This window comes from Micromonospora mirobrigensis, from assembly GCF_900091555.1.
Taxonomy (GTDB): domain Bacteria; phylum Actinomycetota; class Actinomycetes; order Mycobacteriales; family Micromonosporaceae; genus Micromonospora; species Micromonospora mirobrigensis.
The window spans coordinates 1-55,572 of the sequence record NZ_FMCX01000007.1 but is presented as its reverse complement, the minus strand read 5'-3'; the positions used below and the strand labels follow the sequence as shown (position 1 = coordinate 55,572).

Annotated in this window: 51 protein-coding genes, 1 tRNA gene and 3 pseudogenes (1 of these 55 only partly in view); 28 read left to right on the top strand and 27 right to left on the bottom strand. The window is 73.3% G+C overall.

The genetic code is table 11. From position 1 onward, the window contains the following. A protein-coding gene (locus GA0070564_RS22035; protein ID WP_091611907.1) for an Acg family FMN-binding oxidoreductase crosses the window boundary here: on the bottom strand, positions 1–35 show its 5' end (the start). Its footprint begins 976 nt before the window's first position; only the first 35 of its 1,011 coding nucleotides appear in the window; its start codon is at positions 33–35; the stop codon falls past the left edge of the window. A 192-nt stretch (positions 36–227) separates the two neighbouring features. On the opposite strand from GA0070564_RS22035, the gene GA0070564_RS22030 reads away from it, so the two are divergent. Then, positions 228–2,663, top strand: a complete 2,436-nt coding sequence (locus GA0070564_RS22030) for a heavy metal translocating P-type ATPase (RefSeq protein ID WP_425412512.1) — start codon at positions 228–230, stop codon at positions 2,661–2,663. Positions 2,664–2,855: 192 nt separating this feature from the next. Here GA0070564_RS22030 and GA0070564_RS22025 read toward each other — a convergent pair whose 3' ends face one another. The 6 genes from GA0070564_RS22025 to GA0070564_RS22000 all read right to left on the bottom strand — a co-directional run bounded on the left by GA0070564_RS22025 (position 2,856) and on the right by GA0070564_RS22000 (position 9,367). Continuing rightward, the gene (locus GA0070564_RS22025) at positions 2,856–3,710 is read right to left on the bottom strand and encodes a universal stress protein (RefSeq protein ID WP_091611902.1); all 855 of its coding nucleotides are present in this window, start codon (positions 3,708–3,710) and stop codon (positions 2,856–2,858) included. Further along, on the bottom strand, positions 3,707–6,109 hold the full coding sequence (locus tag GA0070564_RS22020; RefSeq protein ID WP_091611899.1) for a phosphoketolase family protein: 2,403 nt from the start codon (positions 6,107–6,109) through the stop codon (positions 3,707–3,709). The genes GA0070564_RS22025 and GA0070564_RS22020 overlap by 4 nt, the downstream gene beginning before the upstream one ends. A gap of 125 nt (positions 6,110–6,234) precedes the next feature. Continuing rightward, positions 6,235–7,059, bottom strand: coding sequence for a universal stress protein (locus GA0070564_RS22015; RefSeq protein ID WP_091611895.1), 825 nt, complete (start codon positions 7,057–7,059; stop codon positions 6,235–6,237). 91 nt (positions 7,060–7,150) lie between these two features. Further along, entirely contained in the window at positions 7,151–7,975 is an 825-nt protein-coding gene (locus tag GA0070564_RS22010) for an oxidoreductase (protein ID WP_091611891.1), read from the bottom strand. Beyond that, positions 7,972–8,535, bottom strand: a complete 564-nt coding sequence (locus GA0070564_RS22005; RefSeq protein WP_091611888.1) for a TetR/AcrR family transcriptional regulator — start codon at positions 8,533–8,535, stop codon at positions 7,972–7,974. The genes GA0070564_RS22010 and GA0070564_RS22005 overlap by 4 nt, the downstream gene beginning before the upstream one ends. A gap of 46 nt (positions 8,536–8,581) precedes the next feature. Next, positions 8,582–9,367 carry a PP2C family protein-serine/threonine phosphatase gene (locus tag GA0070564_RS22000; RefSeq protein WP_218104980.1) on the bottom strand — a complete coding sequence of 262 codons (786 nt, stop codon included), beginning with the start codon at positions 9,365–9,367 and terminating at the stop codon, positions 8,582–8,584. Between the two features lie 84 nt (positions 9,368–9,451). Between GA0070564_RS22000 and GA0070564_RS21995 the strand changes: the two genes are divergently transcribed. The 7 genes from GA0070564_RS21995 (at position 9,452) to GA0070564_RS21965 (ending at position 15,619) form a co-directional block, all read left to right on the top strand. Further along, a complete protein-coding gene (locus tag GA0070564_RS21995) occupies positions 9,452–9,688 on the top strand; it encodes an HTH domain-containing protein (protein ID WP_091611884.1) in 237 nt (78 codons plus the stop codon). Further along, positions 9,688–10,266 carry a Clp protease N-terminal domain-containing protein gene (locus tag GA0070564_RS30265; protein ID WP_091611881.1) on the top strand — a complete coding sequence of 193 codons (579 nt, stop codon included), beginning with the start codon at positions 9,688–9,690 and terminating at the stop codon, positions 10,264–10,266. Before GA0070564_RS21995 ends, GA0070564_RS30265 begins: the two co-directional genes overlap by 1 nt. Positions 10,267–10,369: 103 nt before the next feature. Continuing rightward, positions 10,370–11,377, top strand: a complete 1,008-nt coding sequence (locus tag GA0070564_RS21985; RefSeq protein ID WP_091611877.1) for a diacylglycerol/lipid kinase family protein — start codon at positions 10,370–10,372, stop codon at positions 11,375–11,377. Beyond that, positions 11,370–12,371 (top strand): YihY/virulence factor BrkB family protein, encoded by a 1,002-nt coding sequence (locus GA0070564_RS21980; protein WP_091611873.1) that lies wholly within the window; start codon positions 11,370–11,372, stop codon positions 12,369–12,371. The genes GA0070564_RS21985 and GA0070564_RS21980 overlap by 8 nt, the downstream gene beginning before the upstream one ends. A gap of 83 nt (positions 12,372–12,454) precedes the next feature. Beyond that, positions 12,455–13,945 (top strand): phosphatase PAP2 family protein, encoded by a 1,491-nt coding sequence (locus GA0070564_RS21975; protein ID WP_091611868.1) that lies wholly within the window; start codon positions 12,455–12,457, stop codon positions 13,943–13,945. A 7-nt stretch (positions 13,946–13,952) separates the two neighbouring features. After that, positions 13,953–14,756, top strand: coding sequence for an endonuclease/exonuclease/phosphatase family protein (locus GA0070564_RS21970; RefSeq protein ID WP_091611864.1), 804 nt, complete (start codon positions 13,953–13,955; stop codon positions 14,754–14,756). 254 nt (positions 14,757–15,010) lie between these two features. Continuing rightward, a complete protein-coding gene (locus GA0070564_RS21965) occupies positions 15,011–15,619 on the top strand; it encodes a hypothetical protein (RefSeq protein ID WP_141714832.1) in 609 nt (202 codons plus the stop codon). A gap of 190 nt (positions 15,620–15,809) precedes the next feature. Here GA0070564_RS21965 and GA0070564_RS21960 read toward each other — a convergent pair whose 3' ends face one another. The 3 genes from GA0070564_RS21960 to GA0070564_RS21950 form a co-directional block, all read right to left on the bottom strand. Then, on the bottom strand, positions 15,810–16,652 hold the full coding sequence (locus tag GA0070564_RS21960) for an alpha/beta fold hydrolase (protein WP_245670149.1): 843 nt from the start codon (positions 16,650–16,652) through the stop codon (positions 15,810–15,812). After that, positions 16,649–17,611 (bottom strand): TIGR03557 family F420-dependent LLM class oxidoreductase, encoded by a 963-nt coding sequence (locus GA0070564_RS21955; RefSeq protein ID WP_091611858.1) that lies wholly within the window; start codon positions 17,609–17,611, stop codon positions 16,649–16,651. Before GA0070564_RS21955 ends, GA0070564_RS21960 begins: the two co-directional genes overlap by 4 nt. Before the next feature lie 139 nt (positions 17,612–17,750). Continuing rightward, a complete protein-coding gene (locus GA0070564_RS21950; protein WP_342672572.1) occupies positions 17,751–20,540 on the bottom strand; it encodes an FtsX-like permease family protein in 2,790 nt (929 codons plus the stop codon). A 459-nt stretch (positions 20,541–20,999) separates the two neighbouring features. Between GA0070564_RS21950 and GA0070564_RS21945 the strand changes: the two genes are divergently transcribed. Both GA0070564_RS21945 and GA0070564_RS21940 read left to right on the top strand, forming a co-directional pair. After that, entirely contained in the window at positions 21,000–22,418 is a 1,419-nt protein-coding gene (locus tag GA0070564_RS21945) for a cellulase family glycosylhydrolase (RefSeq protein WP_091611848.1), read from the top strand. 106 nt (positions 22,419–22,524) lie between these two features. Next, positions 22,525–23,094 (top strand): hypothetical protein, encoded by a 570-nt coding sequence (locus GA0070564_RS21940; protein ID WP_091611844.1) that lies wholly within the window; start codon positions 22,525–22,527, stop codon positions 23,092–23,094. A gap of 17 nt (positions 23,095–23,111) precedes the next feature. Here the strand turns inward: GA0070564_RS21940 and GA0070564_RS21935 are convergent, their stop codons facing one another. From GA0070564_RS21935 to GA0070564_RS21905, 7 genes are all read right to left on the bottom strand, one after another. After that, the gene (locus GA0070564_RS21935) at positions 23,112–23,738 is read right to left on the bottom strand and encodes a response regulator transcription factor (protein ID WP_091611840.1); all 627 of its coding nucleotides are present in this window, start codon (positions 23,736–23,738) and stop codon (positions 23,112–23,114) included. After that, a complete protein-coding gene (locus tag GA0070564_RS21930) occupies positions 23,735–25,063 on the bottom strand; it encodes a sensor histidine kinase (RefSeq protein WP_091611837.1) in 1,329 nt (442 codons plus the stop codon). Before GA0070564_RS21930 ends, GA0070564_RS21935 begins: the two co-directional genes overlap by 4 nt. A gap of 95 nt (positions 25,064–25,158) precedes the next feature. Further along, on the bottom strand, positions 25,159–26,088 hold the full coding sequence (locus GA0070564_RS21925) for a hypothetical protein (RefSeq protein ID WP_091611834.1): 930 nt from the start codon (positions 26,086–26,088) through the stop codon (positions 25,159–25,161). Positions 26,089–26,315: 227 nt separating this feature from the next. After that, positions 26,316–28,529: an alpha-galactosidase gene (locus GA0070564_RS21920; protein WP_091611831.1), complete on the bottom strand. Its 2,214-nt coding sequence runs from the start codon at positions 28,527–28,529 to the stop codon at positions 26,316–26,318. Then, positions 28,526–29,434, bottom strand: a complete 909-nt coding sequence (locus GA0070564_RS21915; protein ID WP_091611826.1) for a carbohydrate ABC transporter permease — start codon at positions 29,432–29,434, stop codon at positions 28,526–28,528. Before GA0070564_RS21915 ends, GA0070564_RS21920 begins: the two co-directional genes overlap by 4 nt. Further along, positions 29,431–30,387 carry a carbohydrate ABC transporter permease gene (locus GA0070564_RS21910; protein ID WP_091611821.1) on the bottom strand — a complete coding sequence of 319 codons (957 nt, stop codon included), beginning with the start codon at positions 30,385–30,387 and terminating at the stop codon, positions 29,431–29,433. Before GA0070564_RS21910 ends, GA0070564_RS21915 begins: the two co-directional genes overlap by 4 nt. Before the next feature lie 20 nt (positions 30,388–30,407). Continuing rightward, positions 30,408–31,739, bottom strand: a complete 1,332-nt coding sequence (locus tag GA0070564_RS21905; RefSeq protein ID WP_091611818.1) for an ABC transporter substrate-binding protein — start codon at positions 31,737–31,739, stop codon at positions 30,408–30,410. A gap of 270 nt (positions 31,740–32,009) precedes the next feature. Between GA0070564_RS21905 and GA0070564_RS21900 the strand changes: the two genes are divergently transcribed. The 4 genes from GA0070564_RS21900 (at position 32,010) to GA0070564_RS21885 (ending at position 37,302) form a co-directional block, all read left to right on the top strand. Then, positions 32,010–34,037, top strand: coding sequence for a beta-galactosidase (locus GA0070564_RS21900; protein WP_091611815.1), 2,028 nt, complete (start codon positions 32,010–32,012; stop codon positions 34,035–34,037). Further along, the gene (locus GA0070564_RS21895) at positions 33,998–34,774 is read left to right on the top strand and encodes a DeoR/GlpR family DNA-binding transcription regulator (RefSeq protein ID WP_091611812.1); all 777 of its coding nucleotides are present in this window, start codon (positions 33,998–34,000) and stop codon (positions 34,772–34,774) included. The genes GA0070564_RS21900 and GA0070564_RS21895 overlap by 40 nt, the downstream gene beginning before the upstream one ends. 270 nt (positions 34,775–35,044) lie before the next feature. Next, a complete protein-coding gene (locus GA0070564_RS21890) occupies positions 35,045–36,301 on the top strand; it encodes a multidrug effflux MFS transporter (RefSeq protein WP_176730789.1) in 1,257 nt (418 codons plus the stop codon). Between the two features lie 8 nt (positions 36,302–36,309). Further along, positions 36,310–37,302, top strand: coding sequence for a sporulation protein (locus GA0070564_RS21885; protein ID WP_091611805.1), 993 nt, complete (start codon positions 36,310–36,312; stop codon positions 37,300–37,302). Between the two features lie 87 nt (positions 37,303–37,389). Here the strand turns inward: GA0070564_RS21885 and GA0070564_RS21880 are convergent, their stop codons facing one another. Continuing rightward, complete coding sequence (locus tag GA0070564_RS21880; protein WP_091611801.1) at positions 37,390–37,788, bottom strand: hypothetical protein; 399 nt, start codon at positions 37,786–37,788, stop codon at positions 37,390–37,392. Between the two features lie 309 nt (positions 37,789–38,097). Here GA0070564_RS21880 and GA0070564_RS21870 point away from each other — a divergent pair, with 309 nt between their 5' ends. Beyond that, entirely contained in the window at positions 38,098–38,520 is a 423-nt protein-coding gene (locus GA0070564_RS21870; protein WP_091611796.1) for a hypothetical protein, read from the top strand. A 66-nt stretch (positions 38,521–38,586) separates the two neighbouring features. Here GA0070564_RS21870 and GA0070564_RS21865 read toward each other — a convergent pair whose 3' ends face one another. From GA0070564_RS21865 to GA0070564_RS21855, 3 genes are all read right to left on the bottom strand, one after another. Next, entirely contained in the window at positions 38,587–40,806 is a 2,220-nt protein-coding gene (locus GA0070564_RS21865) for a HelD family protein (RefSeq protein WP_091612748.1), read from the bottom strand. Between the two features lie 235 nt (positions 40,807–41,041). Continuing rightward, positions 41,042–42,796 carry a tetratricopeptide repeat protein gene (locus GA0070564_RS21860; protein WP_091611792.1) on the bottom strand — a complete coding sequence of 585 codons (1,755 nt, stop codon included), beginning with the start codon at positions 42,794–42,796 and terminating at the stop codon, positions 41,042–41,044. A gap of 57 nt (positions 42,797–42,853) precedes the next feature. Beyond that, entirely contained in the window at positions 42,854–43,318 is a 465-nt protein-coding gene (locus GA0070564_RS21855) for a MarR family winged helix-turn-helix transcriptional regulator (RefSeq protein WP_091611789.1), read from the bottom strand. A gap of 47 nt (positions 43,319–43,365) precedes the next feature. On the opposite strand from GA0070564_RS21855, the gene GA0070564_RS21850 reads away from it, so the two are divergent. After that, positions 43,366–43,887 carry a VOC family protein gene (locus tag GA0070564_RS21850; protein ID WP_091611786.1) on the top strand — a complete coding sequence of 174 codons (522 nt, stop codon included), beginning with the start codon at positions 43,366–43,368 and terminating at the stop codon, positions 43,885–43,887. A 24-nt stretch (positions 43,888–43,911) separates the two neighbouring features. After that, on the top strand, positions 43,912–44,811 hold the full coding sequence (locus GA0070564_RS21845; RefSeq protein ID WP_091611781.1) for a hypothetical protein: 900 nt from the start codon (positions 43,912–43,914) through the stop codon (positions 44,809–44,811). On the opposite strand, the gene GA0070564_RS21840 is transcribed toward GA0070564_RS21845, so the two are convergent. Then, on the bottom strand, positions 44,780–45,298 hold the full coding sequence (locus GA0070564_RS21840) for a potassium channel family protein (protein WP_091611776.1): 519 nt from the start codon (positions 45,296–45,298) through the stop codon (positions 44,780–44,782). The genes GA0070564_RS21845 and GA0070564_RS21840 overlap by 32 nt on opposite strands. A gap of 105 nt (positions 45,299–45,403) precedes the next feature. After that, positions 45,404–45,583 carry a DUF4236 domain-containing protein gene (locus GA0070564_RS21835; protein ID WP_091611771.1) on the bottom strand — a complete coding sequence of 60 codons (180 nt, stop codon included), beginning with the start codon at positions 45,581–45,583 and terminating at the stop codon, positions 45,404–45,406. Positions 45,584–45,635: 52 nt separating this feature from the next. Between GA0070564_RS21835 and GA0070564_RS30520 the strand changes: the two genes are divergently transcribed. The 7 genes from GA0070564_RS30520 to GA0070564_RS21805 all read left to right on the top strand — a co-directional run bounded on the left by GA0070564_RS30520 (position 45,636) and on the right by GA0070564_RS21805 (position 51,238). After that, complete coding sequence (locus tag GA0070564_RS30520; RefSeq protein ID WP_425412511.1) at positions 45,636–45,860, top strand: putative leader peptide; 225 nt, start codon at positions 45,636–45,638, stop codon at positions 45,858–45,860. Positions 45,861–46,016: 156 nt separating this feature from the next. Next, complete coding sequence (locus tag GA0070564_RS21830) at positions 46,017–47,051, top strand: ABC transporter substrate-binding protein (protein WP_091611768.1); 1,035 nt, start codon at positions 46,017–46,019, stop codon at positions 47,049–47,051. Further along, positions 47,048–47,878, top strand: a complete 831-nt coding sequence (locus GA0070564_RS21825; RefSeq protein WP_091611765.1) for an ABC transporter ATP-binding protein — start codon at positions 47,048–47,050, stop codon at positions 47,876–47,878. The genes GA0070564_RS21830 and GA0070564_RS21825 overlap by 4 nt, the downstream gene beginning before the upstream one ends. Further along, positions 47,871–48,731 carry an ABC transporter permease gene (locus tag GA0070564_RS21820; RefSeq protein ID WP_091611761.1) on the top strand — a complete coding sequence of 287 codons (861 nt, stop codon included), beginning with the start codon at positions 47,871–47,873 and terminating at the stop codon, positions 48,729–48,731. Before GA0070564_RS21825 ends, GA0070564_RS21820 begins: the two co-directional genes overlap by 8 nt. Positions 48,732–48,756: 25 nt before the next feature. Further along, on the top strand, positions 48,757–50,094 hold the full coding sequence (locus tag GA0070564_RS21815) for an LLM class flavin-dependent oxidoreductase (protein WP_091611757.1): 1,338 nt from the start codon (positions 48,757–48,759) through the stop codon (positions 50,092–50,094). After that, on the top strand, positions 50,091–50,630 hold the full coding sequence (locus GA0070564_RS21810; protein ID WP_091611752.1) for a flavin reductase family protein: 540 nt from the start codon (positions 50,091–50,093) through the stop codon (positions 50,628–50,630). Before GA0070564_RS21815 ends, GA0070564_RS21810 begins: the two co-directional genes overlap by 4 nt. Then, complete coding sequence (locus GA0070564_RS21805) at positions 50,627–51,238, top strand: malonic semialdehyde reductase (RefSeq protein WP_091611749.1); 612 nt, start codon at positions 50,627–50,629, stop codon at positions 51,236–51,238. Before GA0070564_RS21810 ends, GA0070564_RS21805 begins: the two co-directional genes overlap by 4 nt. A gap of 41 nt (positions 51,239–51,279) precedes the next feature. Here GA0070564_RS21805 and GA0070564_RS21800 read toward each other — a convergent pair whose 3' ends face one another. Further along, a complete protein-coding gene (locus GA0070564_RS21800) occupies positions 51,280–51,735 on the bottom strand; it encodes an RrF2 family transcriptional regulator (protein ID WP_091611744.1) in 456 nt (151 codons plus the stop codon). 7 nt (positions 51,736–51,742) lie between these two features. Further along, positions 51,743–52,639, bottom strand: coding sequence for a helix-turn-helix transcriptional regulator (locus GA0070564_RS21795; RefSeq protein ID WP_091611740.1), 897 nt, complete (start codon positions 52,637–52,639; stop codon positions 51,743–51,745). 136 nt (positions 52,640–52,775) lie between these two features. On the opposite strand from GA0070564_RS21795, the gene GA0070564_RS21790 reads away from it, so the two are divergent. Next, positions 52,776–53,552 (top strand): SDR family oxidoreductase, encoded by a 777-nt coding sequence (locus GA0070564_RS21790; protein ID WP_091611736.1) that lies wholly within the window; start codon positions 52,776–52,778, stop codon positions 53,550–53,552. 79 nt (positions 53,553–53,631) lie between these two features. On the opposite strand, the gene GA0070564_RS21785 is transcribed toward GA0070564_RS21790, so the two are convergent. Next, entirely contained in the window at positions 53,632–54,063 is a 432-nt protein-coding gene (locus tag GA0070564_RS21785; protein WP_007457244.1) for an SsgA family sporulation/cell division regulator, read from the bottom strand. 274 nt (positions 54,064–54,337) lie between these two features. Between GA0070564_RS21785 and GA0070564_RS21780 the strand changes: the two are divergent. Further along, positions 54,338–54,904: pseudogene (locus GA0070564_RS21780) on the top strand (TIGR02611 family protein). Positions 54,905–54,952: 48 nt separating this feature from the next. Continuing rightward, positions 54,953–55,024, top strand: a tRNA-Val gene (locus tag GA0070564_RS21775). A gap of 77 nt (positions 55,025–55,101) precedes the next feature. On the opposite strand, the pseudogene GA0070564_RS29960 reads toward GA0070564_RS21775, so the two are convergent. Then, positions 55,102–55,266, bottom strand: a pseudogene (locus GA0070564_RS29960) (site-specific integrase); the annotation flags it as partial. A 141-nt stretch (positions 55,267–55,407) separates the two neighbouring features. On the opposite strand from GA0070564_RS29960, the pseudogene GA0070564_RS30515 reads away from it, so the two are divergent. Next, positions 55,408–55,572, top strand: a pseudogene (locus GA0070564_RS30515) (IS701 family transposase); the annotation flags it as partial.

Below are 55,572 nucleotides of genomic sequence, written 5' to 3'. Positions count from 1 at the left end.
AGCGGGCGGTCCGTAGCCGGCGTCTCGTGGCTCATCGTCACGACCTTTCCGTGTTCGTCCCCATCGTGCCCCACCCGGATGCCACCGCGGGCGGGGATGCCGCTCCATCCTCTGGCATGCCCCCTCCGGCCGCACGGTACGCACGCCCCGGTCCACCGGGCCCTTCGGCCCGCCGGAATACCCGGGTTGCCCTGTCCGACGCCCTCCGGCACTGGGACGATCCGCAGGTGGGAACCGAACCGCGGGAGTGCCTGCCGGAGCGGCCGGTCGCCCGGCGCCGGCTGAGCCGGCTGCGTCGCCGGTTCGGCGGGTCCGCCGACGCGCGGCGGCCAGGGGCCGTCGAATGGGCGCCGCTGATCCTGCTGACCGTGGCCGCGCTGGCCGGCGCGGCGCTGTGGCTGGCCGGGCTGCGCGGCGCCGCCGACCTGGTCTGGGCCGCGGTCACCCTGGTCGCCCTGCTCCCCGCCACCTGGGCGGTGCTGCGACAGCTGTGGCAGCGCCAGTTCGGGGTGGACGTGATCGCCGTGCTGGCGCTGGCCGGCGCGCTGGTCGTCCGCGAGTACCTGGCCGGCGCGGTGATCGCGGTGATGGTGGCGACCGGACGGTCGCTGGAGGCGTACGCCCAGCGCCGGGCGACCCGCGATCTGCGTGCCCTGCTGGAGCGGGCGCCCCGGCAGGCCCGCCGGCGGACCGCCGACGGCGGGATCGAGGTGGTGCCGCTGGACCGGGTCGCGGTCGGCGACCGCCTGGTGGTGGGCCCCGGTGACGTGGTGCCGGTCGACGGCACCGTGGAGGAGCCGGCCACCCTGGACGAGTCGGTGGTGACCGGCGAGTCGCAGCTGGTGAGCCGGGCGGCGGGGGAGTCGGTGGCCAGCGGCGTGGTGAACGCCGGCGCCGGCTTCGGGCTGCGCGCGGTGCGCGGTGCGGCCGAGAGCACGTACGCCGGGATCGTCCGGCTGGCCGAGGAGGCGACGGCCCACAAGGCCCCGATGGTCCGGATGGCCGACCGGTACGCCGCCGCGTTCGTGCCGTTCACGCTGGTGCTGGCCGGCCTGGCCTGGCTGCTGACCGGGCAGTTCGTCCGGGCGGTGGCGGTGCTGGTGGTGGCCACCCCCTGCCCGCTGCTGCTGGCCACGCCCATCGCGATCGTCTCCGGGCTGTCCCGGGTGGCCCGGCGCGGGGTGCTGGTCCGCGACGGTGGATCGCTGGAACTGCTCGGCCGGGCCCGGACGCTGATGATGGACAAGACCGGCACCCTCACCGCGGGCCGGCCGCGCGCCGCGGAGACCGTGGTGCCGCCCGGCGGCGACCGGGACGAGGTGCTGCGGCTGGCCGCCTCGGTGGAGCAGCTCTCCCCGCACGTGCTGGCTGCCGCGCTGGTCCGGCAGGCCCGCGAGCAGGGGCTGCGCCTGGGTGAGCCGACCGAGGTGACCGAGGAGCCGGGCCGGGGCGTACGCGGGCGGGTGGACGGCCGGGTGGTCGCGGTCGGACAGCTCTCCGGTGACCTGCCGGAGTGGGCCGCCCGGACCCGGCGCCGGGCCGAGACGGCCGGGCTGTCCACGGTCTGGGTCAGCGACGAGCGGGGGCCGCTCGGGGCGATCCTGCTGGAGGATCCGGTCCGCCCGGACGCCCGCCGTACCGTGCGTCGGCTGCGCGAGGCGGGGCTGGACCGCCTGGTCATGGTCACCGGTGACCGTCCCCGCACGGCCGAGCAGGTGGCCCGGGCGGTGGGCGTGGACGACGTGGTGGCGCAGTGCTCGCCGGAGCGGAAGGTGGCCCGGGTCCGGGACGAGTCGGGTCGGGCGGTCACCGTGATGGTCGGCGACGGGGTGAACGACGCGCCGGCGCTGGCCGAGGCGCACGTCGGGGTGGCGATGGGCGCCACCGGGGCGACCGCCTCGGCGGACGTGGCCGACGCGGTGCTCACCGTCGACCGGCTGGACCGGCTCGCCGACGCCGTGGAGATCGCCCGGTACGCCCGCCGCATCGCCGTCCAATCCGCCACGGTCGGGATGGGCCTGGCGGTGGTGGCGATGGTGGTCGCGGCCGCCGGCGGGCTGCCCCCGGTGGCCGGCGCGTTCCTCCAGGAGGGCATCGACGTGCTGGTCATCCTCAACGCGCTGCGGGCGTTGGGCGGTGGTCTGAGCCGGCGTGACGTGCCCCCGGCCACCCGGGACATGCTGGACCGGTACGCCGGCCAGCACGGCCCGGTCCGGGAGGTGCTGGCCCGGCTGCGGGACACCGCCGACCTGGTGGCGACCCGCCCGGACGCCCCGGAGTGCGTACCGGCGCTGCGCGAGGTGCACCGCCGCCTCACCGAGCAGGTGCTGCCGCACGAGGCCGCCGAGGAACGCCAGCTCTACCCGGCGCTGGCCGGGCCGTTGGGCAGCGCGGAGGCCACCTCGACGATGAGCCGGGGCCACGTGGAGATCAGCCGCCTGATCGGCCGGATCGGCGGCCACCTGGCCGACCACCCGGGCGACGCGGCGCAGCCGGGCGAGGCGGGCCGGCCGGGTGCCGACGGCCGGTTGCGACCGGAGGAGGTGCCGGATCTGCTGGCCAGCCTCTACGGGCTGGACGCGGTCCTGCGCCTGCACCTGGCGCAGGAGGAGGAGGACTACTTCTCACTCAGCCCTTCCGACGGCGCCGACACCGCCCGCTGACCGCCGCCGCGGCCGACCGTCCGCCCCGGCGTCCGGGACGGAGGCGGATCGGCGGACAAGCGTGATGACTCTCAGGCATAAGTATTCCTCAGAGTCATCACGCTCGAAATACTCACGCGCCGGCTGCCGGGCGAATCCGTCGGGTGCCGATCCGACCGTCACCTGGCGTCCGCCGGCCCACCCGGACGAAGGTCAGCGTTCGCGGGCCACCGCGACCGGGCAGTGGGCGTGCTGGATCAGCTGCTGGCTCACCGAACCGAGCAGCATCCCGCGCAGCCCACCCCGCCCCCGACTGCCCACGACCACCAACTGGGCGGCGCGGCTCGCCTCGACCAACTCGGCCGCCGGGCTGCCGGCGGTCACGTCGACCGTCACCGCCAGCTCGGGGAAGGTCTCCCGCCACGGGGCGACCGCCTCCTCGGTGGCCGCCCGGTCGTCGGCGAGGGTGGCCGCCGCCTCGTCGGTGGAGAGGCGGCCCGGCTGGGAGACCCGGAGCACCCGCAGCGGGCAGGCCCGCTGGGCCGCACGTTCCACCGCGAAACCGAGCGCCAGCTTCGCGGACTCCGACCCGTCGAAGCCCACCACCACCGGCCCGGCCGGCTCGGGTCGGGAATCCCGGACCACCACCACCGGGCAGTGCGCGTGGGCGGTCACCGACACGGCGGTCGAGCCGACCAGCAGGCCGCCGAAGCCACCGTGCCCCCGACTGCCGAGCACCAGCAGGCCGGCTTCGGCGGAGCGTTCCTGGAGCACCAGCGCGGGCGGGCCGTCGAAGACCTCGCCGTGCACCGTGCGCCCCGGGTGGGCGGCGGCGGCGTCCGCCGCCGCCCGGCGTACCAGCTCCTCGACCTCGCGGCGGGCGGTGTCGTCCGGCCAGACGCCGGGCGCGATGCCGGGACCGACCCAACCGGCCACGGTAAGCCACTCGAAGACGTACGCCAACCGGACCGGCCGGCCGGAGCGGCCCGCCTCGGCCAGCGCCCACTCCAGGGCGACCGTGGCGTCGGCGGAGCCGTCGTAGCCGACCAGGATCTCGTCGGAGCTCACTGACCGCTCCGCAGCGCCGGGTCGGTCTCCCGGATCCAGCGCCACTCGGCCACCCGCGGGTCGTCCTCGCCGTGGCGGCGGGTGTAGTCACGGCAGGCCTGCCGGGCGTCCACCATCTCCTGGCGCAGGTGGGCGGCGCGCGCGGCCAGCCCCGGCACCCGGTCGATGACGTCGATGACCAGGTGGAACCGGTCCAGGTCGTTGAGCATCACCATGTCGAACGGGGTGGTGGTGGTGCCCTCCTCCTTGTAGCCGCGCACGTGCAGGTTGTCGTGGTTGGCCCGGCGGTAGGTGAGCCGGTGGATCAGCCACGGGTAGCCGTGGTACGCGAAGATGACCGGCTTGTCTCGGGTGAAGATGGTGTCGAACTCGTTGTCCGGCAGGCCGTGCGGGTGTTCCGACGGCGGCTGCAGCCGCATCAGGTCGACCACGTTGACCACCCGGACCTTCAGCTCCGGCAGGTGCTGGCGGAGCAGGTCCGCGGCGGCCAGGGCCTCCAGGGTCGGCACGTCCCCGGCGCAGCCGAGCACCACGTCCGGCTCGCTGCCCTCGTCGGTGCTGGCCCAGTCCCAGATGCCCAGGCCGCGCCGGCAGTGCTGCACCGCCTCGTCCATGGTCAACCAGTTCGGGGCGGGCTGCTTCCCGGCCACCACCACGTTGATGTAGTGCCGGCTGCGCAGGCAGTGGTCCATCGTGGAGAGCAGGGTGTTGCCGTCCGGCGGCAGGTAGACCCGGACCACCTCGGCCTTCTTGTTGACCACGTGGTCGATGAAGCCGGGGTCCTGGTGCGAGAAGCCGTTGTGGTCCTGCCGCCAGACGTGGCTGGAGAGCAGGTAGTTCAGCGACGCGATCGGCTCCCGCCAGGGGATGTGCCGGGTCACCTTCAGCCACTTCGCGTGCTGGTTGACCATCGAGTCGACGATGTGGATGAACGCCTCGTAGCTGGTGAAGATGCCGTGCCGGCCGGTCAGCAGGTAGCCCTCCAGCCAGCCCTCGCAGAGGTGCTCCGACAGCACCTCCATCACCCGGCCGTCGGGGGAGAGGTGGTCGTCACCGGGTTCCCGGCCGGCGACGAACGCCCGGTCGGTCACCTCGAAGGCGGCGCCGAGCCGGTTCGAGGCCACCTCGTCCGGGCCGAAGAGGCGGAACGTCTCCGGGTTGCGGACGATCACGTCGCGCACCCACTGACCGAGTACGCCGGTGGCGCCCGCCACCGGCTCGCCCGGCTGCTTGACGTCGACGGCGTACTCGTAGAAGTCGGGCAGGTCCAGGTCGCGCAGCAGCCGGCCGCCGTTGGCCACCGGGTTGGCGCTCATCCGCCGCTCACCGGTGGGCGGGAGCGTGACCAGCTCCTCGACCGGGGCGCCGGTGGCGTCGAAGAGCTCCTCCGGCCGGTAGCTGCGCAGCCAGCGCTCCAACTCGGCCAGGTGCTCCGGGTTGTCGCGGACCTCCGCGATCGGCACCTGGTGGGCGCGGAACGTCCCCTCCACCTGCTTGCCGTCGACGACGCTCGGCCCGGTCCAGCCCTTCGGCGTACGCAGCACGATCATCGGCCAGCGGGGACGCTCGACGGTCTCGCCGGAACGGGCCCGACGCTGGATCGCGGCGATCTCGTCGCAGGCCCGGTCCAGGGTGGCGGCGAGCAGCTGGTGCACCTTCTCCGGCTCGTCGCCGGCCACCACGTACGGCTGGTAGCCGAAGCCGCGCATCATCTCCAGCAGGTCCTGCTCGGGGATCCGGTCCAGCACCGTCGGGTTGGCGATCTTGTAGCCGTTGAGGTGCAGGATGGGCAGCACCGCGCCGTCGCGGGCCGGGTTGAGGAAGACGTTGGACAGCCAGCTGCCGGCCAGCGGCCCGGTCTCCGCCTCGCCGTCGCCGATGACGCAGGCGACCAGCAGGTCCGGGTTGTCGAAGGCGGCGCCGTAGGCGTGGCTCAGCGCGTACCCGAGCTCGCCGCCCTCGTGGATCGAGCCCGGCACCTCCGGTGCGACGTGGCTGGGGATGCCGCCGGGGAAGGAGAACTGGCGGAACAGCCGCTGCATGCCGGTCTCGTCCCGGCCGATCGAGTGGTAGAGCTCGCTGTACGTGCCCTCCAGCCAGGTGTTGGCCACCAGGGCGGGGCCGCCGTGGCCGGGGCCGGTGACGAAGATGGCGGACAGGTCGCGGTCGACGATGACCCGGTTGAGGTGCGTGTAGAGCAGGTTCAGCCCGGGGCTGGTGCCCCAGTGGCCGAGCAGTCGGGGCTTGACGTGCTCGGGGCGCAGCGGCTCCCGCAGCAGCGGGTTGTCGAGCAGATAGATCTGCCCGACGGTGAGGTAGTTCGCCGCGCGCCAGTAGGCGTCAAGCCGGCTCAGCTCGTCTTCGGTCAGGGGGCTGTGCAGGTCGAGAGCGGTGTCCATGCTGCATTAGCCTCTCGCGGGTCGGGGTTTTCTGCACCCGGAAGCGCCAGTTCGGCCGGGCCGGTCCAGCTTCGCCGGTGGCGTCGCACGATGATCAGGGCCGTTGGTCCCGGCCCTCGAGGGCGTCATGCCCCGTCCGGCGGCGCGGAAACCGATCCACGCACGACGATGACGGGGCAGGGCGAGTGGTAGAGCAGGGACTGGCTCACCGCGCCGAGCATGCCGCGCCACGGCTCGTCGCCGCGCGCACCGACCACGGCCAGTTGCACGGAGCGGGACTGCTCCAGCAGGACGGTGCCCGGGTCACCCTCGATGGTGTGGCACTCGGCGGCCACCGCCGGGTGGCGCCGGGCGGCCCGGGCCACCGCCTGGACGAGCATCTGCTCGCCGTCGTGCCGGCCCGGTTCCAGCACCCGGATCGCGAGCACCCGGGCGGAGCGCCGGTCGGCGCAGTCGAAGGCGAAGGCCAGGGCGGTCCGCGAGCTGGCGGAGCCGTCCACCCCGACCAGCACCGGCCCCGCCGGCGGTGGCTGCGGGCGTACCACCAGCACCGGGCAGTCGGCCCGGGCGGCCACCTGGACCGCCGGGGCGTCGGCCGGTACGCAGGCGCCGCAGCCGGCCATCCCGCCGTCGCCGAGGGCGACCAGGTACGCCGACTCGGAGCGGCGGATCAGCGCCTGCACCGGTGACCCCTCGACGATCTCGCCACTGACCGGCACCGCCGGTTCGGCGTCGTTGGCTGCCGCGGCGGCCCGTTCGATCAGGTCCTCGGCCCCGGCCCGGGTGACCCCGCCGGGGGAGTCGAACGCCGCCTCCCAGTTGAAGGCGTGCAGCAGGCTCAACGACCGCCCCTGCGCGGCGGCCTCACGGGCGGCCAGCCGGACCACCTGCATCGACTCCTCGGCGGGGCCGACCGCGGCCACGACCGACGCGTCGGCGGGTGTGGTCATCCGCCCCTCACCTCCCCGACGCCGGGCACGGCACGGCACGCTGTCGTGACCGAGCGTAGTGCCGGTGTCGGGGTGGTGGGGCGGGATCGGCTCAGCGGAACTGGAGGCGGTTCACCGCGTCGAACGCCCGGGCGCCGAAGAGCCGGCGACTGTGCACCATGAGCCGGGCGGCGGCGGTGACCAGGTAGCGGGTGCGCGGCCGGCGGGCGGTGACGGCGTGCTCGATCACCCGGGCCACCGCGTCCGGGGTGGCGGCGAGCATCGGGTTCTCGTACGACTTGGCCATGGCGGTGTCGACGGCGGTGACCATCTTGCGGTAGGGGCCGTCCGGGGCCGCCCCCGCGCCGAGGGAGGAGCTGGCGACCGCGCCGAAGCCGGTCCGGATCAGCCCGGGCTCGACGATGGCCACGTCGATGCCGAACGGCCGCACCTCCTGGCGCAGGGCGTCGGAGATCGCCTCGACCGCGTACTTGCTGGCGTGGTAGTAGCCGCCGCCGGGGAAGACCAGCCGGCCGCCCATCGAGCTGATGTTGACGATCCGGCCCCGGCCGGCCCGGCGCATCCCGGGCAGGACGAGCTGGGTGAGCCGGCTGAGCCCGAAGACGTTGGTCTCGAACTGGGCCCGGACCCGCTCCATCGGGGTCTCCTCGATCGGGCCGTACTCCCCGTAGCCGGCGTTGTTGACCAGCACGTCGACCTGGCCGTGCTCGGCCTCGATCGCGGCGACGGCGGCGCGCATCGACTCCTCGTCGGTGACGTCCAGGGGGAGGATCCGGGCGCCGGTGTCGGCCAGGTCGGCGATCGCCGAGACCTTGCGGGCGGTGGCGTACACGGTGAGGTCGGGGCGGCGGGCGAGCCGGGCGACGGTGGCCCGGCCGATGCCGGAGGAGGTGCCGGTGATCAGGACGGTGGTCATGACGGGTCTCCCGGTCGGGTGAGGCCGGCGACGAGCAGCGCGACGCCGTCGCGCAGCCGCTGCCGGGGCAGGTCGGGGTCGGTGAGGTCGGCCTCCAGGCCGCGGGTGAGCGCGACCAGCACCTCGGCCACCGCGTGGGCCCGCGGCCCGGCGGTGTCGGCCAGGGCGGCGGCCACCACGTCGGTCAGCTCCCGGGTGTACGCCTCGGAGAGGTCGCCGGTGAGCTTGCCGCTGGCGTCGAGCAGTTCGGCGGCGTGCCGACTGTCCCGATGCAGGCCGAGGGTGAGTTCCAGCTTCGCGCCCAGCACGGCCTGGAGGCGCTGGGTGACGGACTCGTCGGACGCCGTGGCGGCGGCCCGGGCCTGCGCCAGCGAGGCGGCGAAGAGCCGCTCGGCGAGCCGCCGGTAGGCGTCGTCCTTGTTGCGGACGTACTGGTAGACCGCCGGGCGGGACATCCCGGCCGCGGCGGCGATGTCGTCCATCGTCGTGCGCCGGATGCCGTGCCGGGTGAAGCACTCGTACGCGGCGGTGAGGATGGCGTCCAGCCGGTCCGTTGACATGCTGACAATGATTGCACAGTTTGTCAGACTGTCACGGTGTTCCCGGTCACCCCGTCCGGTGCACGCGGATCACGACGGCGGTGGCGTTGTCGTCACCGCCGTCGTCGAGCGTGGCGAGCAGCAGGTCCCGGACCCCCTGGTCGGCCCGGGGGTCCGCCAGGAACTCGCGCAGCAGGTGGTAGTCCACCTGGTCGCTGACCCCGTCGGTGCAGAGCAGCCAGGTGTCGCCCGGGCGCAGCGGCGTGGCGATCAGGTCGGCGTCCGGTGACTCGGGATGCCCGACGTAGCGCAGCAGCTGGTAGCGGGCCCGGGCCGCCTCGGGGGAGTCGGCCGCGTACCAGCCGTGCAGCAGGCCCAGCCAGGCCGCCGTGTGGTCGACGGTGAACAGCTCCAGCAGCCCGTCGCGCAGCCGGTAGGCCCGCGAGTCGCCGAGCTGCACGATCCACGCCTGCCCGCCGTCCGGCTCGGCGACCAGGGCGGTGAGGGTGCAGCCGGTCAGTTCGTGCAGCGGGGCGCCGGCGGCGCGTACCCGGGTCTGCGCCTCGACGACGGCGGCCCGCAGCGACCGGGCGTTCACCTCGGGCCAGTCGGCGTGCAGCCGGCCCACCAGGCTGGCGGCGGTGGTGGCGCCGGCCAGCCGGCTGCCCTCGCCGGAGCCCATGCCGTCGATCACCGCGGCGAAGGGCAGCTCCGGGTCGACGTGCAGCACGTCGAAGTTGGCCGGGTAGCGGTCGCCCACCACGGTGGCCCCGACGATCTCCAGCTCGATGCGGCCGACGGCGTGCCGCCGGGTCTGCGGGTGAGGCCGGTCGGAGCGGCGGTGCAGGCGCACGGGCTGACGCTAGCACCGGAAAGGTCGCCGACGGGCGTCAACCGGGGTTGACAACGCGGGGCCTGTCAACGTAAGTTGACAGGCATGAGTCAGGCTACGCAACTCGCGGCGGACGCCGGCAGCACCGACCCCCGGGTCGGGCTCCGCGCGGTGCTCGCCCTGCGCCGGCTCCTCGAACGGCTGGAGGTGGTCCAGGTGGACAACGCCCGACGGCAGGGCTGGTCCTGGCAGGAGATCGCCGACGCGCTCGAGGTCAGCCGGCAGGCGGTCCACAAGAAGCACGCCGGGCGACCGGCGGTGCCAGGCACCTGGGAGAAATGATGTTCGAACGGTTCACCGACCGGGCCCGTACGGTCGTCCGACTGGCGGTCGAGGAGGCCCGGGCCGACGGCGCCGCCCGGCCGGTCGGCACCGAGCACCTGCTGCTCGGCATCCTCGCCGACCGCGACGCGCTGGCCACCCGGCTGCTCGCCGACGCCGGCGCCGACGCGGACGACCTGCGCGGGCGTATCCGGCGGCACACCGCCGGGGGCGGGGCCGGCCTCGCCGAGGCGGACGCCGCTGCACTCCGTGAGATCGGCATCGACCTGGCCGCCATCGTGGCCCGGATCGAGGAGTCCTTCGGCCCCGACGCGCTTCGCGAGCCGCCACCACCCCGTCGCCGCTGGGGTCGGCGCCGGCCCGCCCGCGGGCCCTTCTCAGGACGGGCGAAGAAGTCCCTGGAGTTGGCGCTGCGCGAGGCGCTCGCCCTGCGCCACCGCCACATCGGCACCGAACACCTGCTGCTCGGGCTGCTCCGCGAGGGCGGCGGACTGGGCGCGCTGGTGCTCACCGAGGCCGGAGTGGACCTGGCCGACCTGCGCCGCCGGGTCGAGGCGGCGCTGCGGACGGCGGCCTGACCGCCCCCGCCCAGCGTGCCGCCGCGGTAAACCTCTTTGCGGTCCATGCAACCTCCCGCCCGGTCGGCTCGCTGACCGGGCGGATCTGCTGCACACTTGCGCCGTGGATGGTGGAGATGACAAGCGTCCGGTGACCGCCGACAACCCCGCGCCGCGCTCGGCGGTGGTGGTCAACCCCTCGAAGGTGACCGATCTCGACGAGTTCCGTCGCACGGTGGACGACGCCCTCGCCGCAGCCGGCTGGCCCGCACCGACCTGGCACGAGACCACCGTCGAGGACCCGGGCCGGGGCCAGACCGAGGAGGCCGTCAGGGCCGGCGCCGAGGTCGTCTTCGCCTGCGGTGGCGACGGCACCGTGATGGCCTGCGTCACCGCGCTCGCCGGCACCGACACGGCGCTCGCCGTCCTCCCGCAGGGCACCGGGAACCTGCTCGCCGCCAACCTCGGCCTCTCCAACGACCTGGCCGCCGGGCTGGAGGTCGCCGTGGAACGGGGCATGCGGCGGCTCGACGTGGGCGCGGTCGACGACCAGTGCTTCGCCGTGATGGCGGGGATGGGCTTCGACGCCCAGATGCTCGACTCCACCTCCGAGACGACCAAGAAGCGGATCGGCTGGCCGGCGTACGTGGTGGGCGCGGCCAAGCACCTGCGGGACCGGCCGATGCGGGTCTCCATCAAGATCGACGACCAGCCGCCGGTGCGCCGCCGCGCCAGGTCGGTGCTGGTGGCCAACGTGGGCCGGCTCCAGGGCGGGGTACGCCTGCTCACCGACGCCGAGCCCGACGACGGCTGGCTGGACGTCGCCGTGCTCACCCCGCGCACCATCCGGCAGTGGGCGGCGATGGGCTGGGCCCTGGTCCGTCGGCGCGGCAGCGTGCCCCGGTTGGAGGTGCTCCGGGCCCGCAAGGTCGAGATCACCAGCAACCGGGCCCAGCCCCGGCAGCTCGACGGCGACCTGATCGAACCGGGTCGCTCGCTGGTCGCCGAGATCAAGCCGCAGTCGCTCTGGCTCTGCGTGCCGCGCCCCGAGCAGCACCCGGACCTGTCGGTGGACGCCGACGCGGCGGCGGAGCGGGGCGAGAGGCTGATCAAGGAGGCCCAGCGTGAGTAGCACCAAGCTGGTCCCCGAGACCCGGTTGATGGCGCAGGACGAGCTCTCCGCCGACGACGCCTGGCGTACGCTGCGCCGGCACGGGGGCTGGCAGCTGCTGCGCGACGCCTTCGTCCGGTTCCGCTACGGCGACGGGTTCAGCCACTCGCGGGCGTTCGCGTTGCAGCTCTGCCTGGCCGTGGTGCCCTTCATGATCGCGCTGACCGGTCTGATCACCGACCTGGGCGTGGAGGAGGGCGGGCAGGTCGTCGCCGACACGGTGCTGGCGCTCACCCCCGGCCAGAGCGAGCAGGTGGTGCAGGACCTGCTCGTCGCGGGCGAGCGCACCGAGCACGCCGGTGAGCTGGCGCTGACCCTCGGTCTGATCACCGGGCTGGTGGCGTTGACCACCACGATGGCCCAGATCGAACGGGGCGCCAACCGGATCTACGGCGTCGAGCGGGACCGCCCCGCCCTGTGGAAGTACCTGCGGGCCGCGATCCTCGCCGTCACCGCCGGCCTGCCCGCGCTGGTCGGCTTCCTGATCCTGGTCGGCGGGCACGCCATGGGCGAGTCGGTGCAGCGCCACTACGAGTGGGGCGCGGTCGCCAAGGTCACCTGGGACGTGGTCCGCTGGCCGTTGAGCCTGGGGCTGACCGTGCTGGCCGTGGCGGTGCTGTTCCGGCACGCGCCCCGACGCAACCAGCCCGGGCTGTCCTGGTTGTTCTTCGGCGCCGGCATCGCCACCGTCCTGTGGTGGCTGGCCAGCCTGATGCTGGCCGCGTACGTGAAGTACAGCGGCGGCTTCGGCCAGACCTACGGCGCGCTGACCGGGATGATGGCGCTGCTGCTCTGGGCCAACCTGACCGGCATGGCGCTCTTCGGCGGCCTGGCGTTCGGCGCCCAGTTGGAGGCCATGCGGATCGGCGTCACGCAGCCGGCCCAGCCCGACCTGTGGGAGCCGGAAGCCCAGCAGGTCGAGGCGATGGACACCGGCGAGATGACCGCGCTCTGACCCGGCGCGCCGTACCCCGGTGTACGCGCCGTCCGAATCGGGTACAGCGCGGCTCGCCAGGGACGCAAAACAGGAGGTGCGGGGTGACCGCGGTCAAGGAGTCGGGGCGCAAGCCGCTCGAGCATTTCGCCGAGCGCAGCGTCGCCGGGCTGGTCGGCATCGCCGCCGTCGGGGTGGCCTTCGGGCTGCTGTTGATGCTGGTCAGATTCAAGTGGGGCCCGCTCTACGACGTGGACCACGGCATCGCCGAGTGGTTCAACGGCCTGGTGTCGCCGCACCACGCCCTGGTGACCGTGCTCCAGGCGGTCACCGACCTGGGTGGGCGGCCGGTGCTGATCTGGCTGGTCACCATCGCGGTGATCGGCCTGCTGATCCGCAGGCAGTCCCGGCTGGCGGTCTACCTGATCATCACCGGGGTCGGCGGGCTGATCCTCGACCCGTCGCTGAAGGCCCTGGTCGGCCGGCTGCGCCCGGTGGTGGACGTCCCGGTGGCCAGCGCGCCGGGCAACAGCTTCCCCAGCGGCCACGCGCTCGGCTCGTTCGTCGCGTACGGTGCGCTGCTGCTGGTCTTCCTGCCGGCGATGGCGCCCCGCTGGCGCAGGCCGGCGATCGCCATCGTCGCGGTGCTGGTGGCCCTGGTCGGGCTGACCCGGGTCGCGCTGGGCGTGCACTTCGTCTCCGACGTGCTGGCGGGCTGGCTGCTGGGCGCGCTCTGGCTCGCCCTCACCGCGTACGCCTTCCGGCTCTGGCGGCGGGAGCGGGGGCGGACCGTGCCGCCGCTGTCCGAAGGGCTGGAGCCGGAGGCCGGGCACGAGATCAGCCCCGCCCCGGACGAGGAGCGCGTCCTGGCTCACCCGCGGTCCGCGATCGCCGAGCTGGTGGTCGGCTGGGTGCTGGTCTTCGGCGCGCTCTACGGCTTCGGCATGTTCGTCAGCTACCACGCCAAGGGCACCTTCTTCGACACCCTGGACACCGAGGTGCCGCGCTGGTTCGCCGACCGGCACACCGACCCGCTGACCGACCTGAGCTGGTGGTGGAGCAAGTTCGGCGACACCCACGCGATCCTGCTGGTCTCGCTGGTGTTCTGCCCGATCGTGCTGGCGATCTGGCGGCGCTGGCGCCCGGTGCTCTTCGTGGTGCTGGCGATGTTCGGCGAGCTGAGCCTCTTCCTCGCCAGCGCCCGGGTGGTCGAGCGGCCGCGCCCGCCGGTGGAGAACCTGGACGGGCAGATGCCCACCTCGTCCTTCCCGTCCGGGCACATCGCGGCCACCATCTGCCTCTGGACGGCGATGGCGATCATCGTCTTCGCCCGGACCGACCGCTGGTGGCGGTGGCTCTTCGTGGCGATGGCCGTGATCATGCCGGTCGGGGTGGCCACCTCCCGGATGTACCGGGGCATGCACCACCCCACCGACTTCATGGGCGCGATCCTGCTCGGCGCGCTCTGGCTCGGCCTGCTCTACTGGGTGGTCAAGCCCAACGCCGACGTGTACGAGGGCAACCGGCCCAGCATCGAGTCCGAGGACGTGCACACCCTCGACGACGAGCTGGCCAAGGCCGCCCGGCCGGAGTGACCCGCGCATGCTGCGGGTGATGACCTGGAACATCCGGACCGGCGGCCGGGACGCCGGCGTCGACCGGCTGGACCGGGTGGTCCGGGTGGTCGACGCCCAACGTCCGGACGTGCTCTGCCTCCAGGAGCTGCGCGGTTTCGACCGGGACGGCCTGCTGGGGGACGTGGCGGGCCGGGTGGGGATGCTTCCCCACCTGGCCCGCTCCTGTTTCGGGCAGCCGGTCGCGGTGCTGGTCCGGCCGCCGCTGCGGGTGCTCTCCCGGGACCGGGTACGCCGCCCGTTCCACCACGCCGCCGCGCGGCTGGCGGTCGCCACCGACGCCGGGCCGTTGACCGTGCTGAGCACCCACCTCAACCCGTACCTGGGGGGCGCCCGGCGGGCCGAGGCGGACTGGCTGGCCGCCGCCGTACGCCGGTCGGGGCGGCTGGCGCTGCTCGCCGGGGACCTGAACACGCTCGCCCCGGGCGTCGACCACACCGACCGGCTGGCCGGCCTGCCGGCACACTACCGGCGTCGGCACCTGCGCCGCGACGGCCGTACGGTCGACACCCGGGCGGTGTCCCGGCTGCTCGCCGCGGGTCTGGTCGATCTCTGGGCGGCCGGTTCGCCCGGTGCGCCGGACCCGGCCGGGCTGACCGTGCCCACCCGGCACGGCGGCGCGGAGTTCTCCGGGATGCGGCTGGACTACCTGCTCGGCACCCCGGCCGTGGCGGCGGCGGCCCGGGACTGCCGGGTGGTACGCGACGAGGAGACCGACCACGCCTCGGACCACTACCCGGTGCTGGTGGAGCTGGACCTGCGGCATCGCTGAGCGGAGCGCTCCCAGCCCTGCTCGGGGCCCGGATGCCGGTTCCCGGGTCTGGCTCCGGGCCCGGATCGCGCCCGGAATTTCCCCGGTCAGGTGGTTTGCGGCCGGCCGGATGGGTGACATGCATCCCCATGCACCGATGTATCGATGACCCGGTGCGGGAGGGGGACGCCGGACGACCTTGCCGGATGTCAGCCGAGAGAACACCAACCGCGACCGGTGGCGCCGGTCGCTCGTACCCCGAGGAGTGAAGACACATGTCCAGGGCAGTCCGCAACCTCGCCCGTTCCGTCCTCGCCGCCGGCTGTGTGGCCGGCGCGGTCGCCGTCGCCGCCCCGCCGGCCAGCGCCGCCACCTACTCCGGCAACTACCAGGGCCCGTGCGCCCAGGCGGCCGGATCGTCGGCGTACCGCACCCAGGTGAAGATCCCGGTCACCGAGTTGAACGTCCCGCTGGTCAACATCTTCAACCAGCAGGTGGGGCAGTTCAACGCGACGACCGCCTACATGACGATGAACGTGGAGTGGTGCACCAACTTCAGTCGGGTCACCTACGCCACCATCGCCACCAGCAACGCCGACCGGACGACCGGCGGCGCGGCGTCCAACCTGGAACGCAAGAGCTACCAGAAGGCCGGCACCCCGCCGACCGCCGTCGGTGGCCCGTACACGCTGGTGACCACCGCCAGCTGGGGCCGCAACGGTGACTTCAAGATCAGTGCCAGCCCGTTCAACGTGGGTGGCGAGGCCAGCTTCGGCCTGGCCAACTTCACCTCGACGATGACCGTGAAGGTCTACCCGAACGCCCAGGTGGAGTGCACCGGGACCTCCGGCGGAAACGCCGAGCCCTGCAACGAGAACTGGTGATCGTCCGGTGGGTGCCCGCGGCACGGCGGGCACCCACCGCACCCGGTCGGTGGCCGGGGCGGCGACTCAGAGCACCAGGTTGAGCAGGACGGTCAGCACCACCGAGGCGAGGATCGAGAAGAGGATCATCAGCAGGCAGCCGAGGCCGCCGCCGAGCGGCCGGATCTCCGTGTTGCCGAAGCGCATGGGTTCACCTTGTCGGAGTCGGGACGAGCAGGGCGCGGATCGCGGCGGCCACCTCGGTGGGCGCCGTGGTGACGACGTTGTGCGCGGCGTCCGGGACGGTCACCGTCCGGGCGTCCGGGACGAGTCGCGCCACCTGGTCCCGCCAGGAACTCGGGACGACGGTGTCCCGGCCGCCGGTGAGCACCAGGGTCGGCGCCCGCACCCGGACCAGGTCGGCCTCGACGTCGTTGTGCACCGAGTGGGAGAGCGAGGCGTACACCCGCCAGGGGCGGGCGTCGGCCACGTCGCGGAGCAGGATCGGGATCTGCCACGGCGCCTCCCGGGCGGTGTCCAGCAGCCAGCGTCCGAACTGGCCCCGGCGGGACCGGGCGGCCGGGTCGCTGGTCGGCCCGGCCAGCACCAGCGCGCGTACGGCCCGCGGGTGGCGGGCGGCCAGCGCGGTGGCCACCTCCGCGCCGAACGAGTGCCCCAGCAGGCAGACCGGGGGCAGCCGGTACGCGGCCAGCCAGCCGGCCAGCCACTGCGCGTGCCCCTGGACGTCGTACGCGGCGCCGGGGCGCTCGGTCAGCCCGAAGCCGGGCAGGTCCGGCACGTACACCGGATTGGTCGCCGACAGCGCGACGGCCAGCGGGGTGAGGTAGCGGTGCGAGACGGCGAGGCCGTGCACCAGCACCACCGGCGTGGCGTCCGGGTCGGCGGTGGCGGACCGGCGGGTGTGCGTGCGTACCCCGTCGACCAGTCGCCACTCGCTGGTCAGCCCGGCGGCGGGCCGGGGGGCGGCGAGCGCCAGGCGCAGTTCCGCCGGGCCGAACCGCCCGGCCCGGCTCAGCGGCACGGGGAGGTTCACAGCTCCCGCAGCCGGGGCAGCAGCTGCTCCTGCGCCCAGTCCAGGAACATCGGCTGCGTCTCGCCGCCCACCTGGACGATCGAGACGTGGGTGAAGCCGGCGTCGACGAACCTGGCGAACGCCTCGACGTGCCGCTCGACGTCCGGCCCGCAGGGGATGCCCTCGGCCACGTCCTCCTCGCGGACGAACTGGGTGGCGGCGGCGAAGCCCTCCGGGCCGGGCAGATCGGCGTTGACCTTCCAGCCCAGTCCGAACCAGCGGAACTGGTCGTGCACGATCTTGCGGCACTCGGCCTCGTCGGGGCCGTAGCAGATCGCCACCTGCCCGTAGCGGGGCCGGCCGGCGCCGCCCGCGTCGTCGTACATCTCGATGATGTGCCGGTCGGGCTCGGTGGCGACGATGCCGTCGCCGTGCTCGGCGGCGAGGGTGGCCGACTGCCGGCCGGAGGCGGCGATGGCCATCGGCACGGGCCGCGCCGGGCGGTCCCAGACGTAGGCGTCGGGCACGTCGTAGTGGTTGCCGGAGAAGGTCAGCGTCTCGCCGTTGAGCAGCGGCCGGATGATCTGGAGCGCCTCGGAGAACATCTCGTGCCGCTGCTGCACGTGCGGCCAGCCGCCGACCACGTGCTCGTTGAGGTTCTCCCCGGCGCCGAGGCCGAGGGTGAACCGGCCGTCGGAGAGCACCCCGACGGTGCTGGCCTTCTGCGCCACGACGGCCGGGTGGTACCGCCGGATCGGGCAGGTCACGAAGGACATCAGCTCGGCCCGGTTGGTGGCGTGCGCGACCGCGCCGAGCACCGACCAGGCGTACGGGGAGTGGCCCTGGGAGTCCAGCCACGGGTAGTAGTGGTCGGAGATCACCAGTTGGTCGAAGCCGGCTGCCTCGGCGCGTACGGCGTGGTCGACCAGTTGCTTCGGGCCGGCCTGCTCGCTCATCAGGGTGTATCCGACGCTGACCATGGTGGTTCTCCTCCCGGGGCGGATCTTTGCGGGAAGTACCCCGGCGGGCGGCCGGCAACCCTCGTGTCCGCTTGAGAGCCACCCCCGAACGGGCCTGACGCCGATGCCGGGCGGGGCGCGCGACGTCGTCGGTCCGGCGTCACTCCTCGGTGAGCAGCTGGGCCAGGGGCAGCCGGTGGAGCAGCACGGCCGGGACCACACCGGCGAGGGTGGCGAGCAGCACCGCCGCCGCGCCGGTGCCGATCGCCAGCGACATGATCCGCCCGTCGAGTCCGCCGACGAGCAAAGCGGTCGTGCCGACGCCAGCCAGGACGCCTGCCCCGGCGCCGAGCAGGCCGATGCCGGCGGCCTCGTGGAACACCAGTCGATACAGTGCGGTGTCGGGCCAGCCGATGGCCCGAAGGGTGGCGAACTCGGCAGCCCGGTCCCGGACGTTCAGATACATCACGTCGGCGGTGCCGAGCAGACCGAACAGCAGCACACCGGCCGTGGCGACGACATCGATCCGCCGTACCTGCACGGACACGGCCCGGCCGAGCAGCGAGCCGACCATGCCGTCCTGGAAGGCCCAGGTGGCGGCGGCGACGAGTACGACCGATCCCACCCCGAGGGCCAGGCTGGCCGCGGCGGCGGTGGTACGCGCCGGTACCCGGGCCAGGTTGGCCCGGGCCATGCCCGACACCGTGCCGCTCCTCGCGCCCCGCCGGCGGGGGGCCACCGCCGTGCGGACCAGCGCGGTCGCGGCCCGGGCCCGGGCGGCGCGTACGGCGGGAGCCACGCTCGCCGCGGCGGTCAGCAGGGCGCCGACCGGCACGCACAGCAGCGCGGTACGGAAGGAGATCTGCACGCCGACCAGCCAGGCCGCCGGGATCGCGACGGCGGCCCCGGCCAGACCCGCCATGAGCCCCAGGGTGACCGCCTCGGTGAGGACGAGTGCGCCGAGGCGCCATGCCGGCCATCCGATGCACGCGAGCAGGGCCAGCTGCCGCGACCGGCCCCGGACGGCGGTCGACACCGCGTTGCCGACCAGGAAGCCGCAGACCACCAGCAGCAGCCCGAGAAGGACCATGTTCTTCCGGTCGACCGCCGTGACAATCTGCGTCGCCACGCCCTGCTTCGTCCAGCGTTCCCGCACCGTCAACTCCGGTCGGCCCTGCTGGCCAGGGGGGAGCCGCACGGTCGCGGGTACGGCCGACGACCCGAGGACGATCTGCACGTCCAGACCGGTCCGGCGGACGATCTCGTCGGCGACCATTCGCACCCGCTCGCGGGCGACCGCGTCGAACCGCTGTATCCCGGCCACCCGCACCCTGATCGCGTTCAGCGGCCTTTCCGCCAACCCAGGCTCGGCGGCCAGCAGCGGTCGAGCGGCGGTCAGCGAGGTCAGCAGCGTCGGCACCAGACCGGGATAACCCAGCGGGTCGTCGTTCGGCAGCAGGCCCCGCGCGCCGAGCAGGTGGCGGCTTCGCGAGTCCGCACCGTCCGGCGCCTGCTGCCGGTAGTTGTCCAGGCCGGCATGGGCGTCGTCGACGGTGGCGGCAGCCGGATCGAACAGGCCCACCGGTTCGACGGCCCACTCGCCCCCGAGCCGGGCCAGCGGCCGGGACGTCTCCTCCCGCCGGACCGTCCTGCCGAAGAACCAGGACTGGAAGGACCAGCCGTCCAGGGCCTCGGCGTCCAGTGCCGGCCGGATCTGGGGATCGGCCGGCAGCACGCGGTGACCACCGTCGGAATCCCCGACGTAGGCGGGCGGCCCCGGGCGCAGCAGGGAGTCGACGTACGCAAGTGGCTGCGCCCCCGGAGTCAGCGCCGCGCCGACGGTGCTCCGATACGCACTCGCCAGGTCGTACGGGGTGGTGCGGGTCGCCGTTCCGTCCGCACGATGCAGTCGTTGCCACGCCGCCGGTCCGCCGGTGGTCACCTCGTCGACGTACCGCCCCGCGAGACGGGTGGCCCCCACCTCGATCTGCTGGTCGATACCGGGGTCGGTCGCGGCCAGCACGGGCAGGGTCGGCCCGGTCTGGTTCCGCCTCGCCGCCTCGTCCGGTCGCAGGTAGCGCCCGGCCCGTACCGCGCCGTCCAGACCCAGCAGCCGGGCTTCCGTCACCGGGTCGATCGCCGCGAGCACCATCGGCATCCCGGACGTCAGGTTCACCGTCAGCCGACGGGTACGGGGGATGACACTCTCCGGCCGTCCCACGGTGAGGACGCTGGCCGCTCGGAACCGGCCGTCCGGCAGCAGTTGGAACGCCTGCACCGGGCTGGCCTGGGTCCGTTGGAGCGCAGGATCGGTGCTGCCGGCCACCGTGGTGCAGATCTGCCGTCGCGCGCCGTCGGGTGACACCTCCAACGGCCCTCCGCCACCGGTGCCCGGGCACTGGAGCCCGGACGTGGTGGGGTCGACCCTGGTCCCGTCGGTGTAGACGAGTTTCCGGCCCAGTTCGGCGAGCGGCACCAGAGGGCGCCGCGACACGTAGACGTAGAGCGGCGCCGCGGCCAGCCGGGTGAGTCCCCGCTCGGCCCGCACCACCGGCGTGACCCTGATGAGTTGTCGCTCCGCGCGGCGGTCCACCAACTCGGTGAGGTCCATCGACGTCCTGGGCGTCACCTGGGCGACGCCGAGGACGGCCAGCGGGGCGGCCACCTCCACGCCGGGGACCTGCCGGATGCGGTCCCACTGGTCCAGGCCGATCCCGGCGTCCGTGGCGACCGTCTGGTCGGCACGCAGGGGGCCGTGGGCCGGAGCACCCGCCGGGCGGACCAGGATGTCGTACGGTGGCCGGAACCGAGCGTCGAACGCGCCGATCGCCTCCAGCCTGGAGGTGGTGGAGGCGCCTGTCAGGACGACGAAACCGGTGGTGGCCAGCAACACGGCGGCGAGCACGCCGGCGCTCCTGCCGCGGGCGTGCCGAAGCTGGGCCCAGACCATCCGCACCATCGGCTCCCACTCCAGCCTTCTCCGTGTCGGGTGATCGGGTCATCTTCCGGGTCCGACGCTGCTCGACCGGTCCCGGTCGGGCTCGGGACGCACTCACTGCGGATCTGGACATCCACTCATCAACAGTCGATACGGATCATTTCGATCGGCCCCGACCTTGACCCGCATCGTGGTTGCTGCCTAGGGTTCGCCTTAACCGGTTAAGGCCGGGGTGGCGCACATCCTGTGGTGGGGATGACCGCCCCTGCGGTGACCCGTGTCCAAACGGGTCACCGCAGGACGTCCCACCGCCGACGCATCCACTTAACCGGTTGCTTTCACCGCCTCGGCTGCCTACGCTGACCGTGCGCCGCCGGGAGCCGGGCGGCGGCTGTCGGGCTGCAGCCGCTTCCGTTTGTCACCACCACCGCACCCCCTTGGGCACGGGGGAGACACCTCCTGAGGAATGCCATGAGAAAGAAGCTCTCCGTCGCGGCCGCCGCGCTGCTGACGGCCCTCACCGCCGTGTTCGCGTTCGGCCAGCCGGCGCACGCGGCGGCCGGTTTCTCGGTCGCCAACGGCAAGCTCTACGACGCCAACGGCAACGAGTTCGTGATGCGCGGCGTCAACCACGCGCACACCTGGTACCCGCAGTACACCAACTCGTTCGCCAACATCAAGGCCCTCGGCGCGAACACCGTCCGGGTGGTGCTGGCCACCGGCGACCGCTGGGCCAAGAACGACACCGCCGACGTCGCCAACGTCATCTCGCTGTGCAGGCAGAACAAGCTGATCTGCGTGCTGGAGGCGCACGACACCACCGGCTACGGCGAGGACGGCGCGGCGACCACCCTGGACCGGGCGGCCAGCTACTGGCTGAGCGTCGCCAGCGCGCTGCAGGGCCAGGAGAAGTACGTCATCGTCAATATCGGCAACGAGCCGTTCGGCAACCAGAACTACGGCGCCTGGACCAACGACACCGCCAACGCCATCAAGAAACTGCGGGCCGGCGGCATCGCCAACACCCTCCTGGTCGACGGCCCGAACTGGGGTCAGGACTGGTCGTTCACCATGCGCGACAACGCCTCCACCGTGTTCAACGCCGACCCGGCGCGCAACACCGTCTTCGACATCCACATGTACGGCGTCTTCGACACCGCCGCGGAGATCACCGACTACCTGGGCCGGTTCCGCAGCGCCGGGCTGCCCATCGTGGTCGGCGAGTTCGGCTTCAACCACTCCGACGGCAACCCGGACGAGGACACCATCATGTCCTACGCCCAGGCCAACGGGATCGGCTACCTCGGCTGGTCGTGGAGCGGCAACGGCGGCGGCGTCGAATACCTCGACATGGCCACCTCCTTCGACCCCAACCGGCTGACCAGCTGGGGCCAGCGGATCTTCAACGGCGCCAACGGCATCAAGGCCACCGCGAAGGAGGCCTCGGTCTACTCGGGCGTCACCCCGAGCCCCACGACCAGCCCCAGCCCGACGACCAGCCCGAGCCCGACCACCAGCCCCTCGCCGACGACCAGCCCGAGCCAGCCGCCCACCGACCCGCCGCCGACCACCACGCCGCCGACCAGCACCGGCTGCACCGCCAGCTACACGATCGTCAACAGCTGGCAGGACGGCTTCCAGGCCGAGATCAAGGTGACCGCCGGCTCGTCGGCGCTCAAGGGCTGGACGACCTACTGGACCTTCGCCAACGGGCAGACCGTCAGCCAGTCGTGGAGCGCCACGATCAGCCACTCCGGCTCGTCGTACACCGCCCGCAACGTCGACTACAACGCCACGGTGGGCGCCGGCGCCAGCACCACCTTCGGCTTCATCGCCAGCTGGAACAACGCCACCAACGCCAAGCCCGCGGTGAGCTGCACCGCGAGCTGACGTACCACCGGGTGGCCGGGTCCGCGCGGACCCGGCCACCTTCCTTTCGCGTACGCTCCGCAGGCCGCGTGCCGGGCCGCGCGGCGGACCTGGGGAGGATGCTGACATGACGACGCCGCAGACCGGGCGACGGCCCAGCGGACTGGTGGTCGGCTCGCTGGTCGCGATCTCGTTCGGCACGGTCTTCGTGCTGGTCAACAGCGGTGGCCTGGCCGCGCCGTGGCCGCTGGTGATCCGGGTGGCCGGCATTCTGGTTGCCGCGCTCCTCGTCGTCGCCCTGCTGCGGGTGGGCCGACGGGCGCCCGCCGTCGTCACCGGCGGTCCCGCGGCCGGCTTCATGGATCGTCGCTACTGGATCATCGTGGCCATCGAGGTGGTCGCCCTGTTCGGCGGCCTGAACGTCATCAACCGGGTCCTGGACCGGCCGGCACTGGCCGTCGCCTGGGTGGCGGTGGTGGTCGGCGTGCACTTCTTCGGCCTCGGATGGATCTGGCGGATGCCCCGCTTCCACTGGCTGGGCGTGGTGATGACGGTCCTCGGGCTGGCCGGGTTCCTGGTCCACGCCCTCGGTGGTGGAGCGGACGCGGTCGCCCTGGTGGCGGGGGTCGGCTCCGGGGCGGCGCTGTACGCGACCGTGGCCCTGGCACTGCGCGACGTGGTGGCCACGACGCGCTGAGCCGGCGTCCGCCCGGCTCAGGCGCCGCGGGCGAACAGGGCCAGGCGTACCCGGTTGGGGCTGTTGGTCTTGGTCATCAGGCTGGTGATGTGGGTCTTCACCGTGGTGACGCCGATGTGCAGCCGGTCGGCGATCTCCGCGTTGGACAGCCCCTCGGCTACGAGGTCCAGCACGTCCCGTTCCCGCGCGGTCAGCCCCGGGGCCGGCGGAGGCGTCCCGGCCCGGGCGTGCACCGCGCGCTGCACCAGGCGGCGCAGCACCTCCGGGCTGAACGGGCTGTCCCCACCGGCGGCGCGGCGGATGCCGTCGAGCAGTTCCGCCGGGGGCGCGTCCTTGAGCAGGAACCCGCACGCACCCGCGGTCAGCGCCGGATAGAGGTGGTCGTCGTCGCCGAACGTGGTCAGCACCAGGACGCGGGTGGCGGGCCGGTCGGCGAGGATGCGGCTGGTCGCGGTGATCCCGTCGACGCCGGGCATCCGCAGATCCATCACCACGACGTCGGGGACGAGCCGCCCGGCGACGGCGACCGCGTCACGGCCGTTGTCGGCCTCGCCGACGACCTCGATGTCCGGCTGGGCGTCGCAGAGCATGCGCAGACCCGCCCGGATCAGGTGCTGATCGTCCACCAGCAGGACCCGGATCACGCGGGCCCCGCCGGCAGCGGCGCGGGCCCGGCCTCGCCGGGTGACACCGGCAGGGAGGCGAGCGTGGCTTCCCGGGGTGGTGGCGGCAGCGGCGCGGACGTGGCTGCGTGGGCTGACGCCGGGCTCGGAGCGCCGGCGGGGGCGACCACCGGCCGGGAGCCGACGACCGGCAGGACGGTGGCCACCCGCCAGCCCGTCCTGGCCGGGCCCGCCGCCAGCACACCCCCGAGGACCTCGACCCGCTCCCGCATGCCGGTGATCCCGTGGCCGCCGACGGACGGCACCGTCGCGGCCACCTGACCACGCCCGTCGTCGGACACCTCCCAGTGCACGGCCCCGTCGACCACGGCGACCGACAGGCGGGCGCGGGCGGACGTACCGGCGTGCTTGGCCACGTTGGTCAGCGCCTCCTGGGTCAGCCGCAGCACCGCCAGGCCCCGGACCGCGTCGAGGGAGCCGACCGCCGGGTCGACGTCGGCCTCCACGGTGATCCCGGCCTGCCGGGCCCGGTCGACCGCCGCGCCCAGCGCCGCCGGGACGGCCGACGGCTCGATCGCGGTCAGGGCCGCGTCGCCGCGTACCCCGTCGGGGTCGCGCAGGACCGCGACCAGCCGGCGCAGGTCCGCCAGGGCGGCGGTCCCCGTGCCGTGCACGTCGTCGAAGACCGCGCCCACCCGCGGATCCAGGTCGGTGAGCACGTGCCGGGCCACGCCGACCCGCAGCACCATCGACGCCACGTGGTGCGCGACCACGTCGTGCAGTTCGCGGGCGATGGCGCTGCGTTCCTCGGCGCGCGCGGCGCGGCTCTCCGACTCCCGCCGGCGCTGCTCCTCCGCCGCCCGGTCCGCCGCCTGCCGGCCGAGTTCCCCGGTGGTCCGGATGACCAGGCCGAGCAGCAGCGGCAGGCCGACCTCCACGGTCAGCCCGAACACGCCGGAGAGGACCCGCCGGAACGGGTCGCCGATCGAGTCGGTCAGGTCGACCACGGCGAGCAGCGCGGCGGCCAGCCAGACGGTCCGCGGCCGCTGCGCCCAGATGGCCAGCTCGACCAGCGCCCAGCTGGCGCCCACCTGGTTGATCGTCGTGTCGTCGACCAGCTGGATGGCGAGCGCCAGCAAGGCGGCCTGGACCAGCAGGTTGACCAGCGGCCGGCGGTGCAGCACCAGGACGACGGCGAACGCGACGACCGCGAGGACCCACTGGGTGAGCGTCGGCGCCCGTCCGTCGTGGGTGCCGAAGAGCAGATAGCCGACGCCGCTGAGGTCGAGCAGCAGCACCCGCGCGAACGTGTCCCGCGCGTCGAACAGTCGCCCCAGCCATCCCATCGGGTCAGCCTAGGCGCCGCGGCTCGGCGACCGCGATCGTTGGCCGGTGCCCGGTGCCCGGTGCCCGGTGCCCGGTGCCCGGTGCCCGGTGCCGGTCATCCGGCCAGCGCCATTGCCGGGCGACTCCGGCCCGCCGCCACCACGCCGGCCGCTATCGCGGTCGCCGCCACCAGTCCCGCCCAGGCGGCCAGGGTGAGCGCGTCCGGGCGCAGCAGCGGCTGCCCGCGCAACGCCTGCCAGGTCAACAACACCGTGAGTACGCCGTAGGCCCCACCCGCGACGACCAGCAGCCGCACCCGGCGACGCTCGTCGAGCCAGGTGCGGCCGAACCGGCTCAGCAGGATCGCCAGGATCGGCAGCGCCTGGAGGGCGTGCAGTCCCACGAAGTGCCCGATCCGCAGGTCCCCGCCGACGGTGCTCCAACCGACCAGCGGCAATCCCGGCCCGCCGTCGGCGACACCCACGCTGTGCGCCCCGGCGACCCCCTCGATCCCCGGTGCCCGGCTGGGCAGCACCATCGGCACGGCCGCCAGCATGCCCAGCAACGTCAGGCCGAGGCCCAGTCCGACCGCGTACCGGGCGGTGCGGTCGGCGAGCGGCCGGCGCAGCACCACGATGCCGATGACCAGGTGCGCCACGAACAGCACCATGATCGACGCGCCCATCGCCTGCCACAGCGCGGCGTTCAGCGGTGTCGTCTCGTTGTAGTGGCTGGTGGTGCCGCGCAGCACCTGTCCGACGATCACCACCATCTCGGCCACCGACATCGCGACGACGACGGTGCCCGCCCGGTCCGCCAGCCGGCTGCGCCGGGGCAGCAGGGAGAGCATCCAGGCCAGGGTGGTGCCGTACAGCACGAAGGAGACGGCGAACTTGAACGGCTTGAGCCAGATCGGCGCGCCGAGGAGCACGCGCGGGTCGGCGACGATGCCGACCGCGGCGACGACGGCGAGCAACGCCATCACCGACACGAAGACCATCAGGGGGCGGTGCCAGTGTGCCGCCCGGTGCACTGCGGTAGTCATGCCTGTAGATGCTGCTGACCGGATCCGCCGGGCGCGCCCGACCTCGGGCCCCGATCGCGGCCTGCGGTCCGAGCGCCGCCTCCTACCAGGGGAGGAGGCGGACAGTGGTTCGCGCCGGCCCCGCCGTCACCCCTCGGCGACGCGGAGGTTTCTCCCGGGTGCCGCTGCCGTCCGGGCGCTGCGGCAGACCGGGAACCCGGCCTGACCATCCGAGCGCTGCCGGGACCTCAGTCGGCCGCCGTCACCTCCAGCAGCAGCGCCTGTTCCGGGTGCAGGGCGGGCAGCTGCAATCCGACCGTGGCCAGGACCGCGCCGGGCAGCGTCACCCCGGGCGACCAGCCCGGCTCGGCGAGCTGCAACAGCGCCGGCTCCGGCACCCCGTCGGCGGGCCGGACCCGGTAGCGCCGCGCCGGGTCGAGCCCGGGCAGGCGGACCGGGCCGGGCACCTGCGCGGCGCTGGTGGCCAGCCGGGCCACCGCGTACACGGCGTGGGAACCGTCGTGGGCGACCACGCCGTGCGCCTGGACGGCCGGGTCGGGGTGGTCGACCCGGACCACCCGGCCGGCGTGCAGCAGCGGGCGCAGCCGCTTGTGCAGCGCGACCCACGCGGCCAGTTCGGCCCGCTCGGCCGGGGAGATCGCGCCGATGTCCCACTCGATGCCGTGGTGGCCGAAGAGCGCGGTGACCGCCCGGAAACCCAGGTCGTGAACGCGTCCGGTGGTGTGCGAGCGGGTCGGCCCGATGTGGCTGCCGACCAGCTCCGGCGGGAGCAGCAGCCCGGTCCAGCGCTGGATGGCCAGCCGTTCCAGGGCGTCGTTGCAGTCGCTGGCCCAGACCCGGTCGGTGCGGCGCAGGATCTCCAGGTCCACCCGGGCCCCGCCGGAGGAGCAGCTCTCGATCTCCAGCCCCGGGTGCCGGGCGCGCAGCTCGTCCAGCAGCCGGTAGGCGGCCACGGTCTGCCCGTGCACCCCCGGCCGGCCGCGGTGGCCGGCCTCGGTGAGGTCCCGGTTGTGGTCCCACTTCAGGTACGCGATGCCGTCGTGCCCGCGCAGCACCGCGTCCAGCCGGGACAGCACGTGCTCGTACGCCGCCGGATGGGCCAGGTCGAGCACCTGCTGGTGCCGCCACGGCAGGGGCAGCCGGTCGGGGGCCTGGAGCACCCAGTCGGGGTGGGCGCGGAACAGCTCCGAGTCGGGGTTGACCATCTCCGGCTCGACCCAGAGCCCGAACTGCATGCCGCGGGAGCGGACATGGTCGATCAAGGGTTGCAGCCCGTCCGGCCAGACGTCGGGGTCGACCCACCAGTCGCCGAGCCCGGCCCGGTCGTGCCGGCGGCCGGCGAACCAGCCGTCGTCGAGGACGAACCGTTCCACCCCCACCTCGGCGGCCCGGTCGGCCAGCGCGGTCAGCCGGTCCAGGTCGTGGTCGAAGTAGACCGCCTCCCACACGTTGAGGGTGACCGGTCGGGGCGTACGCGGGTGGCCGGGGCGAGCCCGCAGGTGGGTGTGCAGCACGTCGCTGAGCCCGTCCAGCCCGGTGGTCGAGTGGACGGCGTGGAGCAGGGGAGTGGCGTACTCCTCGCCGGGTGCCAGGACGATCTCGCCCGGGGCGAGCAGTTCGCCGCCGCCGAGGAGGGCGTCGCCGGTGGGGCGCCGTTCGGCGTACGTCAGGTGGTCGCCACTCCAGGCGGTGTGCACCGCCCAGACCTCGCCGTGCCCGAAGCCGAAGCCGGGTGTCCCGGCGACCAGCAGCAGGGTGGCGTCGTGGCCGGTGCGCCCGTGCCGGCCCTCGCGCAGCCAGGTGCCCATCGGCCAGGGGTGCCGCTGCGGGGCGCGTTCCCGGCACCAGCGGCCGGTCAGGTCGAGCAGTTCGGTGGCGACCGGCGGGACCGGCAACACCGCGGTCAGCTCCCGCAGCTCGTAGGGGGTGTCGCCGTCGTTGCGCAGCCGGTGCCGCAGGGTGAGCAGCCCGGCCGGGTCGAGCGTCAGCTCGACCCTCAGCGAGAGACCCGCGCCCGGGTCCGCCGCCCGCACGGTCGCAAGGAGGGGCCCCCGGTTAACGCCTCCGGTATAGGAAGGGCCCCCTGTTAACACCTTGCCGCCGTCGGCCGGCACCTCGCCGCCGTCGGCCGGGGCGGCCGGCTCCTCGACGACGTCGACGCCGATGAGGCGGAACGCCGTCGACCAGTCCCGGCCGGAGCGGTGACCGGCGAGACCCGGTCGCCCGCTCCAGCCGGCGCTCGCCTCGGGCAGCAGCGACAGCACCGTCGGCGCGTCGAAGCTGCTCGGCACCACCGGTGGGATCGTGGCGTCGACAAGCGCGGCCAGGTCGTCGTCGCCGAGCGGCCCGAGGTCGGCGCCCCAGTGCACGATCCGGGGCAGGCCGGTGCCGCGCGCGTCGAGCACCAGGCTGGTCCGCGCGCGGCGCAGGTGGACGATCATCCCTTCGAGGCTCCCAGCGTCAGGCCCCGGACGAACTGCTTCTGCAACAGGAAGAAGATCACCAGGGTGGGGATCGCGACCAGCACCGAGCCGGCCGAGACCAGGTTGTTGTCGGTGAAGAACTCGCCGCGCAGGTTGTTCAGCGAGCTGGTCACCGGGAGCTTGTCCCCGCTTCGCATCAGCACGGTCGCCCAGAAGAACTCGTTGTAGATCCAGGTGACCTCCAGGGTGGCCAGGGCCGCCAGCGCCGGCCGGCACAGCGGCATGGTCACCTGCCAGTACTGCCGCCACACGCTCGCTCCGTCGACCATCGCGGCCTCGTACAGCTCGTGCGGCAGGGCCTTCATGTAGTTGCTCAGCACGAAGACGCAGAAGCCGCACTGGAAGGCCACGTTTACCAGGATCAGCCCCCAGTAGCTGTCGTAGAGCAGCTCCGAGTCGCTCATCCACGCCGGCAGCGGCACCTGCGTGAAGAGCCGGAACAGCGGGATCAGCAGGGCCTGCTGCGGCAGCAGGTTCGCCGCGGTGAAGAGCCCCAGCAGGACGATGTTGAGCTTCCAACTGAACCGGGCGATCACGAAGGCCACGCAGGAGGCCAGGAAGAGCGTGAGCAGCACGGCCGGGACGGTGATGTAGACCGAGTTGAGGAAGTGCTTGCCGAACTCGGCGGTCTTCCACGCCGTGACGTAGTTGTCCAGCGTCCAGCCGCCGAGTGAGACGTATCCGTTGCGGGCCGTGTACTCGTAGGACCGCAGCGAGGTCAGCACCGCCCAGATGATCGGGAAGAGCCAGCCGACCGCCACCGCGGCGAGGAAGACGTGCAGCACCACCCGGGCCGGACGGACCGGTCGGCGGGCGGGCGCCGGGATGTCGGCATTCGCCGGCCGGGTCAGGGTCGCGGTCATCGCCGGTCCTCCCGCATCACGGTGGTCAGGTAGACGGTGATGAAGACCAGCGAGACGACCAGCATGATGGTCGCCAGCGCCGAGCCGAAGCCGATCCGGCTGGCCTCACCCACCACGTTGGAGGTGACCAGCGCGGAGAGCAGCTCCAAGCCGTTGCGACCCTTGTTGATCACCCAGACCAGGTCGAAGGCGCGCAGCGACTCGATCACCGTCACCACCAGCACGATGATGTTGATCGGCCGCATCACCGGGAAGACCACCCGGAAGAAGGTGGCGGGTTCCGAGGCGCCGTCCACCGCGGCGGCCTCCCGCAGCGACGGGTCGACGCCCTTCAGGCCGGCCAGGTAGAGCAGCATGATGTACCCGACGTGCCGCCAGCCGGCGGCGAAGAGCACCGCCCAGATGTTCACGTTCGGGTCGCCGTACCAGTCGGTGTTGGTGCCCAGCACGGCGTTGAGCAGGCCCTGGTCGCGGGAGTAGATCAGCTGCCAGACGAAGCCGATCAGCGCCAGCGAGAGCACCACCGGCAGGTAGAGGGCGGTCTGGTAGAACCGGCTGCCGCGCAGCTCCTTGTCGAGCAGGACGGCGAGGAACATGCCGAACGGGGTGGCGACCACGAAGAGCGCCGCCAGCCAGAGCAGGTTGTTCTGCACCGCCGGCACGAACGGCGGGTAGATGTTCACCACGTCGTCGTAGTTCTTCAGACCCACCCAGTCGATCTCACCGATCGGGCCGATGCCGTCCCAGTCGGTGCCGGAGAGCAGCACGGTGGCGGCGGCCGGCAACCAGACCAGGGCGACGACGAGCAGCAGGGGTACGAGCACCATCAGCGTGATCACCACGCGGTCGGTGCGGGACAGGAGCCGCAGCCGGCGACCCCGGCCACCCTTGGAGGTGGCCGCGGCCGGCGGCGGTACGGCGCGATCCGCTTGGATCAGGGGCAGGTCGGACACGGGTCCTTCCCCTCTCGCCGTCACTCGGTGAAGATCGACTTTTTCTGGTTCTCGATGCTGGTCAGCAGCCCGCTGATGTCCTTCGGGTTCTTGATGAACTGCTGGATGGCCGGGATGATCACGGTCGAGGCGAAGTCCGGCCGGGTGTCCCGGTCGAGGAACTGGGCGATCTCGGTGGCCGAGCCGACCAGTTCGGCGGCCTTCTTCTGCAGCGCGGTGTAGCCGCTGGTGTCGGCGCCGGTGTTGGCGACCAGGGTGCTGGGGTCGTTCTTCACCACGATGTTGGCGGCGTCCTTGGATCCGACGTACTCCAGCAGCTTCTTGGCCGCGCCCTCGGACTTCGGCTTGCGGGCCATCATGTAGCCGTCGATCGGCGCGTCCAGGGCCTTCGCCCCGATCGACGGGTCGATCTCCGGGAAGGTGAAGAAGTCCAGGTCGTCCTGCTCGTCGGCGTTGAACTGCTGGGCGACGAAGAGGCCGAGCAGGTACATCCCGCTCTTCTTCTGCTGCAACGACTGGGCGGCCTCCTGCCAGGTGCGGCCCAGCGAGTCCGGCTGGTGGATGGGGAGCAGCCCGGCCCAGGTGTCGAAGACCTTCTTCACCTTGTCGGACGTCCAGGCCTCCTTGCCGGCCATCAGGTCGACGTGGAACTGGTAGCCGTTGATCCGCAGGTTGAGGATGTCGAAGGTGCCCATCGCCGGCCAGCCGTCCTTGTCGGCGAAGGCGATCGGGGTGAGGCCGTCCTTCTTCATCTGCGCGGAGAGCGTGGTGAGCTGGTCCAGGGTGGTGGGCACCTGGTAGCCGCGCTGCTGCCACACCGACTTGCGGTAGAAGACCGCCCACGGGTAGTACGACGCCGGCACGAAGTACTGCTTGCCGTCGTCGCCGGTGGAGGCCTTCTTGAAGGCGTCGGAGTAGCCGTTGAGCTTGCTCCACACGTCGCTGACGTCGCCGGCCAGCCCCTTGCTGGCGAAGAAGCGCATCCGGTAGCCGGCGAACCACATGAACACGTCGTCCGGCTTGCCCTGGAGGTAGTTGTTGATGTTCTCCTGGAACGTGTTGTGGTCGACGGTGTTGACGTTGACCGTGACGCCGGACGAGGTCTTGTAGCCGTCCATCACCTTGGCGATGACGTCCTTGGGCTTCGGGTCCGACTGGTTGGAGCCGACCGAGACCGTCTTGGCGTCCGCGCCGGAGTCGTCGTCGGAGCCGCCGCAGCCGGCGAGCAGGCCGGTGCCGAGCAGGGCGCCGGTGCCGGCCGCGCCGGCCAGCAGCGAGCGCCGGTTCAGGCCGGCGACGGACGGGGGTACGAGCCGGGCCAGGTACTCGGCTTGGGTACGGGGACGGGACATTGTGCCTCCTGCGGAAGAGGTGCCTTGCGCCCAAGGGCCGTGCGTGGTGGTGGGCCGTGAGTTGAGCGGTGCGGATCCACCGAGAATCCACATGTCCGAACACAAACACCCGGTGGCTCGTCAAGCTACCCGTCCATCGGGCGCTGTCAAGGGGGTCGTTCGGCTTCGATAACCCAGTCGCGACAGGGCTGAGAAAAGGTAAACGTTGGAATTCGAGTCGATGTTGGAAAGTGTTGACTTCGATGCCGGCCGGGGGCACGCTCTGCTCTCATGCGGAGCTGGCAGGGCGACGGCATCTGGTTCGGCGCGGACTACAACCCCGAGCAGTGGCCCGAGTCGACCTGGGTCGAGGACGTCGAGCTGATGCGCCGGGCCGGGGTCGACCTGGTCTCGGTCGGCATCTTCTCCTGGGCGCTGCTCGAACCGGCCCCGGGCCGCTTCGAGTTCGGCTGGCTGGACCGGTCGCTGGACCTGCTGCACGCCGGCGGGATCGGCGTCGACCTGGCCACCGCCACCGCGAGCCCGCCACCGTGGCTGGCGCACCGGCACCCGGAGACCCTGCCCCGCCGCGCGGACGGGGCGATCCTCTGGCCGGGCGGCCGACAGGCGTACTGCCCCAGCTCGCCGGTGTTCCGGGAGCGCTCGCTGGCCCTGGTCGAGGCCGTCGCCACCCGGTACGCCGACCACCCGGCCGTGGTGATGTGGCACGTCTCCAACGAGCTGGGCTGCCACAACGTGCACTGCTACTGCGACGTCAGCGCCGAGGCGTTCCGCGGCTGGCTGCGTGACCGGTACGGCGACCTGGACGCGCTCAACGACGCCTGGGGCACCGCCTTCTGGAGCCAGCGCTACCACGACTGGGCCGAGGTCGTCCCGCCGCGTACCGCGCCGACCTTCGCCAACCCGACGCAGCAGCTGGACTTCCTGCGTTTCTCCTCCGACGAGCAGCGCGCCCAGCTGCGGGCGGAGCGGGCCGTGCTGGAGCGGCTCACCCGGCAGCCGATCACCACCAACTTCATGATCGGCACCGGCATCAAGTACCTGGACTACCACTCGTGGGCCGCCGACGTGGACGTGGTCGCCAACGACCACTACCTGACCGCCGCCGACCCGCAGCCGCAGGTCAACCTCGCGCTCGCCGCCGACCACACCCGGGGGGTCGCCGGCGGCGCGCCGTGGTTGCTGATGGAGCACTCCACCAGCGCGGTCAACTGGCAGCCCCGCAACGTGGCCAAGACCCCGGGCCAGTTGCGCCGCAACAGCCTGGCCCACGTGGCCCGGGGGGCGGACGGGGTGCTCTTCTTCCAGTGGCGGGCCTCCCGGGCCGGCGCGGAGAAGTTCCACTCCGCGCTGGTCCCGCACGCCGGACCGGAGACCAAGGTGTTCCGCGAGGTGTGCCGGCTGGGCGCCGACCTGAAGGCGATCGCCGAGGTACGCGGCAGCCGGGTCGACGCCGACGTGGCGATCCTCTTCGACTACGAGGCCTGGTGGGGTGCCGAGCTGGACTCCCACCCCAGCGTCGACGTCACCTACACCGACCGGCTGGCCGCGCTGCACGGCGCGCTCTGGCGAGCCGGGGTCACCGCCGATGTGGTGCACCCGTCGACCGACCTGTCGGCGTACAAACTGGTCCTGGCGCCCACCCTCTATCTGGTGCGGGACGCGGACGCGGCGGCGCTGCGGGCGTACGTCGAGGCGGGCGGGACGGCGCTGGTGACGTACTTCAGCGGCATCGTCGACGAGCACGACCACGTCCGGCTCGGCGGCTACCCGGGCGCGTTCCGTGAGCTGCTCGGCATCCGCACCGAGGAGTTCTTCCCGCTGCGTGCCGGCGAGCGGGTCCGCCTCGACGACGGCGCCACCGCCGACGTCTGGACCGAGTGGCTGCACCCGGAGGGCGCTGAGGTGCTCGCCGCGTACGCCGACGGGCCGCTGCCCGGCGTACCCGCGCTGACCCGGCACCGCGTCGGCGCCGGCGCCGCCTGGTACGCCGGCACCCGGCTCGACGACGCCGCGACCGACCGCCTGGTGGCCCGGCTGCTCGCCGAGTCCGGCGCCCGGCCGCCGGTGGCCGCCCCGACCGGCGTGGAGGTGGTCCGGCGCCGCCGCGACGACCGCAGCTGGCTCTTCGTCGTCAACCACACCGACGGCGAGGTACGCCTTCCGGTGACCGGGACCGAACTGCTCGGCGGTGCCTCGTGCGACGGCGGGCTGGTGGTGCCGCCGGGGGAGGTGGCGGTGGTGCGGGAGGAGGTTCGATGCTCGCCCAGCAACGGCAGAGCGCCATCCTGGACCTGATCCGGCAGCGCGGTGGCGTGCGGGTCAGCCAGCTGGTGAGCCGGTTCGGCGTCTCCGACATGACGATCCGCCGCGACCTGGAGGCGCTCGCCGAGCGCGGTCTGGTCGACAAGGTGCACGGCGGCGCCACCCTGGCCGGCCCCGGCTCGGCCGAGGAGCCCGGCTTCGCGGCCAAGTCGATCCGCCAGCAGGCCGAGAAGCGGGCCATCGCCGAACGCGCCGCCGCCCTGGTGGAGCCCGGGATGGCGGTGGCGCTCTCCGCCGGCACCACCACCGCCGCGCTGGCCACCCTGCTGGCCGACGTCCGTGGGCTGACCGTGGTCACCAACTCGATCCCGGTCGCCGACGCGCTCTACCAGAACCCGCGCCCGGACCAGACCGTCGTGCTGACCGGCGGGATCCGTACCCCGTCGGACGCGCTCACCGGGCCGGTGGCCGAGGCGGCGGTCAGCGCGCTCAACGTGGACCTGCTCTTCCTGGGCGTGCACGGGATGAGCCCGCGGACCGGCTTCACCACGCCCAACCTGCTGGAGGCGGGAATCAACCGGCGGCTGATCGACGCGGCCCGCGGACTGGTCGTGCTCGCCGACCACACCAAGTGGGAGACCATCGGCATCGCCACCATCGCCCCGCTGGAGGAGGCCGACCTGCTGGTCACCGACGCCGGGCTGCCCGCCGACGCCCGCGCCCAGATCGGCGAGGCGGTCGGCGAGCTGATCGTCGTCGACCCCAGCTGATCCGCGGCGACCCCGGCTCCGCCCTCGGATCGACTCGTCCTCGGTCCCGCGCCGGTACCGACCGGCGGGAACGCCGCTTCTGACGCACGTCCTTCGAGCTCCTTTGGACCTGATGTCACAAACGACTCACCGGGGCCGGCCCGGGCGGTCCGGCAGGCCGATTCGTTCACGACATCAGCTCGAAAGGACGTGACATGAGGACCGGTCCACGCCGCCGGCCCTGGCCACGATGGGATGCCGGCTACCCGGCGGCAGGCTAGCGTCGTCCGGGTGACCAGGCCGCAGCAGATCGGGACCCGCCTGCCGATGGAACATCCGGCCCGGCCGGCGCGGAAACCGTCGCTCGCCGCGCTGGTGCTGCTCACCGGGATCGGCCCGTTCGCCACCGACACCTACATCGCCGCGCTGCCCGAGCTGCGCCGGTCGCTACACACCACCGCCACCGTGGCGCAGCTGACCATGACGGCGTTCATCGTCGGGGTGGCGGCCGGCCAGCTGCTGCTCGGGCCGGTCAGTGACAGCCGGGGCCGGCGCCGCATCGTCGTCGCCAGCAGCGTCACCTTCGCCGTCCTCTCCGCCGTCTGCGCGGTCGCCCCCAACGGCGCGGTCCTGGTCGCCGCCCGCCTCGGGCAGGGCATCGCCGCCGGCAGCGGGGTCGCCGTGGGGCGGGCGATGGTGACCGACGCGTGGCGCGGCGCCGACGCCGCCGCCCGGTTCGGCACCATCGCCTCGGTCACCTTCCTCGGCCCGGTCCTCGCGCCCGCGGCCGGTGGTCTGATCCTGGCCCACGGCACCTGGCGCACCATCTTCGTCGCGCTGACCGTGCTGGGAGCGGCGATGGCCGTCGCCGTGCTGGTCGGGCTGCCGGAGACCCTGCCCCGGGAGCGCCGCCACCCGTCCGGCCCCGCCGACGCCGGCGCGCGCATGCTCGACCTGCTGCGGGACTGGGGTTTCCTGCGGCACATCGTCGTGCAGTGCCTCGCCACCGCCGGCTTCTTCACCTACATCGGCGGCTCGTCCTTCGTGCTCCAGACGTCGCTGCGGATCAGCCCCGGGACGTACACGATCGTCTTCGCCACCAACGCCGCGGCCATGGCCGTCACCGCGGTGCTGTTCCGGGTGCTCGTGCGCCGCTACGGCGCGGCCCGGCTGCGTACCCTCGGGGTGGTCGCCGCCACGGTCGCCGCCGCCGGCCTGCTGGTGCTGGCCCTCGCCGACCCGGCGGGCCGGCTGCCGCTCGCGGCCCCCTGGGCGCTGCTCTGCCTGGGGGTCGGCGGCATGGGTTTCGTCTACCCGGCGACCACGGCGCTGGCGCAGGAGGCGGGCCGGCGGGCCGCCGGCACCGCCGCCGCCCTCCAGGGCGGCCTGAGCTTCCTCACCGGCGCGCTGGTCACCCCGCTCACCGGCCTCCTCGGGTACGACTCGCTCCTGCCGATGGCGCTCTGCATGACCGTCTTCTTCCTCGCCGCCTCGGCCGCGTTGCTGGCCGCCCGCCGCTCCCAGGCAGTTCACAGCGGTACGAGTTAGGGTGCCCTATGGTCTTCAAGAAGATGTTGAGCGCGTTCGGCGTCGGGGGCCCCAGCGTCGACACCGTCCTGACCAACCCGAACACCCGTCCCGGCCTCGCCCTCGACGGTCGGGTCAACCTGCTCGGCGGTGACTCCCCGGCGAACATCGAGCAGATCACCGTCGGCCTGGTCACCCGGGTCGAGGTGGAGAGCGGCGACAGCGAGTACGCCGGCACCATGGAGTTCCACCGGATGGCGGTCAGCGGCCCGCTCCAGCTCGCCCCGAAGCAGCAGCTGAGCATCCCGTTCCAGCTCCCGGTGCCGTGGGAGACCCCGATCACCGACGTGTACGGCCACCGGCTGCACGGGATGACGATGGGCCTGCGTACCGAGCTGGCGATCGCCCGGGCCGTCGACAAGGGTGACCTGGACCAGGTGGCCGTGCACCCGCTGCCGGTGCACGAGCGGATCCTCGAGGCGTTCCAGCGGCTCGGGTTCCGGTTCAAGCACGCCGACCTGGAGCGCGGTCACATCCGCGGGGTGCAGCAGACGCTGCCGTTCTACCAGGAGATCGAGTTCTTCGCCGCGCCGCAGTACGCCCGGTCGATCAACGAGGTGGAGCTGACCTTCGTCACCCACCAGCGCGGTGTCGAGGTGATCCTCGAGTGCGACAAGCGCGGCGGCTTCCTCAGCGCCGGCCACGACTCCTTCGGCCGGTACAGCGTCTCGCACGCCGACGCCGACCGGGTCGACTGGGCCCAGGTGGTCGACGGCTGGCTGCGCGAGACGACCTCCCGCTACGGCGACCTGCGGAGCCAGTTCGGCGGCTTCGGGCACGGCGCCCCGCACGGCTACGGGCACGGGAAGGGCCACGGCGGCCACGGCCGGGGCGTCGGCATGGGCGGTGTGGTGGCCGGCGCGGCGCTCGGCGCGGTCGGCGGCATGGTGGCCGGCGAGATGATCGAGGACGCCTTCGAGGGCGACTTCGGCGGCGACGACTTCGGCGGCTTCGACGAGTAACCCCGCGGGGAACAGGCGACGGCGGTGGTCTCCGGGACGGATCCCGGGGACCACCGCCGTCTTGTCGGCCGGCGTGACGCTCAGGCGTCAGTGCCGGGCCTTGCGCTCCTCGCCGCTGCGGAAGTTGCTGCCGGCCTTGGCCAGCCCACGGCTACCCAGGTAGCCGATGCTCAGCAGCGTGATGAAGAACCAGGCCTGCGGGGCGCGGAAGATGTCCACCCCGACGGAGTTCTTCCCGACCAGGTACGACGCGGCCAGCACACCGATCACGGACGCGACGTACACCCAGAACTCGGTGGTCGCGAACGACGGCTTGGTCTCCGTGCCCGGCGCGGTCACCGCGTCCCGGTCCCGGTGCCCGTCGTACATCGGCATCGGTTGGGTGGGCGTCTCCCGCATGGCGGCCCGATTGGCCATCTCGGCCTGGTTGGACGTGCCCTGCATCGGCCGGTTCATCGGCCTGGTGGATGCAGCCTGCGTGCTCATCTGGTCCTCCTCGGATTTGATGAGTACCTGCAATCCCTCGCCCCGCTACCGCGTATCGGCCACGGCACGGTTCGCCTGCTGTGGCGGGGGCACCCTGGGTCTACCCGAGGCCACGGGGGAGGTAACACCGACCGCCGGCCGGGATTCCGTCGCCGCGCCGGTCCAGCGGTGACCGGCGTCGTCGAGGTCAGGGCATTCCACCAACGTCCCGTCCGGGTCTACATGTCCGATTCGGCGCGGGTCGCCGTTTGGCGTCGCCGCCAGCGGGCAGGCAGGGGGTTACCACCAGAAGCTGCGAGGTGATCGAGCATGCGCGACGACGACAGGATGCGCGAGTCCGCCCGGCACGCCGAGGAGCGGCTGACCGCCGGGGTGTACGGCGAGGGCGCGCTGGACGAGGTGACCGTTCCCCAGACCGACGAGACCCGGATCCTCCAGGAAACGGACCCGGACGATCCGGCCGACGTGCCGATCGACCCGGGGGTGCTGCGCGACGGCGGCCCGACCCGGGGGCAGGGCGCGGTCACCACCACCGGTGGCACCGCCGGCCCGGCCAGCGTGCGCCGCCTCGCCCGCCAGCCGGAGCGGCACCGCGGTACGGTCGCCCCGACGACCACCGGCGACGCCACCACCGGCGGCCTGAGCACTCCCGCCGGCGGCTCGACGAGCGACCAGTCCGCCGCGGCCAGCCAGGTCGGCAACTTCACCGACGAGGGCGCCAACCCCGGCTGACCCGGCGCGACGGGACGTTGGGAGGGGCCCTTGTTGACAGACGTCTGTCAACAAGGGCCCCTCCTTTCACGCGGCGCGGAGGATGCCGAGGCGTTGGGTGGCGCGGGTGAGGGCGACGTAGAGGTCGCTGCGGCCGCGCGGGGACTCGGCGACGATGCCGCCCGGGTCGGCCACCAGCACGGTGTCGAACTCCAGGCCCTTGGCCTGGGCGACGGTCAGCACGACCACCCGGTTCTCCAGCTCGGGCTGCTCGCCGACGGCCGCCTCCGGCAGGGCGGCGACGATCGCGGCGCCCAGCTCGTCGACCCGGCCGGCGGGGACGATCACGCCGAGCCGCCCGTCGGCCAGGTCCGCCGCCTCCCGGGTGGCGGCCTCGACCAGCTCCGCGGCCAGCCGGTCGCCGTCGACCGTCAGGTCCCACGGGGATACGCCGGCGGCGCGTACCGAGCGGGGTGGGCGCAGCTCGGGGTCGATCTCGGCGAGTACCTCGGCGGCCACCGCCATGATCTCTGCGGGGGTGCGGTAGCTGACGGTCAGCTCCTCCAGCCGCCAGCGCCGGGCCACGTACGGCTCCAGCGCCTCGCCCCAGGAGGGCGTGCCGCTGAGCGCCCCGGTCTGCGCGACGTCCCCGACGATGGTCATCGACCGGCTCGGGCAGCGGCGCATCAGCAGCCGCCACGCCATCGGGGACAGCTCCTGCGCCTCGTCGACGATCACGTGCCCGAACGCCCAGCTGCGGTCGGCGGCGGCCCGTTGGGCGGTGGTCAGCCGGTCGGCCTCCTCCTGCCGTTCCAGCAGCCGGTCGGCGTCGATGAGGTCGGTGACGCCGAGGATCTCGCCACCCTCGGCCTCGTCCTCCACGTCGATCGACCGGGAACCCCGGGCGATCTCCAGCACGCCCTCGGCGTACTCCCGTTGCAGTGACCGGATGCGCTCCCGGCGGGCGGCGGCGGCGCGGTCGTCCTCGCCGAGCAGCTCGGCGGCCTCGTCGAGCAGCGGCACGTCGGCCGGGGTCCAGCCGCCCGGCTCGCGGTGCAGCAGCTCCCGGTCGGCGTCGGTGAGCATCGGCGCGGCGGTGGCGATCCGCTCAGGGGAGGCGTAGAGGTCGGCGAGCAGCCGCTGCGGGGTGAGCACCGGCCACAGCTCGTCCAGCGCCGCCCGGACCTCCGGCTCGTCGCGCAGCTCCCGGCGGATCTCGGCGAGGTCCGCCTCCTCCAGCAGGTTCTCCCCGCCCAGCGGGTCGGCGCCGATCCGCTCGGCGACCTGCCCGGCGAGGGCGTGCACGATCTCGACGTCGAACTGCGCCCGGGCCAGGTTGTGCGGGCGGCCGGAGCGGCGCACCCGGTCCCGGGCGGCCCGCACGGTCTCCGGGTGCAGGTGCAGGATCTCCCGCTGCGGCAGCTCGATCTCCAGCGGCTCGTCGGGCACCCGCTGGCGGTCCCGCACCGCGGCGGCCAGCACGTCGGCCAGGACCGCGCGGCCCTTGAGCGCCGCCGCCTCGGCGGACTCCACCCGCCGGGCGGCGACCCCGGGGAAGAGGTCTGCCTGGGTACGCAGCAGCACGCCCGTCTCGGCCAGCGTGGGCAACACCTGGGAGATGTAGCGCAGGAAGGTGGCGTTCGGGCCGACCAGCAGCACACCGCGGGTGGAGAGCTCGCGGCGGTGGGTGTAGAGCAGGTACGCCGCCCGGTGCAGCGCGACCGCGGTCTTGCCGGTGCCGGGGCCACCCTGCACCACCATCACGCCGGGCAGCTCGGCCCGGATGACCCGGTCCTGCTCGGCCTGGATGGTCTCGACGATGTCCCGCATCCGCCCGGTACGCCCCGCGTTGAGCGCGGCGAGCAGCGACGCCTCGCCGGTCACCTCCTCGTGGGCGGTGGGGGAGGCGGTGGCGATGTCCAGCACCTCGTCGTTGAGCCCGGTCACCTTCCGGTCCCGGGTACGCAGGTGCCGCCGCCGGCGTACGCCCTGCGGATTGGCGGCGGTGGCCAGGTAGAAGGCCCGGGCGGCGGGGGCCCGCCAGTCGATCAGCAGCGGGTCGTAGTCGCCGGAGGTGTCGAAGATGCCGATCCGGCCGATGTAGTGCCGGCCGCCGTCGGAGCCGTCGAGCCGGCCGAAGCAGAGTCCGTTCTCCACGGCGGAGAACTGCTCGATCTGTTCGGCGTAGAAGCTCACGCTGGAGTCCCGCTGGGAGCGGGCCTGCTGGGTGCCGCCGGTGTTGCGCAGCTCGTCGGTGAGCCGGCGGGCCGCCTGCTCACGCAGGCCGTCCAGCCGGTCGTAGAGCATCGAGACGTACTCCTGCTCGTGGCCGATCTCGTCGTGGTTCGCCGGGTCCCCGGCACCGCCGGACTGCCTTGACAAGCCGTCTCCTCATTGGCTAGAATCACTGAGCAGAACGGCTTTCATGCCGTTCTTTTTTCGTTTCCCGAACGGGCAAAGATACCTCGCCGGCCGGTCCCCGGACCACCGCACCGGGCGCACGTCACGCTTCCCGCGTCGGCTCCGGTCGCGCGCCGTCGGGTCAGCGGCGTCGGGTGCAGACCGGGGCGGCCTTCGCCACCCTGTCGGCCGACCAGACCACGGCGACCGTGAAGCAGTAGTCGTTGACCCGGTCCAGGCCGTACACGACGAAGCTCTCCGTCCCGGCGGGGAGCCGCTGGAAGAAGTGCGGCTCCTGCCCGGAACGGCCGGCCGAGATGACCACCGGCCCCTCACCGCCCGCCGGGTACGTCCAGCCGAGCGCGATGTCGTCGCGCCGGTCGCGCAGGCTGACGGCGGCCGGCGGGCTGCCCGGTCGGGCCGCGGCGCGGGGCGTCGCGGTGGGCCGCGCGGGGGTGGCCGCCCCGGAGGTGGCCGGCGGCGTGGGCGCCGGGTCGGCGGGCGTGTCGAACCGGGACACCCCGGCGATCACCGCGGCGGCGCCGAGCAGCACCACGACCACGCCGCCGACCACCAGTGGCAGCAGCCGGTTGCGGGGCGGTGGGGCGACGTGCTGCCGGGGGACCAGCACCGGCAGCAGGCGCGAGGGCGGTTCGAGCTCGCCCGACGGCCGCAGGGTCCGTACGCCGGGCGGGTCCCCGGCCGGGCCGGCCAGCTCCGCCACGGCCGGTGGCAGGGGGTCGCGCCCGGACTCGGGGAACGGGTCGTCGGCGACCTGCTCGGGCGGCCACCACCCGTCGTCGTCGAACGGGTCGACCCGCCCGGTGTCCGACGGCGGGCGGGGGGCGGGCACCATCCGGGCGTCCGCCGGCGAGTACGCCCACGCCGTGTCGGCGAAGAGATCGGGCCGCGGCTCGGAGTCCTCCGCCGGGGAGGGGCCGTCACCCGGCTGCGGGTCCCCGAACGGGTCGAAGGTCGCCGCCGGCCGGCCGAACGGGTCCGGGTCGGTGGCCGGCGGGTCGAAGGCGTCGGCGCCCGGGTGGGTCAGCGGGTCGGTGCCGGCCAGCCGGTCTGCGCCGGTGTCCGGTGGAGGGCCCAGCGGGTCGACCGGTCCCTCCTCGGGGGCCGGGGTGCGGGCGGCCGGGACGACCGGTGCGTCCCACCGGCCCGGCGTACCGGACCCGCCGGTCGGGGTGGTGTCCGTGCAGAGGTGACCCGGGTCGGGCGCCGCCCGGCCCAGCGCCGCCACCTGGGCGGCCAACGGGTCGTCGGGGGACAGGTGCTGGCGGGCCAGTTCCTCGGCCAGCGCCAGGCTCTCCCGGGCCTCGGCGTGCCGGCCGCAGTCGCGCTGCATCCGGCCGAGCCGGGCCAGCATCTTGATCCCGCTGGGGTGGCCGTCGCCGTAGACCTCCCGGTGCAGCTCCCAGGCGTCGAGCAGCCGGTCGCGGGCCAGCGCGCACTGGCCGCGGGCGTACTCGACGGTGGCCAGGTCGGCGTGCGCGGCCAGCACCCGGGGGGACTCCGGCCCGTCCCGGGCGGTCAGCTCCAGGATCACGTCGGAATAGAGCCGGGCGGCCCGGGCGTCGCTGCCGACCTGGTGCAGCACCGCGGCCAGGGTCGCCGCGGCGGTGATGGCGCGTTCGTCGGAGCGGCCGTGCAGCCGGGTGGTGGCGGCGTACGCGAAGGCGGCCCAGCCGCGGGCGGCGTGCGGTTCGCCGAGGGCGATCAGGACCTTGGCCTGGAGGCCGGCCGCCTCGGTCAGCTCCGGTGTGGCGTTCGCCGGCCGCGGGTCGGCGTCGGTCAGCGCGTCGGAGAGCAGGCTCCGCGCGCCGGCCAGGTCGCCGGCGGCCACCAGCTGCTGGGCCTGGAGGGTCAGTTCACCGAGGCGGGAGGGCACGCCCCATCGTGCTCAGCCGACAACGGTAAGTACAACCCCTGGGGCGGTGCGGATTGGTCAGGATCCGGTCAGGTGGGCGGCGAGCGTCTCGCTGATCCGGCGGAGCTGGTCGACCTGGGCGGGGCTGAGGGCGTCGAACAGGTGCCGGCGTACGCCCTCGACGTGGCCGGGGGCGGCGGCGGCGAGGGCCGCGAAGCCGTCGTCGGTGAGCACGGCGAGCTGGCCGCGGCGGTCGCTCGGGCACTCGTCGCGGCGGACCCAGCCGGCCGCCTCCAGCCGGCTCGCGGCGTGCGACAGCCGGCTGCGGGAGGAGCCGGTGGCGTCGGCCAGGTCGCTCATCCGCATGGACCGGCCGGGCGCCTCGGAGAGCCGGACCAGGATCTCGTAGTACGCGTGCGGCATGCCGGCGTCGCGCTGGAGCTCGCGGTCCAGGGTCTCCATCAGGGCGCGGGAGGAGGCGAGGAAGGCCCGCCAGGTCTGCTGTTCGTCGGCATCCAGCCACCGGGTCATGACCGGGAGCATACCCGATTTGGTTGAACGCTCAACCAAATCGAGCTACCGTGGGTGGCATGGGAATCCACCGCCTCAACCACGCCGTCCTCTACGTCAGCGACCTCGAGCGCAGCGTCGCCTTCTATCGTGACGTCCTCGGCTTCCGTCGGGTGCCGATGACGCCGGACGGTTTCCGGGGCGCCGCCTTCCTCCAGGCCCCCGACTCCACCAACGACCACGACCTCGGTCTCTTCGAGGTCGACGCCGACGCCGGCCGCTCACCCGCCGGCCGGAGCACCGTCGGCCTCTACCACCTGGCCTGGGAGCTGGACACCCTCGACGAGCTGGGCGCCACCGCCGAGCGGCTCGCCGCGGCCGGCGCCCTGGTCGGCGCCTCCGACCACGGCACCACCAAGAGCCTCTACGGCCACGACCCGGACGGCCTGGAGTTCGAGATCGTCTGGATCGTCCCGGCCGACCTGCTCGACGACGCCGCGCTGGCCGGTCGCAAGCGGATCGGCCGGCTCGACCTGGACGCGGAGAAGCGGCGCTACGGCGGCCAGACCCGCGGCGGGGTGGGGATCTCCGTGCCGGCCTGATCGCCGGTGCGGTAGAACGACAGGATGCCGATCGACGCCGTCCTCACCGAGCTGCTCGTCCGACAGCTCGACGCCTGGTTGCCGGGGGCGCTGCGCCGCTCCCGGCGGGCCACCCTCGCCCTGGCATACGCCGGGGACGACGCCGCCGGAGCGGACGATGCGCTGCGGGCGGTGGGGGAGTTCGCCGACCGGCTGCGCGGGCGGCGGCTGACCGTGCTGGTGCTGGCCGGCGGCGACCAGGAGCTGCCGGCCCGGCTCGGCGCGGTGGAGGCCACCCTCCCCGGCGAGGTGACCGTGCACGTGGTGCCCGGCGACCCGGCCCGCCTGCCGGTGGCGTTGAAGGCGGCCGGAGCGGCCGGCGACCCGCTGCTGGCCGTGGTGCACGGCGCCGCCCCCGAGCCGGCGGTGCTGAAGGCGGTCGCCGCCGGCCGCCCCGCCGAGCTGCTCGCCGTCGCGCCCGCGGCGGCCCCGCTGCGTCCGGCCCTGACCGCCGCCGGGTTCCCGCTGGTCGCCGAGGTGGAGCTGGTGCCCGCCGACGGCTCACCGGCCTGGCTGCTCGGCTATGCCACCGGGCTGGACAAGAGCCTGGAGGCGTTCAAGGACGCGCTCTGGGCGGTCGACGAGTACGCCGGCGTCCGCTACCGCGACCCCGCCGACCCGGGCGGACGGCCGCTGGACGTCTCGCTGCACCCGGAGCCCGGCCCGCTGCGCCGCGAACTGGTCGCCGAGCTGGAGCGCGGCGGCCCGGCCACGGTGACCGAGCTGCGCCGGTTCACGCTGACCTCGACCGTCTACCGGGTCGAGGACACCACCCGGGCGCTGACCGCCCTGCTCGACACCGGCGCCGTGCGGCGCGAGCCGGAGCACGGCCGGCTGGGCGGGGACGTGCTGATCAGTCCCGGGGACGGCTCGTCAGCTGCTTGACCACGATGGACGCGCCGGTGGTGATGACGCCGATGCTGAACAGCATCTGCACGCAGGCCAGGATCCGGGCGATCTGCCCCTGGGCGTGCACGTCGCCGTAGCCGACGGTGGTGAGCGTGGCCAGCGCGTAGTAGAGCGCGTCGACCCGGGTGCGCATGCCGACGAACTCACCGGGCCGGCTGTCCGCGACCACGAAGTCGGCGAGGGCGAAGGCGAGCAGCCCGGCGACGAGGGCGACGGCGAGTCGGACCAGCGAGTGCAACTCCGCCGTCACGCCCTGCCGGGCGGCGGCGATCTGCCGGCGTACCTGCCCGGTCACCACCACCGCGACGATGAGCACCAGCAGCAGCGTGCCGCCGGAGCGCAGGGCCAGCCGCAGCCCGTTGGGGTCCGGCTCGACCGGCACGAGGAAGTACGCCAGCAGCAGCAGGGCGACCGACAGCAGCGCCCGCCGCCGCTGCCATCTCCAGGACACCGCCTGCGCCATGCCGCCGATTCTGCGCCCCGGAGCCCGGCCAGCCGGGGCGAACCGGCCGGCACAAACCGAACGGGGTGCCGGTGAACCACCGGCACCCCGTTCAACCTCGGGACGTCACGCCCGGGACTTGTCCTGCTTCCAGGAGAGCGGCCCCGGCAGGTCCACGCGGTGCGCCTTGGCCTTGGAGTTCCAGGACCAGCGACCGATCTTGATGGTCCACGAGGACAGACCGTTCTCGGTGAAGTTGAGGATCAGCGGCCCGTACTTCTTCCGCTTGCGGAACATCAGACCCATCGTGGGCTCCCTTCGCCGTACCCTGTGATGCCCTGCCGTCTCGACGCTGAACATGCCCGATACGGCTTTTCGCGAAACCTGCTCCGTTCCGCACTGGACGGTCGACGGCAATTCCTATCGGCTGGGTAGGTGTTACGGACCGGTGAACGCAGCTCAGCGCCCATTGACCGGGCGGCCGGCCCGACGGCACCATGAGAGCATGTCGCAGCGGGACGAGCTTCTCCTCACCGCTCGCGTGCACGTCGACCTGGTCCGGCACGCGAGCGCGCTCTGTTGAGCTGACCGGTCACCCGGCTTAGCCCTCGCCTCGTCGCAGTCCCTCCAGCCCACGCGCGTCCCCGGCCACCGTCGCCTGCGGACCACGCGTCGTGGCGTCTCCGCACGCCCTCCTCCGGGCCCCGCCACACCTCGTGGACAGATCAGGAGCATCCCCATGCCCCCAGTCAACCGTCGTACCCTCCTGCGTACCCTCGCCGCCGCCGCGGCGCTGACCGGCCTCGCCGCGACCACCGGCTGCGGCGACGACGCCGCGGCCGGCGGGAAGCAGGCCACCGAGCTGCGCTACCAGGGCTCCGTCGGCCAGGTCACCCTCCCCGAACTCGCCGCCGACCTCGGCTACCTCGGCGACGTCAAGCTCAACTGGATCGGCAACGTCACCGGCGGGCCGGCCGACATCCAGGCCACCGCCACCGGTCAGAGCGACTTCGGCGGCGCGTTCAACGGCGCCATCGTCAAGCTCGCCACCGCCGGCGCCCCGATCACCGCCGTGGTCAGCTACTACGGCTCCGACGCGCAGACCTTCCAGGGCTACTACGTGCTCGACGACAGCCCGATCCGCGGTCCGAAGGACCTGATCGGCCGCAAGGTCGGCATGAACACCCTCGGCGCACACGCCGAGGCGGTGCTGAAGACCTGGCTGGTCAAGGGGGGCCTCACCCCGACCGAGATCGCCCGGGTCGAGCTGGTGGCGTTGCCGCCGGTGAACACCGAACAGTCGCTGCGGGCCAGGCAGATCGACGTCGCGGTGCTCGGCGGGGTGATCCGGGACAAGGCCGTCGCGGGCGGCGGCATCCGTACCGTCTTCACCGACCACCAGCTGCTCGGTGCGTTCAGCGCCGGCTCCTACGTCTTCCGCGACGACTTCATCAGGCGCAACCCGGAGACCGTGAAGGCGTTCGTCACCGGCGTCGGCAGGGCCATCGAGTGGGCCCGCAGCCAGCCCCGCGAGACGGTGGTGGCCCGCTTCGAGTCCATCATCGCCAAGCGGGGGCGCAACGAGGACCCGTCACTGGTCCGCTACTGGAGGTCCACCGGCGTCGCCGAGAAGAACGGCGTGATCACCGACCGGGAGTTCGCCACCTGGATCGACTGGCTGGCCGACGCCGGCGAGCTCAAGGCTGCGCGGCCGAAGCCCGGCGACCTCTACACCAACCGGTTCAACGCCGCCGCCGGTGGAGGCGCGTCATGACCACCGACAAGATCCTCTTCGACCGGGTGACGAAGGTCTTCCCCGGCCGGCGGGGCACCGGCGGCGCGGTCACCGCCCTGGACCGGGTCACCCTCGGGGTACGCCCCGGCGAGTTCCTGGTCGTCGTCGGCCCCAGCGGCTGCGGCAAGTCCACCCTGCTGGACCTGCTCGGCGGACTGGCCACCCCCACCGCCGGACAGGTGCTGGTCGACGGCGAGCCGGTCACCGGCCCCGGGCTCGACCGGGGCATCGTCTTCCAGCAGTACGCGCTGCTGCCCTGGCGTACCGCCGCCGGCAACGTCGCCTTCGGACTGGAGGCCAAGGGGGTGCCCCGCGCCGACCGGGCCGACCTGGTCGCCCACCACCTGGAGCTGGTCGGGCTGACCGGCTTCGCCGACCGCTACCCGCACGAACTCTCCGGCGGGATGAAGCAGCGCGTCGCCATCGCCCGCAGCCTCGCGTACGACCCGGCCATCCTGCTGATGGACGAGCCGTTCGCCGCCCTCGACGCGCAGACCCGCGACTCGCTCCAGGACGAGCTGGTCCGGATCTGGCAGGCCACCGGCAAGACGATCGTCTTCATCACCCACGGCATCGACGAGGCCGTGCACCTGGGCGGGCGGGTCGCCGTGATGACCTCCCGACCCGGCCGGATCAAGCAGGTCATCGACATCGAGCTGGGCGACCGGGACGCGCAGGACGACGTCCGCTCCTCCGACGCCTTCCGCCACCACCGGCACCAGATCTGGACCCTGCTGCGCGACGAGGTACGCGCCGCCCAGTCCGCCGAGCGTCCCGTCGTACCCGAGGAGGCCCGCGTTGGTTGACATCGCCGAACGACCCACCCGGCTGGCGGCCCGGCCCGCCCCCACCCCGGCGGCTTCCACCGCGCGGCCCACGCTGCCCGGCCGGCTGCTCGGCCTCGGCGGGCGGGCGCTGCACCGCTCCGCCGCCCTGCTCGCCCTGGCCGCCGTCTGGGAGACCGCGCCGCGCGTCGGACTGGTCGACCGGGTCTTCCTGCCGCCGCTGTCGGAGGTGCTGACCGCCTGGTGGGCGCTGCTGGCCAGCGGGCAGCTCGCCGAGCACGTGGGCGCCAGCCTCACCCGCTCGCTCACCGGCCTCGGCCTGGCCGTGCTCACCGCCATCCCGCTCGGGCTGCTGATCGGCTGGTACCGGCCGCTCGCGGAGCTGCTCGGCCCGCTGCTGGAGGTGTTCCGCAACACCGCCGCGCTGGCCCTGCTGCCGGTCTTCGTGCTCATCCTCGGCCTCGGCGAGACCTCCAAGATCGCCCTGGTGCTCTACGCCTGCTCCTGGCCGATCCTGCTGAACACCATCGCCGGGGTGAAGGGCGTCGACCCGCTGCTGGTCCGCTCGGCCCGCTCGATGGGGCTGAACCACCTGCGGCTGTTCCAGAAGGTGATCCTGCCGGCGGCCGTGCCGACCATCTTCACCGGCGTCCGGCTGGCCGGGGCGTACTCGATCCTGGTGCTGGTCGCGGCCGAGATGGTCGGGGCGAAGGCCGGGCTCGGCTACCTCGTGAACTACGCGCAGTACAACTTCGCCATCCCCGACATGTACGCCGGCATCATCACGATCTCCGCCATCGGCCTGGTCGTCAACCAGCTCCTCGTCGCCGGGGAACGCCGCTTCTCCACCTGGCGCGTCGACCCCACCGCCTGAGCCCCGCTCGCTGAGAGGAAACCCCATGTCCCGCACCCTGCACCTCAACGCGTTCCTGATGGGCGTCGGCCACCACGAGGCGGCCTGGCGGCACCCGCGTACCGACCCGCGCCGGGTCGCCGACGTGAAGCACTTCCAGGAGCTGGCCCGGATCGCCGAACGCGGCACCCTCGACTCGGTCTTCCTCGCCGACGGGCTCGCCGTGGGCCCGGCCGTCCGGCACAACATCCAGGCCGTCTTCGAGCCGCTCACCCTGCTCGCCGCGCTGGCCGGCGTCACCGAACACATCGGGCTGATCGCCACCGCCTCGACCACCTACAACGAGCCGTTCAACCTGGCCCGCAAGTTCGCCTCGCTGGACCACCTCAGCGGCGGCCGGGCCGGCTGGAACATCGTCACCTCCGCCCAGGCCCGGGAGGCCCGCAACTTCAACCTGCACGACCATCCCGCGCACGCCGAGCGCTACCGGCGGGCCGCCGAGTTCGTCGACGTGGCGATCAAGCTCTGGGACAGCTGGGAGGACGACGCCCTGCTGCTGGACACCGCCGCCGGGGTCTTCGCCGACACCGACCGGGTCCACGAGATCGACCACGCCGGCGCGCACTTCCGGGTGCACGGCCCGCTGAACACCCCCCGCCCGCCGCAGGGCCGGCCGCTGCTGGTGCAGGCCGGCTCCTCGGCCGACGGCATCGCCTTCGCCGCCCGGTACGCCGAGGCGGTCTTCACCGCCCAGCAGACCCTCGCCGACGGGCAGTCCTTCTACGCCGCCCTGAAGCGGGCCACCACCGCCGCCGGCCGGGACCCCGACGGGGTGAAGGTGCTGCCCGGCATCGCCCCGGTGGTCGGCGGCACCGAGGCCGAGGCGCGGGCCCTCGCCGCCGAGCTGGAGGCGCTGATCGTCCCCGAGCACGCCCTGGCCCAACTCTCCGGGATGACCGGCCTGGACCTGACCGGGCTGCCGCTGGACGGACCGCTGCCCGACCTGCCCGACGTCAGCGCGGTCCAGTCCCACCAGAGCCGCTACCAGCTGGTGGTCGACCTGGCCCGGCGGGAGCGGCTGACCATCCGGCAGCTGATCGGCCGGCTCGGCGGCGGCCGGGGACACCGGGTGGTGGCCGGCACCCCGGAGCAGATCGCCGACCAGATCGAGCTGTGGTTCACCTCCGGCGCCGCCGACGGGTTCAACATCATGCCGCCACTGCTGCCGTCCGGGCTGGAGGCGTTCGTCGACCACGTGGTGCCGCTGCTGCGCGCCCGTGGCCTGTTCCGCCACGAGTACGCCGGGCGCACCCTGCGCGAGCACTACGGCCTGCCCCGCCCGGCCAGCGGGTACGCCGCGCGGCGTGAGCTGGTGACGGCGTGAACGGCGAGCCGCTGGACACCGACGCGTTCCGGGCGCTGCTGCGCCGCCAGGCCGCCACCGTCACGGTGGTCACCGCGGTGGCCCGGGGCACCGCCGAACCGGCCTGCCTGGGTGGCCTCGGCCAACCGGTCCGCGCCGGCTTCACCGCCACCTCGTTCACCTCCGTGTCGCTGGACCCGCCACTGGTCTCCTTCTGCCTCGGCACGGCCTCGTCGAGCTGGCCGGTGGTGGCCCGCGCCGAGCACGTCGCGGTGCACCTGCTGCGCGCCGGCCAGTCCGACGCGGCCCGGGCCTTCGCCACCAGCGGCGTCGACCGGTTCGCCGCCCATCCGCACTGGACACCCGGGCCGTTCGGGCTGCCGCTGCTCGACGGGGTGCTGGGCCGGCTGGTCTGCCGGGTGGTGCACCGGATCCCGGCCGGCGACCACGCCCTGGTGATCGCCGAACCGCTCGCCCTGTACGCGGGGGAGGACGGTGAGCCGCTGGTCCACCACCGGGGCGGCTACACCACCGCCGCGACGCCGGTGGCCGCGTGACCGCCGCCGCCCTGACGGACCTGCTGGCGCTGGACCGGGCGGCCCAGGACCTGCTGTTCCGGGCCGCCCGCACGGCGAACACGTTCACCGACGAGCCGGTCACCGACGAGCAGGTCCGGGCCGTCCACGACCTGGTCCGGTACGGCCCGACGGCGCTGAACGGGCAACCGCTGCGGGTGCTGCTGATCCGCTCGGCGGCGGCCCGGGCCCGGCTGCTGCCGTACGTCAGCTCCGGCAACCGGGACAAGACCGCGACCGCCCCACTGGTGGCGGTCCTCGCCGCCGACGTCGACTTCCACCGGCGGCTGCCGGAGCTGTTCCCGCACCGGCCACAGGCGAGGGACTGGCTCGCCGACCGGGCCGAACGGGCGGCGCAGGCCCGGTTCAACGCCACCCTCCAGATCGGCTACCTCCTGCTCGGGGTGCGCGCCGCCGGGCTGGCCGCCGGGCCGATGGCCGGCTTCGACCCGGCCGGGGTACGCGACGAGTTCCTGCCCGGCGGCGGGCACGAGGTGCTGCTGCTGGTGAACATCGGCCGTCCCGGGCCGGACGCCTGGCAGCAGCGGCTGCCCCGGCTGGCGTACGAGGAGGTGGTGTCGACGTTGTAGTCAGGCGGTGCAGCGGTGCCGGGCGAGGACCCGGGTGGGCATCAGCGGGGCTCCCAGGCGTCGGGCTGAGCCGTCAACCTACGGACGTGGGCGGGGAGCCGGCCACTGGTTATCTCGGCGAGGGTCACCTCGTCGACGACCCGCCGGACGGCGGCCCGGACCGCCACCCAGAGCCCGGGCAGGTGCTGGGCGGAACCCTCGTAGCTTGTCTCCTCGGGGCGCAGCCCGCGTACCCCGGCCAGCGGGCCCTCCACCGCGCGCAGGATCGACCCGACGGTGACCTCGCGGGGCGGGTGGGTGAGGGTGTAGCCGCCCTCGGCGCCGCGCTGGGCCCGGACGAGGCCGGCGCGGCGCAGGTCGGCCAGGACGGCCTCGAGGAACTTGCGCGGCATGTCCTGCTCGTCGGCGATGGCCTGGGTGGACATGAGTTTCGGGTACGCGGTGGCGAGGCTCAGTGAGGCCCGTACCGCGTAGTCACCCCGCGCGGAGATCTGCACCCCGCCATCATGCCTGTCCGGTGCCGCCGGTCGGGTCGGCGGGCGGGCGGGGGCGCACGATGCGGACGCCCGGGGTGGGCTGGTCCGCCCCGGCGCGGAAGGCGCCCGGGCTGACCCCGACCTCGCGGGTGAAGAAGCGGCCGAAGTTGGTCGGCTCGGGGAAGCCGAGCCGCCTGCCGATCCGGGCGATCGGCTCGTCGGTGGCGGCCAGCATCCGGGCGGCCTGCAACGCGACCCGCTCGTCGATGACCTGCTTGGCGCTGTGCCCGGTCACCGCCAGGCAGGCCCGGGTGAGGGTACGCACCGAGCAGCCCAGCCGGGCGGCGTAGTCCTCGACCCGACGGCTGTGCTGGTAGCCGGCCTCCACCTCGCGGCAGAACCGGTGGAACGTGGTGGCCTCGGGCCGGGTCTCCGGCTCGGCGGCGTCGGCCAGGCCGAGCCGGTGCAGCAGCACCGCGAGCTGGTGGCGCAGCAACCCCCGCGCGGCCGGTACGCCCCGGTGCCGGCGGCAGTCCACGGCGAGCTGGCTGACCTCGTTGATCACCGCGTCCTCGTCCTCGCCGGTGAGTTGCCGCACGGTGGGCACCGCGTCCGGGTCGACGTCGAGGCCGCGCAGCGCGGCCGGCTCCCAGCGGACCACGGTGGCGTCCAGCTGCGCGCCGGTGCGGCGCAGCGCCTGGCCGGGGTGGGCGCGCAGCAGCGTGCCGGGGCGGGCGGGCAGCGGACGGAAGTCCAGCTCGACGGTGCCGTGCCCGCCGGTGACCAGCACCAGCAGGTCGGCGTCGAGCAGGACCGGCCGTCGCCAGCCGCGCTCGGCGGCGAGGTCGCCGAGGGCGAGCGTGTCGATCTCGGCGGGGGAGAGGTCGGTACGGGTGGCCGGGGAGAGCTGTCCGGAAGAGACCATCGACTTCGACGTTAACCGCCGTTCCGGGAGGTTGCATCCCGAGCGGGGGCGTCGGGGCTTGTCCGGGGTCTGCCGGGCGGATTAGGTTACCGCTCGGTAGCGTCCGGATCGGTGGCCGCGCGACGATGGGATGGGGATGACGGATCTGTTCTCGGTCGACGGCAAGACGGTCCTGGTCACCGGCGGCTCCCGAGGGATCGGCCGGATGATCGCCGAGGGGTTCGTCCGGGCCGGCGCCCGGGTGATCATCTCCTCCCGCAGGGCGGAGGCCTGCACGGCGGTGGCGGAGGAGCTCTCCGCCCTCGGGCGGTGCGAGGCGATCCCGGCGGACCTGAGCACCGACGCCGGCGCCGAGGGGCTCGCCGCCGCGGTCCGGGAGCGGGTGGACCGGCTCGACGTGCTGGTCAACAACGCCGGCGCCACCTGGGGGGCGCCGCTGGAGGCGTACCCGGAGAGCGCCTTCGACAAGCTCTGGGCGGTCAACGTCAAGGCCGTCTTCCGGCTCACCACGGCGCTGCTGCCCGCCCTGCGCGCGGCGGCCAGCGCCGACGACCCGGCCCGGGTGATCACCATCGGCTCGGTCGACGGCATCCGGGTGCCGCTCATGGAGGTGTACGCCTACTCCGCCACCAAGGCCGCCGTGCACATGCTCACCCGCACCCTGGCCCACCAGCTGGCCGGCGAGCGGATCACCGTCAACGCCATCGCGCCCGGACCGTTCGAGAGCCGGATGATGGCCTTCGCCCTGGACGACCCGGGATCCCGGGCGGCGATCGAGGCGCAGGTGCCGCTGGGCCGGATCGGCCGCCCCGAGGACATGGCCGGCACGGCGATCTTCCTGGCCAGCCGGGCCGGGGCGTACCTGACCGGCGCGGTGATCCCGGTCGACGGGGGGATGACCACGCACGGGTGAGCAACGTGTCCGCGTACCCGGGGACGGGTGGCCGCAGCCGCGCGGACCCGGCAGGTCCGCGCGGCTGTGATGGCTGTGCTCAGCGGCCGGCGAGCAGCCGGTTCACCGCCGTGTCGACGTCCAGGTGCTCGGCCTCGCGGCCGCGCGGGACGACGACGTAGGTCCGCCGCAGGAAGCGCACCAGGACGCTGCGCGGCACCTCGAAGAGCGCGTTGCCGTCGGGCGACGACAGCGCCAGCGCGACGAAGTCGCCGCGCGGGGTGGCCCACGGCCAGACCCGGACGTCACCGATGCCGGCCGGCTCGTCCAGGCCGGTGACCAGCAGCTCGCGGGCGAACGACCAGCTCACCGCCTCGCCACCGGCACTTTCGGCATGGAACAGGACATGGACCGCATACGGGTCAGCAGGGTCGTAGCGCAGACTGGCCCGCACCGGCAAGGCCGTGGCGTCAGGTGCGACGAGCCTTAGCGACGTCTCGACCTCTACGGTCGTCGGTCGGATGACACTCATGGACGTTCTCCCCCCGGCACCGCTGCGGAACGCGCGTGTCCCGCTTTTCCCATACTCAGGTGCTACCTCTGGCTACGCTCCGCCATACGCTGACTTCACCCAGTGGTGGGAAGGGGGTCGGAACGTCCTCGCGAATGTGAAAATTCTTGTAGGATTTCCGGTCTTGCCCAGTGCGTGAGTCCGCCCGGAACTCGGGTGGTTCAGACGTCGACTTACTCCGGTAACGTCCAGTCGTCCACCGGGGTGACGGTCCGGCGGAACACTCGCGGGCCAAATGGGGCAGAGATGCTCCATAACGGATCCCGCGCCCACCGTGAGTCCACCGAACGGTGGGGTTTGAGCAGCCGAAAGTCGGGGGTAACGGGTGCCGATGGAGCAGGGGGACCGGAACGGTCGGGCAGCAGGATCCGGCCGCCGGGGTGCCGCCGTCGCCGACCGGCCGCGCAGCGCCTGGCGGCAGCGGCTCCGCACCACCCTCGACCTGATCCGGTCCAACCCCACCGGCCGGGTCGCCCTCAAGATCTTCATCGGGATCGCCGGCGCCCTCGTCGTCACCGTGGGCATCGCCCTGATCCCGCTGCCCGGCCCCGGCTGGCTCATCGTCATCGGCGGCCTGGCCATCTGGGCCGTCGAGTTCCACTGGGCCCGCCGGCTGCTCGGCTTCACCCGCCGGCACGTCCAGGCCTGGACCCGGTGGGTCACCTCCCGGTCCCTGGGGGTGCGCTTCGTGCTCGGGTCGGTCGGGCTGGTCTTCGTCGCCGTGGTGGTCTGGCTGTCGCTGAAGTACAGCTTCGGCATCGACCTCGTGGCCCGCATCGGGCACTACCTCGCCACGCACTGACCCGGTTTTTGGTCCGGCTCCACGATCGGGTAGAGTCAACGGCGCTGAGGGCGATTAGCTCAGCGGGAGAGCGCTTCGTTCACACCGAAGAGGTCACTGGTTCGATCCCAGTATCGCCCACGCAGGTCAAAGGTCACTTCCCGGAAACGGGAGGTGACCTTTCTGCTTGCGTACAGCAGCTTTGTACAGCAGTCCGGTCAATGGGCCAGTGAGTCGCCGAGCCGCTTGAGGGCTTCTCTCGTCGCCTTCGATGAGACCTGGGTGTAGATCTCCATCGTTATCGAGAATTTCGCGTGCCTGAGCACCTGCATGGCGACTCTCGGGTGGACGTCGAGGTCGGCTAGTACGGCAGCCGCCGTTTGAGATCTTGCTGGTGAACCGGGGTGGACGCGAGGCGGCCACCGCGTGATCGTCTGTGCGTTGTGGACACATCATCAGATCTGGCGGTGGCCGCGTGCCACAGCGTAGCTGTTGGTCGGTGGGAGCGGGTGTTGGCCGAGGTGCTGGGCTGCTTCGCGGGCCGGTTTGGTCGCGTGGAGCCGCGTCGGGCGGCGGGACAGTTCGTGACCGGGCTGCTGTCCGAGCTTGAGGTGAAGACGTGCTGGCAGTTGGCCGAGCAGGCCGGACATGCCCGGCCGGACGCGATGCAGCGCCTGTTGTATCGGGCG

Coding starts and splice junctions, on each gene's coding strand:
- GA0070564_RS21850 (WP_091611786.1), top strand. CDS start 43,366: ATGGGAATCCACCGCCTCAACCACGCCGTCCTCTACGTCAGCGACCTC.
- GA0070564_RS21865 (WP_091612748.1), bottom strand. CDS start 40,806: ATGCTCTACGACCGGCTGGACGGCCTGCGTGAGCAGGCGGCCCGCCGG.
- GA0070564_RS21855 (WP_091611789.1), bottom strand. CDS start 43,318: ATGCTCCCGGTCATGACCCGGTGGCTGGATGCCGACGAACAGCAGACC.
- GA0070564_RS21995 (WP_091611884.1), top strand. CDS start 9,452: ATGAGTCAGGCTACGCAACTCGCGGCGGACGCCGGCAGCACCGACCCC.
- GA0070564_RS21920 (WP_091611831.1), bottom strand. CDS start 28,529: ATGATCGTCCACCTGCGCCGCGCGCGGACCAGCCTGGTGCTCGACGCG.
- GA0070564_RS21840 (WP_091611776.1), bottom strand. CDS start 45,298: ATGGCGCAGGCGGTGTCCTGGAGATGGCAGCGGCGGCGGGCGCTGCTG.
- GA0070564_RS21940 (WP_091611844.1), top strand. CDS start 22,525: ATGACGACGCCGCAGACCGGGCGACGGCCCAGCGGACTGGTGGTCGGC.
- GA0070564_RS21950 (WP_342672572.1), bottom strand. CDS start 20,540: ATGGTCTGGGCCCAGCTTCGGCACGCCCGCGGCAGGAGCGCCGGCGTG.
- GA0070564_RS21915 (WP_091611826.1), bottom strand. CDS start 29,434: ATGACCGCGACCCTGACCCGGCCGGCGAATGCCGACATCCCGGCGCCC.
- GA0070564_RS21870 (WP_091611796.1), top strand. CDS start 38,098: ATGCGCGACGACGACAGGATGCGCGAGTCCGCCCGGCACGCCGAGGAG.
- GA0070564_RS21965 (WP_141714832.1), top strand. CDS start 15,011: ATGTCCAGGGCAGTCCGCAACCTCGCCCGTTCCGTCCTCGCCGCCGGC.
- GA0070564_RS21815 (WP_091611757.1), top strand. CDS start 48,757: ATGTCCCGCACCCTGCACCTCAACGCGTTCCTGATGGGCGTCGGCCAC.
- GA0070564_RS21785 (WP_007457244.1), bottom strand. CDS start 54,063: ATGAGTGTCATCCGACCGACGACCGTAGAGGTCGAGACGTCGCTAAGG.
- GA0070564_RS30520 (WP_425412511.1), top strand. CDS start 45,636: ATGCCCGATACGGCTTTTCGCGAAACCTGCTCCGTTCCGCACTGGACG.
- GA0070564_RS21945 (WP_091611848.1), top strand. CDS start 21,000: ATGAGAAAGAAGCTCTCCGTCGCGGCCGCCGCGCTGCTGACGGCCCTC.
- GA0070564_RS21955 (WP_091611858.1), bottom strand. CDS start 17,611: ATGGTCAGCGTCGGATACACCCTGATGAGCGAGCAGGCCGGCCCGAAG.
- GA0070564_RS21970 (WP_091611864.1), top strand. CDS start 13,953: ATGCTGCGGGTGATGACCTGGAACATCCGGACCGGCGGCCGGGACGCC.
- GA0070564_RS21905 (WP_091611818.1), bottom strand. CDS start 31,739: ATGTCCCGTCCCCGTACCCAAGCCGAGTACCTGGCCCGGCTCGTACCC.
- GA0070564_RS30265 (WP_091611881.1), top strand. CDS start 9,688: ATGTTCGAACGGTTCACCGACCGGGCCCGTACGGTCGTCCGACTGGCG.
- GA0070564_RS22010 (WP_091611891.1), bottom strand. CDS start 7,975: ATGACCACCGTCCTGATCACCGGCACCTCCTCCGGCATCGGCCGGGCC.
- GA0070564_RS21900 (WP_091611815.1), top strand. CDS start 32,010: ATGCGGAGCTGGCAGGGCGACGGCATCTGGTTCGGCGCGGACTACAAC.
- GA0070564_RS21790 (WP_091611736.1), top strand. CDS start 52,776: ATGACGGATCTGTTCTCGGTCGACGGCAAGACGGTCCTGGTCACCGGC.
- GA0070564_RS21795 (WP_091611740.1), bottom strand. CDS start 52,639: ATGGTCTCTTCCGGACAGCTCTCCCCGGCCACCCGTACCGACCTCTCC.
- GA0070564_RS21925 (WP_091611834.1), bottom strand. CDS start 26,088: ATGACTACCGCAGTGCACCGGGCGGCACACTGGCACCGCCCCCTGATG.
- GA0070564_RS21845 (WP_091611781.1), top strand. CDS start 43,912: ATGCCGATCGACGCCGTCCTCACCGAGCTGCTCGTCCGACAGCTCGAC.
- GA0070564_RS21880 (WP_091611801.1), bottom strand. CDS start 37,788: ATGAGCACGCAGGCTGCATCCACCAGGCCGATGAACCGGCCGATGCAG.
- GA0070564_RS21930 (WP_091611837.1), bottom strand. CDS start 25,063: ATGGGATGGCTGGGGCGACTGTTCGACGCGCGGGACACGTTCGCGCGG.
- GA0070564_RS21835 (WP_091611771.1), bottom strand. CDS start 45,583: ATGGGTCTGATGTTCCGCAAGCGGAAGAAGTACGGGCCGCTGATCCTC.
- GA0070564_RS21885 (WP_091611805.1), top strand. CDS start 36,310: ATGGTCTTCAAGAAGATGTTGAGCGCGTTCGGCGTCGGGGGCCCCAGC.
- GA0070564_RS21830 (WP_091611768.1), top strand. CDS start 46,017: ATGCCCCCAGTCAACCGTCGTACCCTCCTGCGTACCCTCGCCGCCGCC.
- GA0070564_RS22015 (WP_091611895.1), bottom strand. CDS start 7,059: ATGACCACACCCGCCGACGCGTCGGTCGTGGCCGCGGTCGGCCCCGCC.
- GA0070564_RS22020 (WP_091611899.1), bottom strand. CDS start 6,109: ATGGACACCGCTCTCGACCTGCACAGCCCCCTGACCGAAGACGAGCTG.
- GA0070564_RS21825 (WP_091611765.1), top strand. CDS start 47,048: ATGACCACCGACAAGATCCTCTTCGACCGGGTGACGAAGGTCTTCCCC.
- GA0070564_RS21895 (WP_091611812.1), top strand. CDS start 33,998: ATGCTCGCCCAGCAACGGCAGAGCGCCATCCTGGACCTGATCCGGCAG.
- GA0070564_RS22005 (WP_091611888.1), bottom strand. CDS start 8,535: ATGTCAACGGACCGGCTGGACGCCATCCTCACCGCCGCGTACGAGTGC.